The sequence below is a fragment of the Psychrobacter piscatorii genome (genome assembly GCF_043641605.1).
In the GTDB taxonomy this organism is placed as follows: domain Bacteria; phylum Pseudomonadota; class Gammaproteobacteria; order Pseudomonadales; family Moraxellaceae; genus Psychrobacter; species Psychrobacter piscatorii_C.
In genome coordinates this window covers 57,672-115,342 of record NZ_JBHZRK010000010.1, presented here as the reverse complement: position 1 = coordinate 115,342, position 57,671 = coordinate 57,672, and the positions used below count along the sequence as shown (strand labels likewise).

48 protein-coding genes and 3 tRNA genes (2 of these 51 cut by a window edge) are annotated in these 57,671 nt (G+C 44.4%); 42 read left to right on the top strand and 9 right to left on the bottom strand.

Going from position 1 to position 57,671, the window contains the following annotated elements; genetic code table 11:
• The 9 genes from rlmN to ACHUET_RS10475 all read left to right on the top strand — a co-directional run.
• A protein-coding gene (gene rlmN, locus ACHUET_RS10515) for a dual-specificity RNA methyltransferase RlmN (protein WP_394212650.1) crosses the window boundary here: on the top strand, positions 1-134 show its end. The gene continues 1,096 nt to the left of window position 1, outside the view; 134 of the gene's 1,230 nt are visible here — the last part of the coding sequence; its start codon lies off the left edge, out of view; it ends in the stop codon at positions 132-134.
• 215 nt (positions 135-349) lie between these two features.
• Complete coding sequence (gene pilW, locus ACHUET_RS10510) at positions 350-1,285, top strand: type IV pilus biogenesis/stability protein PilW (RefSeq protein ID WP_394212648.1); 936 nt, start codon at positions 350-352, stop codon at positions 1,283-1,285.
• Positions 1,282-2,097, top strand: coding sequence for a helix-turn-helix domain-containing protein (locus ACHUET_RS10505; protein WP_394212684.1), 816 nt, complete (start codon positions 1,282-1,284; stop codon positions 2,095-2,097). Before pilW ends, ACHUET_RS10505 begins: the two co-directional genes overlap by 4 nt.
• A 117-nt stretch (positions 2,098-2,214) precedes the next feature.
• Positions 2,215-3,330: a flavodoxin-dependent (E)-4-hydroxy-3-methylbut-2-enyl-diphosphate synthase gene (gene ispG / locus ACHUET_RS10500; RefSeq protein ID WP_238038487.1), complete on the top strand. Its 1,116-nt coding sequence runs from the start codon at positions 2,215-2,217 to the stop codon at positions 3,328-3,330.
• Between the two features lie 121 nt (positions 3,331-3,451).
• On the top strand, positions 3,452-4,753 hold the full coding sequence (gene hisS, locus ACHUET_RS10495; RefSeq protein WP_394212646.1) for a histidine--tRNA ligase: 1,302 nt from the start codon (positions 3,452-3,454) through the stop codon (positions 4,751-4,753).
• A gap of 70 nt (positions 4,754-4,823) precedes the next feature.
• Positions 4,824-5,618, top strand: coding sequence for a YfgM family protein (locus ACHUET_RS10490; protein WP_394212644.1), 795 nt, complete (start codon positions 4,824-4,826; stop codon positions 5,616-5,618).
• A gap of 158 nt (positions 5,619-5,776) precedes the next feature.
• Positions 5,777-6,997, top strand: a complete 1,221-nt coding sequence (gene bamB, locus ACHUET_RS10485) for an outer membrane protein assembly factor BamB (protein ID WP_394212642.1) — start codon at positions 5,777-5,779, stop codon at positions 6,995-6,997.
• Positions 6,998-7,314: 317 nt separating this feature from the next.
• Positions 7,315-8,736, top strand: coding sequence for a ribosome biogenesis GTPase Der (der, locus tag ACHUET_RS10480; protein WP_286708452.1), 1,422 nt, complete (start codon positions 7,315-7,317; stop codon positions 8,734-8,736).
• A 184-nt stretch (positions 8,737-8,920) separates the two neighbouring features.
• A complete protein-coding gene (locus ACHUET_RS10475) occupies positions 8,921-10,882 on the top strand; it encodes a sensor histidine kinase (protein WP_394212640.1) in 1,962 nt (653 codons plus the stop codon).
• 201 nt (positions 10,883-11,083) lie between these two features.
• On the opposite strand, the gene ACHUET_RS10470 is transcribed toward ACHUET_RS10475, so the two are convergent.
• Complete coding sequence (locus ACHUET_RS10470) at positions 11,084-12,250, bottom strand: D-alanyl-D-alanine carboxypeptidase family protein (RefSeq protein WP_394212638.1); 1,167 nt, start codon at positions 12,248-12,250, stop codon at positions 11,084-11,086.
• A 510-nt stretch (positions 12,251-12,760) separates the two neighbouring features.
• Positions 12,761-13,195, bottom strand: a complete 435-nt coding sequence (locus ACHUET_RS10465; protein ID WP_058025084.1) for an MCR_0457 family protein — start codon at positions 13,193-13,195, stop codon at positions 12,761-12,763.
• Between the two features lie 450 nt (positions 13,196-13,645).
• On the opposite strand from ACHUET_RS10465, the gene surE reads away from it, so the two are divergent.
• The 12 genes from surE (at position 13,646) to modB (ending at position 24,173) form a co-directional block, all read left to right on the top strand.
• Positions 13,646-14,491 (top strand): 5'/3'-nucleotidase SurE, encoded by an 846-nt coding sequence (gene surE / locus ACHUET_RS10460; protein ID WP_394212636.1) that lies wholly within the window; start codon positions 13,646-13,648, stop codon positions 14,489-14,491.
• Between the two features lie 183 nt (positions 14,492-14,674).
• Positions 14,675-15,463 carry a M23 family metallopeptidase gene (locus tag ACHUET_RS10455; protein ID WP_394212634.1) on the top strand — a complete coding sequence of 263 codons (789 nt, stop codon included), beginning with the start codon at positions 14,675-14,677 and terminating at the stop codon, positions 15,461-15,463.
• 68 nt (positions 15,464-15,531) lie between these two features.
• Positions 15,532-16,830 carry a lytic murein transglycosylase gene (locus ACHUET_RS10450; RefSeq protein ID WP_394212632.1) on the top strand — a complete coding sequence of 433 codons (1,299 nt, stop codon included), beginning with the start codon at positions 15,532-15,534 and terminating at the stop codon, positions 16,828-16,830.
• Between the two features lie 355 nt (positions 16,831-17,185).
• Positions 17,186-18,481: a molybdopterin molybdotransferase MoeA gene (locus ACHUET_RS10445; RefSeq protein ID WP_394212630.1), complete on the top strand. Its 1,296-nt coding sequence runs from the start codon at positions 17,186-17,188 to the stop codon at positions 18,479-18,481.
• 215 nt (positions 18,482-18,696) lie between these two features.
• The gene (gene moaA / locus ACHUET_RS10440; RefSeq protein ID WP_463556585.1) at positions 18,697-19,704 is read left to right on the top strand and encodes a GTP 3',8-cyclase MoaA; all 1,008 of its coding nucleotides are present in this window, start codon (positions 18,697-18,699) and stop codon (positions 19,702-19,704) included.
• 111 nt (positions 19,705-19,815) lie between these two features.
• The gene (gene moaB / locus ACHUET_RS10435; protein ID WP_212563746.1) at positions 19,816-20,346 is read left to right on the top strand and encodes a molybdenum cofactor biosynthesis protein B; all 531 of its coding nucleotides are present in this window, start codon (positions 19,816-19,818) and stop codon (positions 20,344-20,346) included.
• A 100-nt stretch (positions 20,347-20,446) separates the two neighbouring features.
• Entirely contained in the window at positions 20,447-21,121 is a 675-nt protein-coding gene (gene mobA / locus ACHUET_RS10430; RefSeq protein ID WP_394212625.1) for a molybdenum cofactor guanylyltransferase, read from the top strand.
• Between the two features lie 39 nt (positions 21,122-21,160).
• Positions 21,161-21,667: a cyclic pyranopterin monophosphate synthase MoaC gene (moaC, locus tag ACHUET_RS10425; protein WP_394212623.1), complete on the top strand. Its 507-nt coding sequence runs from the start codon at positions 21,161-21,163 to the stop codon at positions 21,665-21,667.
• Between the two features lie 75 nt (positions 21,668-21,742).
• Complete coding sequence (locus tag ACHUET_RS10420; protein WP_394212621.1) at positions 21,743-22,024, top strand: MoaD/ThiS family protein; 282 nt, start codon at positions 21,743-21,745, stop codon at positions 22,022-22,024.
• A gap of 53 nt (positions 22,025-22,077) precedes the next feature.
• Positions 22,078-22,569: a molybdenum cofactor biosynthesis protein MoaE gene (locus tag ACHUET_RS10415; RefSeq protein ID WP_394212619.1), complete on the top strand. Its 492-nt coding sequence runs from the start codon at positions 22,078-22,080 to the stop codon at positions 22,567-22,569.
• Positions 22,562-23,425, top strand: coding sequence for a molybdate ABC transporter substrate-binding protein (modA, locus tag ACHUET_RS10410; protein WP_394212617.1), 864 nt, complete (start codon positions 22,562-22,564; stop codon positions 23,423-23,425). The genes ACHUET_RS10415 and modA overlap by 8 nt, the downstream gene beginning before the upstream one ends.
• A 46-nt stretch (positions 23,426-23,471) precedes the next feature.
• Positions 23,472-24,173: a molybdate ABC transporter permease subunit gene (gene modB / locus ACHUET_RS10405; protein ID WP_394212615.1), complete on the top strand. Its 702-nt coding sequence runs from the start codon at positions 23,472-23,474 to the stop codon at positions 24,171-24,173.
• Positions 24,174-24,357: 184 nt separating this feature from the next.
• On the opposite strand, the gene ACHUET_RS10400 is transcribed toward modB, so the two are convergent.
• Together ACHUET_RS10400 and ACHUET_RS10395 are read right to left on the bottom strand one after the other, a co-directional pair.
• A tRNA-Asp gene (locus ACHUET_RS10400) sits at positions 24,358-24,434 on the bottom strand.
• A gap of 37 nt (positions 24,435-24,471) precedes the next feature.
• Positions 24,472-24,547 (bottom strand) — tRNA-Val (locus ACHUET_RS10395).
• Positions 24,548-24,826: 279 nt separating this feature from the next.
• On the opposite strand from ACHUET_RS10395, the gene ACHUET_RS10390 reads away from it, so the two are divergent.
• The 7 genes from ACHUET_RS10390 (at position 24,827) to ACHUET_RS10360 (ending at position 35,196) form a co-directional block, all read left to right on the top strand.
• Complete coding sequence (locus ACHUET_RS10390; RefSeq protein WP_394212613.1) at positions 24,827-26,467, top strand: cardiolipin synthase; 1,641 nt, start codon at positions 24,827-24,829, stop codon at positions 26,465-26,467.
• A gap of 109 nt (positions 26,468-26,576) precedes the next feature.
• Positions 26,577-28,076 carry a tetratricopeptide repeat protein gene (locus ACHUET_RS10385; protein WP_394212611.1) on the top strand — a complete coding sequence of 500 codons (1,500 nt, stop codon included), beginning with the start codon at positions 26,577-26,579 and terminating at the stop codon, positions 28,074-28,076.
• Between the two features lie 119 nt (positions 28,077-28,195).
• Positions 28,196-29,797, top strand: a complete 1,602-nt coding sequence (locus ACHUET_RS10380) for a 3-deoxy-D-manno-octulosonic acid transferase (RefSeq protein WP_394212609.1) — start codon at positions 28,196-28,198, stop codon at positions 29,795-29,797.
• On the top strand, positions 29,794-30,516 hold the full coding sequence (locus ACHUET_RS10375; protein WP_394212607.1) for a 16S rRNA (uracil(1498)-N(3))-methyltransferase: 723 nt from the start codon (positions 29,794-29,796) through the stop codon (positions 30,514-30,516). The genes ACHUET_RS10380 and ACHUET_RS10375 overlap by 4 nt, the downstream gene beginning before the upstream one ends.
• A 260-nt stretch (positions 30,517-30,776) precedes the next feature.
• On the top strand, positions 30,777-31,904 hold the full coding sequence (locus ACHUET_RS10370) for an extracellular solute-binding protein (protein WP_394212605.1): 1,128 nt from the start codon (positions 30,777-30,779) through the stop codon (positions 31,902-31,904).
• A 175-nt stretch (positions 31,905-32,079) separates the two neighbouring features.
• Positions 32,080-33,756: an ABC transporter permease gene (locus ACHUET_RS10365; RefSeq protein WP_394212603.1), complete on the top strand. Its 1,677-nt coding sequence runs from the start codon at positions 32,080-32,082 to the stop codon at positions 33,754-33,756.
• 114 nt (positions 33,757-33,870) lie between these two features.
• Positions 33,871-35,196, top strand: coding sequence for an ABC transporter ATP-binding protein (locus ACHUET_RS10360; RefSeq protein WP_463556563.1), 1,326 nt, complete (start codon positions 33,871-33,873; stop codon positions 35,194-35,196).
• 33 nt (positions 35,197-35,229) lie between these two features.
• On the opposite strand, the gene ACHUET_RS10355 is transcribed toward ACHUET_RS10360, so the two are convergent.
• The gene (locus ACHUET_RS10355) at positions 35,230-36,099 is read right to left on the bottom strand and encodes a methyltransferase domain-containing protein (RefSeq protein ID WP_394212601.1); all 870 of its coding nucleotides are present in this window, start codon (positions 36,097-36,099) and stop codon (positions 35,230-35,232) included.
• Between the two features lie 310 nt (positions 36,100-36,409).
• Between ACHUET_RS10355 and ACHUET_RS10350 the strand changes: the two genes are divergently transcribed.
• The 7 genes from ACHUET_RS10350 (at position 36,410) to ACHUET_RS10320 (ending at position 46,402) form a co-directional block, all read left to right on the top strand.
• Positions 36,410-38,116 (top strand): alpha/beta hydrolase family protein, encoded by a 1,707-nt coding sequence (locus ACHUET_RS10350; RefSeq protein ID WP_394212600.1) that lies wholly within the window; start codon positions 36,410-36,412, stop codon positions 38,114-38,116.
• Positions 38,117-38,661: 545 nt separating this feature from the next.
• Positions 38,662-41,469, top strand: coding sequence for a DNA gyrase subunit A (gene gyrA, locus ACHUET_RS10345; protein WP_394212598.1), 2,808 nt, complete (start codon positions 38,662-38,664; stop codon positions 41,467-41,469).
• 141 nt (positions 41,470-41,610) lie between these two features.
• On the top strand, positions 41,611-42,681 hold the full coding sequence (rarD, locus tag ACHUET_RS10340; RefSeq protein WP_201601315.1) for an EamA family transporter RarD: 1,071 nt from the start codon (positions 41,611-41,613) through the stop codon (positions 42,679-42,681).
• Positions 42,682-42,921: 240 nt separating this feature from the next.
• Positions 42,922-43,992, top strand: coding sequence for an EamA family transporter RarD (gene rarD / locus ACHUET_RS10335; protein ID WP_394212595.1), 1,071 nt, complete (start codon positions 42,922-42,924; stop codon positions 43,990-43,992).
• 201 nt (positions 43,993-44,193) lie between these two features.
• Complete coding sequence (locus ACHUET_RS10330) at positions 44,194-44,862, top strand: glutathione S-transferase (protein ID WP_201601322.1); 669 nt, start codon at positions 44,194-44,196, stop codon at positions 44,860-44,862.
• A gap of 101 nt (positions 44,863-44,963) precedes the next feature.
• Positions 44,964-45,236, top strand: a complete 273-nt coding sequence (locus ACHUET_RS10325; RefSeq protein ID WP_394212593.1) for a hypothetical protein — start codon at positions 44,964-44,966, stop codon at positions 45,234-45,236.
• 32 nt (positions 45,237-45,268) lie between these two features.
• Positions 45,269-46,402 (top strand): ribonuclease Z, encoded by a 1,134-nt coding sequence (locus ACHUET_RS10320; RefSeq protein WP_394212592.1) that lies wholly within the window; start codon positions 45,269-45,271, stop codon positions 46,400-46,402.
• A gap of 42 nt (positions 46,403-46,444) precedes the next feature.
• On the opposite strand, the gene ACHUET_RS10315 is transcribed toward ACHUET_RS10320, so the two are convergent.
• Positions 46,445-47,389: an ATP-binding protein gene (locus ACHUET_RS10315; protein WP_394212590.1), complete on the bottom strand. Its 945-nt coding sequence runs from the start codon at positions 47,387-47,389 to the stop codon at positions 46,445-46,447.
• A gap of 63 nt (positions 47,390-47,452) precedes the next feature.
• Here ACHUET_RS10315 and ACHUET_RS10310 point away from each other — a divergent pair, with 63 nt between their 5' ends.
• Complete coding sequence (locus tag ACHUET_RS10310) at positions 47,453-48,490, top strand: protein kinase domain-containing protein (protein WP_394212588.1); 1,038 nt, start codon at positions 47,453-47,455, stop codon at positions 48,488-48,490.
• An 82-nt stretch (positions 48,491-48,572) separates the two neighbouring features.
• Here the strand turns inward: ACHUET_RS10310 and ACHUET_RS10305 are convergent.
• The 3 genes from ACHUET_RS10305 to ACHUET_RS10295 form a co-directional block, all read right to left on the bottom strand.
• A tRNA-Leu gene (locus ACHUET_RS10305) sits at positions 48,573-48,657 on the bottom strand.
• A 219-nt stretch (positions 48,658-48,876) separates the two neighbouring features.
• Positions 48,877-50,652 (bottom strand): sigma 54-interacting transcriptional regulator, encoded by a 1,776-nt coding sequence (locus ACHUET_RS10300; RefSeq protein WP_394212586.1) that lies wholly within the window; start codon positions 50,650-50,652, stop codon positions 48,877-48,879.
• Positions 50,653-50,734: 82 nt separating this feature from the next.
• Entirely contained in the window at positions 50,735-52,105 is a 1,371-nt protein-coding gene (locus tag ACHUET_RS10295; protein WP_394212584.1) for a two-component system sensor histidine kinase NtrB, read from the bottom strand.
• Between the two features lie 135 nt (positions 52,106-52,240).
• Here ACHUET_RS10295 and rimO point away from each other — a divergent pair, with 135 nt between their 5' ends.
• The 6 genes from rimO to ispC all read left to right on the top strand — a co-directional run.
• The gene (rimO, locus tag ACHUET_RS10290) at positions 52,241-53,848 is read left to right on the top strand and encodes a 30S ribosomal protein S12 methylthiotransferase RimO (RefSeq protein ID WP_394212582.1); all 1,608 of its coding nucleotides are present in this window, start codon (positions 52,241-52,243) and stop codon (positions 53,846-53,848) included.
• 172 nt (positions 53,849-54,020) lie between these two features.
• On the top strand, positions 54,021-54,746 hold the full coding sequence (gene pyrH, locus ACHUET_RS10285; RefSeq protein WP_057759121.1) for a UMP kinase: 726 nt from the start codon (positions 54,021-54,023) through the stop codon (positions 54,744-54,746).
• A 128-nt stretch (positions 54,747-54,874) separates the two neighbouring features.
• Positions 54,875-55,429: a ribosome recycling factor gene (gene frr / locus ACHUET_RS10280; RefSeq protein ID WP_394212581.1), complete on the top strand. Its 555-nt coding sequence runs from the start codon at positions 54,875-54,877 to the stop codon at positions 55,427-55,429.
• 311 nt (positions 55,430-55,740) lie between these two features.
• Positions 55,741-56,499 carry a polyprenyl diphosphate synthase gene (gene uppS, locus ACHUET_RS10275; RefSeq protein ID WP_394212579.1) on the top strand — a complete coding sequence of 253 codons (759 nt, stop codon included), beginning with the start codon at positions 55,741-55,743 and terminating at the stop codon, positions 56,497-56,499.
• A 175-nt stretch (positions 56,500-56,674) separates the two neighbouring features.
• The gene (locus ACHUET_RS10270; protein WP_394212577.1) at positions 56,675-57,484 is read left to right on the top strand and encodes a phosphatidate cytidylyltransferase; all 810 of its coding nucleotides are present in this window, start codon (positions 56,675-56,677) and stop codon (positions 57,482-57,484) included.
• A 173-nt stretch (positions 57,485-57,657) separates the two neighbouring features.
• Positions 57,658-57,671, top strand: partial view of a 1-deoxy-D-xylulose-5-phosphate reductoisomerase gene (ispC, locus tag ACHUET_RS10265; protein ID WP_394212575.1) — the 5' portion only. The gene runs 1,195 nt beyond the window's last position; 14 of the gene's 1,209 nt are visible here — the first part of the coding sequence; the start codon lies at positions 57,658-57,660; its stop codon lies beyond the right edge, outside the window.

Genomic DNA, 57,671 nt, shown 5'->3' with positions numbered 1-57,671 from the left:
TTGTTTGCACCATTCGTCAAACACGCGGTGATGATATTGATGCCGCCTGCGGTCAGCTAGTTGGACAAGTGGCTGACCGTACCAGACGTTCAGCAGCATGGCAGCAGAGCATCAAAGATCGTGAAAATGTTTGATACGTTTTGCATATGACAGGATAAATATCCGTCTGTTCTAAAAGAAGCTTAGCTGTCTTTTATCTGTCGCAACGGTAATGAAAATGTATCAATAACGGTCAAGATTGAAGAACATAGCAATTAATAACAACTAAATTGTACTTATAGGGGCTAAATCTATTAAACTGATGCCTCGGAGATCGAATGCATTGAACCACAGTTTTATGATGGCGGCTATGATGACTTCTAAAAACTCTTATCAGTTGGTAGAGCAAAAACCATTTTTCAACCTTTATAAAAAGGCAGGTGTGGTGACGAACCGAGTCACTGCACCGAAGTGCGCATTACTGGCTGCCGCACTCGCAGGATTATTGCTAAGTGGCTGTCAGAGTACACCAAACAATGACTTGTCAGGCATCGCGCCTTATCAGACATCCACGAGGCCCAGCGGTGACCGCAACTTAGATCAGCAAGAAATTGCTCGTGTACGTACCTCACTTGCTGCACAATATATCCGCAAAAATGAGCTCGATACGGCGCAGCGTCAACTCGAAAAAGCCTTTTCTGCTGATAGCCGTTACGCGCCAGCCTATGATATGATGGGCATTTTGTTGCAGCAAGAAGGCAGCCGCATTAATCTTGCAAAAGCCGATCAGTACTTTAGAAAAGCCATCGCGCTGGATAAAGACTTTGTGCAAGCACACAATAATTATGGTGTTTATTTATCACAGATGAAGCGCTATCGTGAGGCGGCAGAGCAGTTTGAGATTGCAGGCGCCTCATTAGGTTACGAAGGCCGTATAGGTGCGTTAGAGAATTTAGGGCGTACCTACCTTCAGTTGGGTGACAATAGTGCCGCTGCTAAAGCGTTTTTGCGGGCCCTAGATGGCAATCGCAATAGTATTATTGCTCATATCGAGCTGGTAGATTTATTGCTTGAGCAGCAGCGAGTACCGCAGGCTCAGCGCTTGTATGACGAGACCTTGATATTGGTACAAGGGCAGGGCATCAGTCCTAGATTGCTCCTACAAGGTATCAAACTTGCGGCAGCACAAAACAACATTACAACTCGCCAGCAATTGGCACAGCAGCTTTTGTCCGCTTATCCATTGAGCGACGAAGCGAAACAACTTAAGACTTGGCTTAACAATCCAGAGGCACCATGGAAATGATCACCCCATCATCAAACACTCAATCTAACGCTCAGGGATCATTTGGTGCCACGTTGCAGCAAGCCCGTAAAACGAAGCAAGTCAGTTTAGAAGAGGCGGCCGCCGAGTTATTTATCTTAAAACGTCATCTAGAAGCACTAGAGAGCGAAAACTTTGCTGAATTACCGCAAGCGGCATTTGCTCGTGGCTTCGCTATTAACTATGCCAAATACTTGGGTCTAGACCCAGCCAAAATCGCAAGTAGCTTTGATGCCGCTTACCCCAATGAGCTCAAAGCCAAATCGGTCAATAATACTGATACACCATTGCAACCAATGGGCACGCTGCAGCGCGATACGCACAATCGTATTCGTTTTAATCCGCTATTGATCATCGGTGTGATTGGACTCATTATCTTGGCAGTATTTTTATTCCGTATGGTGAGCAATGCGAGTAAAGAAAACAGCCAAGAGCCTGTCTCTACTGTTGAAGATGTATCTGCTATTGAGCAAGCGCAAGGGGCTGCAATTAGCAATGATGCAAGTGGGGTCGGTGCGTCTGGCTCTGCGTTGAATTTAGGTGCTGCCAGTGCAGATACGGCTTTTTTAAACGTGAAGTTGACCGATGATGCTGTGGTTAGTATCACGGATGCATCGGGTAATAGTCTCATCAGCGGTTCACAGACGGCAGGTGACTATGACCTATCAGGTGTGCCACCATTTAGTGTACAAATTGATAATATCGATAATGTTAGCTTGATGCTCAATCAAGAAACAGTTGCTTTAGATACTTATGCAACGGATAAGCAAGCTACTTTTGAGCTAGTACCTTAGTCATCATTGGCCTCTTATCGAGCATGATTACTAGTGTTTAATAAAACTAATATACGTCTAAGCTCATTTATATATACAAGCCTGTGGTTTTTCTATTTTTGATTCAAGGATTTATCTATGTCAATGCCATCGCCTATTAACCGCCGTTTGACCAAAAAAATCTATGTCGGCGATGTTGCGATTGGTGGTGATGCGCCAATTAGCGTACAGAGCATGACCAACACTGACACTTGCGATGTGGCGGCAACCGTCGCCCAAATCGAGCGCTGCGTAGAAGCAGGCGCTGATTTGATGCGCGTATCAACGCCAACGATGGATACCGTCAAAGCCTTTGGCGAGATTCGTAAACTGGTGAGTGTGCCTTTGGTTGCAGACGTGCATTTTGATCATAAGATTGCCTTAGCAGTGGCTGAAGCCGGCGCTGATTGTTTGCGTATCAATCCTGGTAACATTGGCAGCGATGCTAAGGTGCGTGAAGTGGTTGCTTGTGCCAAGTATCACAATATCCCTATCCGTATCGGCGTCAATGCAGGCTCTTTAGAAAAAGACATTCAGCGTAAGTATACTGAGCCGACTGGGGAGGCGATGCTGGAGTCAGCAATGCGTCATATCGACATTTTAGAGCGTCTTAACTTTGACCAATACAAAGTGTCTGTTAAAGCCAGCAATGTGTTTTTGACATTGGATGCGTATCGCCTGCTATCAGCGCAGATTGATAACCCACTACATTTAGGCGTCACTGAAGCGGGTGTCTACCGTACTGGTGCTGTCAAATCTGCTATTGCGCTTGGTGGTCTGCTGTTAGATGGTATTGGTGATACTATCCGTATCTCCTTGGCGGCTGAGCCTGAAGAAGAGATTAAGATTGGTTTTGATATTTTAAAGTCGCTTAATATTCGCTCAAATGGCGTAAACTTTATCGCTTGCCCAAGCTGCTCTCGTCAAGAGTTTGACGTTATTAGAGTGATGACGGCATTAGAATCACGTTTGGAAGACATCCGTGAACCAATGGATCTATCTGTGATTGGCTGTAAAGTGAATGGCCCAGGCGAAGCAAAAGAGGCGGATATTGGTATTGTTGGTGCCGCACCAAGATCACTGGTATACCGTATGGGTCAAAAAAGCCATCTTATCGATACCGACAATTTAGTCGATGAAATAGAAAGTATGGTTCGCGCCCATGCAGAAGATTTGGCGAAAAAGCGCGAGAACGAGATTATTCGCGTAAAATAAGTCGCAATATAGGTATCTGCTTTTTGCTGTATAAATAAAGGGTGGGTAGCACGTTTTTTATTTTAATACGTAGATAACAACAATAGACATAACTGTTAAATTTTAAGGACATGACCGTATCATGATTAAAGCTATTAAAGGGTTTAATGACATTTTGCCTGACCAATCAGCAAAGTGGCTGCATCTAGAAGCGATATTAGCTGATGTACTTGGTAGATATGGTTATGAGCATATTCGCTTGCCTATCGTTGAGCAAACTGATCTGTTTGCCCGTGCTATTGGCGGCGCGACAGATATCGTTGAAAAAGAGATGTACAGCTTCACTGATAAGTCTGAGCCACCGACGCCATTGGCCTTGCGTCCTGAAGGTACAGCAGGGGCAGTACGTGCCGTTATCGAGCATAACTTATTGCGTGGGGACACGCCGAAGCTTTGGTACGTTGGCCCAATGTTCCGCTATGAGCGTCCGCAAAAAGGCCGCTATCGTCAGTTTCATCAGCTAGGTGTTGAAAGCTTTGGTAGTGCGCTACCAGACGCTGATGCTGAGCTGATTGCAATGACGCATCTGATGTGGCAAGAACTGGGCCTAAAAGATGAGATGCACTTACAGCTAAACAGCCTAGGTGAGCTTGATGAGCGCCACGCCTATCGCGAAGCGCTGGTTGCCTATTTAACGGACAAAAAAGATCAGTTAGACGAAGACAGTAAGCGCCGCTTGACGACCAACCCATTACGTATATTAGATAGTAAAGAAGCGAGTACGCAGGCAGTATTAGCAGACGCACCAAAGCTTGCTGACTTCTTGGGTACAGAGAGTGTGGCGCATTTCGAACAAGTTCAAGCTTATCTGACTGCGCTTGGTATCGATTTTGAGATCAATCCACATCTAGTGCGCGGGCTTGATTATTATAATAAAACAGTTTTTGAGTGGGTAACGGACAAGCTTGGCAGTCAAGCAACGGTGTGTGCTGGTGGTCGCTATGACGGTCTGGTTGGACAATTAAAGTCCATAGGTACAAATGATGATAAGTCAGATAAAAAACCTGTAAAATCCGAACCGGCTATTGGTTTTGCGATGGGGCTAGAGCGCTTATTGCTACTGATGGAAGCCGTGGCACCGATTGCTGACAAACCCGCTTGTGATGTCTTCGTTGTGGCGCATCCTGACGTTTATAGTGCAGGTATCAGCTATGCACAAAACCTACGTTATAGTCGTCCAGATGTACGCGTGAAGATGGCAAGTGCAACGAGTCTAAAAGCGCAAATGAAAAAGGCAGATAAGTCAGGCGCAGCATTGACAGTCATCATCGCACAGCAAGAGCTGGATGATAATACTATCAGTGTCAAAGATATGCAGACGGGTGAGCAACAGACTGTCACACAAGACTGGCTATCGAGTAAAGATAACTTTTCTCGTCAGTAATTATCCCGTAGCGCCGCAGTTTTGACTTTGGCATCAGCAATTTAATGTACATTTTATCAGGTAAATATATATGGCTTTGACCCCCAATTCGCCGAATGCAGACAACTCCATGCAAGCATTAAAGCAGTATGGTAGTTATATTGTCACTGCGATTTTGTTGGCACTGGCTGCTTATTTTGGCTGGACATACTGGCAGAACAACCATGCGCGAGTAGATACTGTCGCCGCTGATCAATATGCCGATATCCAGCGATTGAATGAAGAAGTCAGCTTGGCTTCGCAAAATCCAGATCTAGAAGCCGACGCGCAAGAGGCGCTTGTACAGAGCCGCACACAGCTAGATAAAGATATTGATACTTTAGTCAGTACGCATGGTGAGTCAGTTTATGCATGGCAAGCGCTGATGATAAAAGCTCGTCAACAGGTCGATAATGATGATTTCACGGCGGCAGCTGAGACATTTAAGCAAGCACTCGCAATTGATCTGGGCGATGCCGGTCTAAAGGCGATTACTCAGCTGCGTTATGCCAAGACGTTACTAGCGACAGGCGATGCAGATGCGGCCTTGTCAGAAGCCAACAACGATATGCCAAGCTCGTTTGAAGCCAGTCAGCAAGAGCTGCTGGGTGATATTTACTTGGCACAAGACAACAAAGAATCAGCGATTAAGTCTTACAATAATGCTTGGGAGCTATTACGTAGCCGCCAAGAAACACGTGCAGTATTGGCTTTAAAGATGGAAAGCTTGGGTATCACCCCTGAGCCAATTGCTGGGCCTACCAGTCTTATCCAAGAATCAGTTACTCCTGAGCAGCCATTAGTGGTTGAAAACTCAGAAAGTACGAGCGTTGAAGCTGCTCAGTAAGTCAATAAGTTCGGTAAATTACTAAGCTCAGTAAATCACTAAGCTAGTATTGAGCAGTAGCAATCGTCTAAATGCTTTTTGATATGACGTCATAATGACTAATGTGCTGTTGGCCAATGTACCAATTAATAATAATTCATTTGTAGTGAGAACATATAATGACTCAATCTATTCGCTCTAGCAAAATGTTAAAAACTACGTTGAGTAGTCAGACTATCAAGAAGACAGTCATGCATGTGGCAGTACTTGCCGTAATGAGCACTGCAGTGATTGGGTGTAACCGCGGCATCAAGCCAGTGGTTAATGACCCAGTAAAATTGGTACAAATTGCGCAACCGATCAGCGTGCTCCAGCCAGTGTTTAGCACTGATGTAGGTAACAAAAAAGCCAGTAAGAAAGACCCTCTAGATTTGCAAGTTGGTTACGCTAATGGGCAAATCGTTACGGCATCACGTGGTGGTGATCTGATAGGGTTTAATCAGGCAGGCGAGCGCTTATGGTCGATTAACGTCGGTGATCAGATCACAGGCGGTGTGGCGTTAGATGCGTTAAGTCAGACAGCGGTTGTGAGTACTCGCAATGGTCAAGTGATGGCGTTTGATACTACGACTGGCGCAAAACGCTGGCAGCAGCAGTTGTCAGGGTCGGTGTTATCCCCAGCGCTTATCAGTAATAATCGTGTGGTATTATCAGCGAATGATGGCTTCTTGCATGGCTTATCGCTACAGACTGGTGAATCAGTGTGGCAGTTTGCAACGCAAGTACCAGCGATCAGCGTGCGCGGTAGCGCGGCACCAACTTTGCTAGATAATGAAACGGCATTATTAGCGACTGCTGATGGTCGTTTGCATGCAGTCACCGTTGATAATGGCTTGCCAAAGTGGTCAAGACGTGTCGGTATTGGGTCTGGAAGTAGCGAAGTTGAGCGCATGAGCGATGTCGATGGCAAGCCTATCGTGAATAAAAACCAACTGTTTGCGATTAGTTATAGTGGTCAGCTATTAGGTATTGATTTGGCCTCACGTCAAGTGATGTTCGTCAATGAGCTTGCTAGTTTAAAAGCACTTGCCGTCAACCCTCAGCAAGTGATTGCTACTAGCCTAGATGGTAAAGTGGTTGCCTATGATCGTAATAGCGGCGAGACATTGTGGGAAAGTGAGGCACTGGCTTATCGTGACCTAACCAATCCTGTCATGATTGGCAATTATATTGCAGTCGGTGATTTTGACGGTGTGGTACATTTATTTGACCCTGCTACTGGCAATATTGTCAGCCGCGTGCAGACAAAAGGGGCGTTGACGAACTTGCAAGTACAAGGCAATCGCCTGATGACCCAAAGCACGTCGGGACAAGTTGCTATCTGGCAGTTAATGCGCTGATAAGCAAGTACACTGGTTTTTATCTATAAAACACAAACGCTGCTTAGTCAGCGTTTAGTGCCTTGTGTAAATCGCTTGTTTAAGTACAGGCTTTCGCGTACTCTATGCGACCGATGTGCTAACCATATATACTATATATAATTTAGTCGTCCCAATTATTTTTTTAGCTAAAAAATAGCCAGCTACTATTTTTGCTATTGTTTTATCATTCATTTTAATTTGCGGTTAAGTGCAGCCCTATTCGTTACTATTGTTATGTCAATGGTCATAAGAATAATTGTACTGTCCGTCATTGTGCCTTTCACTGAGAGTAACCCATGAGTATCAAGCCTGTGGTCGCCTTAATTGGTCGTCCAAACGTCGGTAAATCCACCTTATTTAATCAGTTCACAAAAAGTCGGCAGGCATTGGTTGCTGATTTGTCGGGATTGACTCGTGACCGTCAATACGGTGATGCGACTTATGAAGATAAATCTTTCATCGTTGTGGATACTGGTGGTATTGGTGAAGCAGATGACGGCAGCGGTAATATCGATGATTATATGTCTGAGCAGTCGCATACCGCGATTCACGAAGCAGATATCATTGTGTTCGTCGTTGATGCTCGTGCTGGTATGATCGGTGCTGACGCTGAGATTGGCAAGTTTTTGCATACCCTCGGCAAACCGGTCTATGTCGTTGCCAATAAAGTTGACGGCGTCCATGATTCAGCGCCAGCGGAGTTCTATGCACTAGGATTGGGCGAGCCGTATCCGATGGCAGCCAGCCATGGTCGCGGTGTAGGCAACTTGCTTGAAGTGCTAACGGCTGATATGCCTGAGCAAGAGAATATAGTAGAGCCAAGAGGGTTGAAGCTTGCCATCATTGGTCGTCCAAACGTTGGTAAATCAACGCTAGTTAACCGTCTGTTGGGCGAAGATCGAGTGGTGGTATTCGATATGCCTGGTACGACGCGTGATAGTATTTATATTCCTTATCAGCGTGAGGGCAGAGACTACGTATTAATCGATACGGCTGGTGTACGTCGCCGCGGTAAAATTGATGAAAAAGTAGAGAAATTCTCTGTCATCAAAACCTTGCAAGCGATTGAAGACTCTAATGTAACCGTCATTGTCATTGATGCGCACGAAGGTATTGTTGACCAAGATTTGCATATGATTGGTTATGCGCTTGATGCTGGTCGTGCTCTAGTCGTCGCGATCAACAAATGGGATGGTTTGACGCCAGATCAAAGAGACTATATAAAGCTTGAGATGGATCGTCGTTTTAACTTTATCCCATATGTAAAAGTACATTTAATATCAGCGCTACATGGGACTGGTGTGGGTAATTTATACCCATCTATCTTGCGTGCTTATAAGTCTTCGATGTTTGAAGTCTCTACCAATCGCTTGACGCAAATCTTGCAAGATGCTGTCACCGCTAATCCGCCGCCAACTGTTGCTGGTCGCCGTATTAAGCTACGTTATGCACATATCGGTGGTCACAACCCGCCTGTTATCGTGATCCACGGTAATCAAACCAGCGCGCTTCCTAAGAGCTATCAGCGTTACTTGGAGAACCAGTTCCGTCAAGTATTTAAGCTTGAAGGTACGCCGCTCAACGTCATCTTTAAACAAAATGACAATCCATACGCCAATAAGAGCGACACACCAACCAAGGCAAAAACGCAGCAATTGCGTCAGCGTGAGCGTAATCGTGCGAAGAAATTCACTACTAAAGATAAAAAGTCTCGTTAATCATATAATATGCTATGACTTATTTTATCGTGCAGCTCAGCACGGTAAAATAAAAAAAGCACTATAATCATATAGTGCTTTTTTAGCAGTTCAATATACTCGCTAATTACCTGAATCTTTCACTTATCACATCTCTCAAATACCTGTAATATAAGTAAAACTTTTCTTGACTCAGTAGAGTGATATGAACAATCGTTCGTCTCAAACCATTTCTATGCTCATTTGGCGCTCTGTTGGACAGGCCGTAATTTTGGCTCTGCTGGCAGGTTTTGTATTGCCTTTTATTTATGGTCTGGTGCATCACTACCAAGAAAAGCATCAGCATATACAGCAGTTAGCCTCGTTATTAACAACCAGTGCATCGACACCAGATGGTGCTGACGTCGTCGCTGAGCAAGTGAATGTTTTATTAGAAAATGAGCCGAGCATTCAGAGTGTTGTGTTTTATTCCACATCCCAGCCTATCAATGATATCAACCAATCACTAGATGACTGGAAAAATGCTTTATTTGCCGATACGGTCAGCTTTAACTATCCTGTCGTTAGTAAGTACGAAGATTTTGAGAGTGTCAGACCCAATAAACCTACATCTAATCAGCAGTTAGCGACAGATCTGTCTGATAGTATGAGCGCGTCATCAGTTACGGATGAATCGATCGGTAACACGAATAGGAATAACACGCTGATTGGCTATATCAACATTACCATGGATGTGAAGGTACTGCGTTCACATTGGTTTCGTAGCATTATTCCGTTATGGCTGACCACGCTACTATTGACTATTATTTCAGGTGTGTATATCTTCCGAAAGCTGAATTGGCCGGTCAAAGATATCGAAGCATTAAATGGTGTCTGCGGTATTATCATCAAAAACGCAGAGCTAGAGCAGCTACCTATTATTCCGCAGCGCTTTAACTTTCAAGAATTGACACAAATAAAAAAGGCCTTGGCTATCTTGTTTGGTCGACTGCAAGAAGCCAAGCAAGGATATGATACGCTTGCTGCCTTTGAGCAGCAACTACATAACAAAGATGTCTCGCTTGATGTGCAGTTGCATAATTTCCAAAGCATGATTACCCATGAGCTAAAAACATCGCTCAACGCTATCGTGGGCGGGCTACAGTTATTGGACTATGAAACCTTAACTAGAGAGCAAAAAGACGCTGTCGAAATTATCAGCAACGGCAGTGATAAATTGGTGCTGTCACTGGATCATATTATTCAATTAAATCAGATACAAAAAGGACAGATAAAAATTCATAACAATGAATTTAATCCGCTACAGTTGATATCTGATCTTTTGATAAAGTTCGAACCTATAGCCAGTCAACAAGGCTTAGCGTTAACCAGTAATATTCATCACGTAGATTATAGCCTTTATGGCGACTCCGCAAAAATTCAACAAATATTATCCATATTAGTCAGTAATGCCATTAAATTTACTCCTGCTGGGCAGGTAGTGATCACGTCACAACTGACGCATTTTGATAAAAGTAATCGTTGGAAAATCAGTGTCAAAGATACGGGCATCGGTATTGATAGCAATCACATTGATGATATTTTTAACCCTTTCTTTCAAGTGGATTCGTCACAAACGCGCCAGTATGAAGGCTCAGGTGTGGGCTTGCCTGTGGTTAAGCAAATGGTGCAGCTCATGGGGGCGACCATCGAAGTTGATAGTACCTTGGGATCAGGGACGCAGTTTACTTTGACGTTAGTGATGCCAAACCAACAGCAATCTCGCCAGCAGCGGCTACTAAATGGGCTAACGATTATTTATTATTATGATCAAGAGACAGGTACTTTATTCAATGAGCTGGAGTATTTAGGTGCTACGGTTATTTGCCATCAAGACACACAGCAAGTCATGAATGAGATAAAAGCGCAGAAAGTGGATATGGTGATGTTCGCTGAGGATGTACTCGCGGACAAAGCTGAGCTATTAGCAGAACTTATTCGCCAACATGAAAACGAAGAAAGCGTGCAACGTGCTCTATTGATATACTGGTATCCCCAACATCAAGCGCGTTATGTCGATAATTTCGAGTATGGTTTAAAAGCAGCCGGCATCGATTACTGTCATAGCACGACTTATGAGTATAAGGCTTTGAGTGACTTGTTAAAACGTTGGTTAGTATGGACTTAAAGTGCTCTCAAAAAACACGTTTGGCTTTTTAAAATCTCCCAGCCTGTTAGATGTAATGTTCTGATAAAAGCATGAAAAAGCCAAGATTTTTTTACAACAAATAAAAAAGACGCCCAATTTTAAGGCGTCTTTTTTATTATGTCATTTTCTTATAATGAGATACTTTGTTCTAGCCCTCTATTTATAAAAATAGAGCAGTTCTTAGAACAGATTCTGCGCCCAGCGTACAATATGTTGCCAAGTACGGCTCAAGAATCCTGACTGTGCGACATCATTAGTGGCAATAATAGGGACAGATGCGACAGCTTTACCATCAATAACGGCCATCATCTTACCGATTTCTTGACCTTTCTTAATCGGTGCTTCTAGGCTGTCAGGAATATCAACCACGGTCGTGATTTTATTTTTCTGCGTTTTACTGGTCAGGATTTGTAAGTTATCACCTGTTGCCAGTTCCACCTCATCGGCTTCTCCGAACCATACTGGAACTTTGCTGACGAACTGACCAGCAGGCGCTTTGGTCATTGTGGTGAAGTGGCCAAAGCCCCAGTTGAGTAGTTCACGCGACTGATCGGCGCGAGCCTGCTGGCTCTTGGTGCCCATGATGACAGAAATGAGGCGCATACCGTCACGGTTACTCGAAGCGACTAAGCAATAACCTGCCGCATCAGTATGGCCGGTTTTTAGACCATCAACGGTAGGATCGGTTGCGAGTAGGGCATTGCGGTTGCCCTGAGTGATACCATTATAGGTAAACTCTTTTTCGGAATAAATGCTGTAGTAATCACCACTGTTTTTGACAATAGCACGAGCAAGTTTGGCCAGATCCAGCGCAGATGCTTGGTGACCTTCAGCAGGCATCCCAGTAGAGTTGACGAAATGAGAGTTTTCCATACCAAGCTTTTGCGCTTGCTCATTCATCAAGATCGCAAATGATGCTTCGCTACCCGCGATATGCTCAGCCATGGCTTTTGACGCATCATTGCCTGATTGAATGATAATGCCGCGTAGCATATCGATGACACTAGCGGTCTTATTGACTGGCACATACATGCAAGACTGACTGCTGCTACCACGGCACCATGCATTTTGGCTCATGAGTACTTGGTCGTCTTCTTTGAGGTCGCCTGATGCTAAGCGCTGTTCGATGATATAACTGGTCATCATTTTCGTCAGAGACGCTGGCGGTAATGATTCATTCGCATTTTTTTGACCCAAGATCTCACCAGTATTATAGTCCATCAATACATAGGCGGTATTATCCATCTCAGGTGGTTGTATGGCTGCGTTTGCCATCACTGCACTCATTGAGATACTTACACCAACTACCAGCTGTACCAGCTGATTTTTTACACGCTTTACTGTCATATATCATTACACCGCATCATGGAACCAAATGTATCTATCGCTTGTATTCAATGTCAATTTTCATACATTATTTTAAGCAGCATGCCTTAAACATCATGTCTAAAATAATGTATTAATCAAAACAAGAACGACTGTACGATAGACATAAAATTAACGCCTTATCTTAGCAAAATGCCAACCGATGGGGAATCGATAAATGCAAAAAAGTAAGGCATGAATAAAAAGAAAAGCGAATAGGTATCAAGTGTTTGCTCTTACTAACCTATAGATAACTTCGATCAGCATAAATTTAACGACCACAAAAAAGCCTGCTGTACCGCTTGTGGTTTATAAGCGGAATGACAGCAAGCTTTTATGTTCATTAAACTTAATAGGTAAGTGTAGAGTATCATTTTTGACGATGGTGAGAGTAGAGCTCCAGAAAGAACAAAACCATTTTTTATTGTCGTTGATTATGACTGGCTTTTCTAGCGCTCAAGACGGCTCTCTACGCTTACACACTTTTAGTGATTAATACTCTGCGTTCGCCAAATCTTCGCACAAGGCTTTATTTTCTTGCTTTGAGAAGCCCATTGTCCAGCTACGAATCCCTTGCAGTATCTGACGATAGTCTTGCTGCGTTGACAGGTATTGGATGGCTGCTTTTGGGTCTTCTAGCGAAGGCATTAGTTCATGCAATTGCACGGTATAAGACTTATAAAAACGTTGTTTTTGATTGCCGTTCAGCATTGATGGACAGATCTCTGATAGTACCTGCATCACAGCAATTTCATGCTTTGTGATATTAATGCCAGACATATCTAACGGAATAGTGGTCGCAGGATTGTTTGCAGCATTAGACGCTTGAGACAGCATGGCAACAGACGTTATCAGTCCTGCCAGCCCGATTTTTGAGGCGGTCTTTGCTATCACAGAAGCTATAGATAATATCGATTGATTCTTCATTCAGTATTACACTCGCTTATCTTTATTTGATGGTGATATGTTAATGGGTAAAAAAACAAAAGTCACATAAAATATTGATTTATGTGTAGATATCTTGTGAGCCAAAGGCATTTTACAGCAACATATCAGTAGCATATACCAATGAAGTCACATCAGTATAAACGCATCAGTTTGTATTGTTGTATGGTGTTGCATATTGTAACGCGTTGCCTGATCTCTCTCATTTCGACTCCATTTTAGGTAAATAATATAACAATAGACAAAAATGCCAGATGGTTTTTGGTCAACGACTGAGTTCGTGATTATCTATCGTTCAGGTATAATCGCTCGGGCTATCTAAATGATGACACGCTCTAGCCTGTGGTTGCTATTTTTATGCGAATAAAGATATGGTACGGTAGCAAAAATTTCTACTAAAAAGACGGTTTGACACAAACATACTGAGCTGACATGAAGATTTTAATTAGTAATGATGATGGGGTGTATGCGCCAGGGTTATTGGCGCTGTCTCAAGCACTATCAACCATCGGTGAGGTCGTGGTAGTCGCACCAAACGAGGAGCAAAGTGGCTATGCTAGTGCATTGAGTGTATCAAAACCATTGCATACGCATCAATTGCCATCGGGATTTATAGCGGTAAATGGTTCACCAGCTGATTGTGTTCATCTGGCGCTGCATGAGTTATACCGTGATGTGGATTTTGACTGTGTCATTACAGGTATCAATTCAGGTGCAAACTTAGGACAGGACGTGATGTTTTCTGGTACCTTTGGCGCGGCATTGACCGCGCAACTATTGGGCATACCTGCTATTGCCACGTCTTTGGTAGGTGGCGGTGTGAAAAATGGCGGACAAGAATCAGCCAGTGATTATCAAGTGGCGGCAAATGAAATTGTCAAATTGCTCATTGAGACCTCGATTTTAGAGTTTCTCAAAAGTTTGCCCTATCATGTATTAAACGTTAATATTCCTGATGTGGATAGCAGCAGTGATATCAAAGGGCGAAAGGTTACTTCGTTGGGACACAAGCAGATCGCCGAGCCAGTGCGTCATATGATTGACCCGCGCGGCCGAGATGCGTATTGGCTGTCTCTACGAAAATGTAAAAACAGCAAGCACAAAAATGAGCAACCCTTAGACAGTTCAGCTAAATCAACCAATCAAAAAAATGTTGTATTAACATCGGGCATGACGGATGATCAAGCAGTGGCGGCAGGATACATCAGTTTGTCGCCAGTACGTCTACATCATACCCCAGCGGCGGCATTGGATAAGCTTTTGGCACTAGATTTATAAGTTCGATAGGGTATGATTATCAATGACATAGGTGATGGTCACCATATCGCTTGCTGTACGAGTGATATAAATCATCTGCTAGATCGCTAATTGTAGTAACAATATCTAGAGGCTTTTGAGTGATATCAAATGCTTTTGGATGATAAAACAATAGATAAGCAACACAAAGAACAGGAACCTTGTATGAAAAGAATCATGACCGGATCGCACCTTGCTAAGGCGGCGTTGATTGGCACTATGGCAGTTACTACCTTGTCTGTAGTCGGCTGTGCAACCAAGCCTACTTATCAATCACCAAACCAAGCAGGTCCCAAGATTATTACCAACGCACAAGGCGTCCCTAACTACCACCGCGTACAACGTGGCGATACGGTCAGCCAAATTGCGGCACGCTATCGTCTTAACTATCGTCAGATTGGCGCACTAAATAATCTGGACAGTAAATATACGATTTATAGTGGGCAATGGCTCAAACTATGGCAGGGCGGTGCAGCGACGACGGCGAGTAATAACAGCTATAGTAGACCAGCACAGCCACAACCAACTTATACCCCACCTGTAACCCAGTCTCAAATGCCAGCATACGAGGCAACGGCCAATTCGACCTCTGGTTATGATTATCCTACTCGCAATCCAGTGACGCGTAACATTGATCCAGCGGCGGGCAACATGGGCATGTGGTTTGCTGGCAATGTCGGTGATCCAGTACTTGCTAGCCAATCAGGAACGGTGCTTTACTCAGGCAGCGGTCTACCAGAGTATGGCAACTTGATTATGATACGCCATAGTGATGACTACATCACGGCCTACGCACACAATAGCCAATTGCTGGTAAAAGAAGGCGATACGGTACAGCGTGGCCAACGTATCGCGACGATGGGTAGCAGTGGTCAGACCAATCAAGTGGGGCTGGAGTTCCAAGTTCGCTTGAATGGTAATCCGATTGATCCACGTACAGTACTTGGGCGTTAGTATTGAGGCATGTCGCTGCTGGCTGGGCGGCTTTAGTCCATTTTATTTATTTATGTTTGAGACTTTTTATGAGATTAAAAAAACAATACCTCACTCTTATGCCGGCATTAGTGATGGTCGGGTGTACGAGCCAGCAAGCCATGCAAAAAAAGCCTGTCCGTCAAGGTGGCGTTGAGATTACTCAAACCCAAACCGTGCAGGTCAAGCCAACACCAGCGCCAGTTATTAAGCCGCAGCCTGCTCCAAAGCTAAGCTATAGCAGCTTTTCTGATTGGAAGTCAGACTTTTCTATGCGTGCAATATCTTCAGGCTATGATGCTGGGGTCATCCGCCGATTGCTCGATTCCGCTTATCTGAATCAGCAAGTTATCTCATTAGACTCAGGACAGCCTGAGTTTTCTAAGATGCCATGGGAATATGTGGACTCTGCTGTCTCTAGTGGGCGTGTGAGCGTAGGTAAGCGCAAGTTTGCAGAGCAGCGTGCGTTCTTGTCTCAATTAGAATCGCAATATGGTGTTGACGCAGAGATTGTCGCAGCGATATGGGGTATGGAATCGTCATATGGCGCGGTCACGGGTAACAGTGATTTGCCAAGCTCGCTTGCCAGTCTTGCCTACGACGGTCGTCGTCAAGAGTTTGCAGAAGCTCAGCTATTATCCTTAGCGACGCTGCTTCAGCGTGGCGACGTATCATGGTCGCAATTGGATGGTTCTTGGGCAGGCGGCATGGGACAAACGCAGTTTATTCCTGAGACTTGGCTCAAGCAAGGCGTTGATGGCGATGGTAATGGTCATCGCAACCCTTGGGCCACAGGCGATGCACTCGCTTCTACCGCCAACTATCTGAGCAACTCAGGCTGGGTGCGTGGTCTAGCACCTTTTTATGAGGCGACTGTACCTGCTTCGTTTGATTATTCACTAATGGGCAGTAAGCAACCTGCAGCCAGATGGGCGGCGATGGGTGTCGATACGATAGATGATGTCTATTTAGATGCCAATACTCAGATGGAGCTGTGGTTGCCAGCTGGTAAAGATGGTCCCGTATTGCTGCTAAGCCCAAACTTTGATGTTATCAAGGTTTACAATAACTCGTCGAGTTATGCGTTAGGGGTGAGCCTGTTAGGCAAAACGATTGATGGACAAAGTGGTCTGCGAAAATCATGGCCCCGCTATGAGCGTCCGTTGTCAACCACGCAAGTGACCAACTTACAGCGCCGTTTGACGAGCATGGGTTACGACACCAAAGGTGCTGATGGTATCGTGGGTACCAATACTCGTATGGCATTTCAGCGCTGGCAAGCAGATAATGGGCAAACGCCAGATGGATTCATCACTCAAAATAGCGCCTCTTCATTGGCTGGCTGGTGAGGTAAGCTGACGGTATTTATACACCGTATGAAGGTCGCGATTCATAATCGCTTTTAGCCATTATGAATTAACCATTAATCATCAATTAAGCATGTTACCTTGCTCTACAAAAAGCACCTTGCCAAGGTGCTTTTTTTGCCTCAGGCTATGTCTGATTTTGCTGAAATTTATTGAATGAATAAATATTGTGATAATCATCAAATATTTGAGTTGGCTTGATCTAGCAGTCTTCAAAACTTATCAGAACAAGGTTAATACAAGAAAATCGATACTGTGAATGATAGACTCTAAAGATAGCTTTTAATAATAAAGATTCAATCACAAATAATGAGAACGACCAAAAGAGCATGCCTTTATGATTACCATGGAAGAATTACAAGCGGCAATAAAGCTGCGTATCAATAATTATAATAATACTGACTTCCCGCTTCACAACAGAGCCATCAATACCTGCGATCTATTAGGCAGTCGTAATCACATATTAGCGCAAAGCGTCGCCTCACCCTTTGATGTACCAAGGCAGAATCTATCTGCGATGGATGGCTATGCTATTGCTAGAGGTAGCGAGCTGTCAGAAGGTAATACGATCGAGATCATTGGTGAGTCTCAAGCGGGTAATGCCTATACTGGTGAGACAGTAGCAGGGCAGGGCGTCCGTATTTTTACTGGTGCAGTGGTGCCTGATTGTTGTGATACAGTTATTATGCAAGAGAATACCAACTTTGCTGATATCAAAACGACCATCGATAAATCTCAACCTTACAGCATAACGCTCACGCAAACGGCCGAAGTCGACAATAATATTCGTGCGCAAGGCGAAGAGATTGAGTCTGGCGAACCTGTGCTAAAGATAGGAAAACGAATTAATCCTGCCGATATCAGCTTGCTGGCAAATCTGGGTGTCAGCGAAGTGAGCGTGTTTCAGCCACTCGTCGTCGGTGTGCTCGCGACAGGCGATGAGCTCGTCGCTATTGGCGATGAGCTGAAACATTTAGCCCAGATATACAACTCCAACACCCCAACGCTCAAAAGCCTACTGTCGGACTTGCCTATTACCATTCGTGATTATGGCATCATTCCTGATGATTTGGATAAGACGACAGCTGCGGTCAATGAAGCCATGCAAGCTTGTGATGTGCTCATATCGACAGCAGGCGTCTCAGTCGGCGATTATGATTTTCTGACGACCGTGATCGAAACACTTGGGCAAATCAACCACTACAAAGTGGCGATGAAACCTGGTAAACCGTTTGTATTTGGCGAGTTAAATAAAAATCTCGATAAGCCCGTATTGTATTTTGGACTACCGGGTAATCCGCTTTCGACGGTGGTGGGCGCGCTACAGTTTGTGCTACCCGCATTATGGCAGATGTCAGGTGCGAGTTTATCAGAGCAGCCGATGCCCCTAACGATTAAAGCTAAGCTCACAAACGACATCAAAAAATCACCCGGCCGCAAAGATTTTCAGCGCGGCGTATTGTCACAAGATGAGTCAGGGCATTACCAAGTTGAGTGCTTTTCAAGTCAACAATCACACAGAATAAAACAGCTGAGCCGCGCCAATTGCTTTATTGTGTTAGACAAAGACAGTGGCAACGTAGTATCTGGTGGTGAGGTTACGGTACAACCGTTTCCTTGGTTACATCGCTAATTCACCGTTTGCCAATCTGCTATAAAACGATGGAACGAAATTAAACAGCAATCTAGTAATGGGATGCTAAACACGAATAATAAAGTAACGCTTATGGCAAGCAATACTGATGGCAGTAATATATGAATGAAGACAATATCAAAATAGACAGACCGCAACTGTATTCTCCTGCGTCAGCACCTGTGCTGTCTGACAGCTATATACCGTCTGCTCTAATGATGCCGATTGATCAGGCGACCCAAATCCATCAGCCTTTAACTGACGGGTTTGCGCGGCGTCTGACGTATCTGCGCCTCTCTATTACTGATTTTTGTAATTTTCGCTGCGAGTACTGTTTGCCAAATGGTTATCAAGGCAAACGTCCTGATGATGAGTTGAGCGTTTCTGAAATTGCGACATTGGTGCGCGGCTTTGCCCAAGTAGGTACCAAAAAAGTGAGAATTACGGGCGGTGAGCCATCCATTCGCCGTGATGTTGTCGAAATCATCGAAACCATTAAACAGATTGATGGTATTGAAACAGTGGCAATGACCAGTAATGCTTATAAGTTAGGCAAACACTTAGCGAGCTGGCAAGCGGCTGGACTTGATCAGCTCAATATCAGTATGGACAGTTTTGATGCAGCCACTTTTCACAAAATGACAGGTTTCGATACCTTGCCGCAGATACTGGCGGATATGGATACCTTGCTAGAAACGACCGATATCAAACTCAAAATAAACAGTGTCTTGATGGCAGAGACTGCCTTTGAAAACCTGATCACCGCGATCGACTACGTCAAAGATAGGCAAGTGACGTATCGCTTTATTGAGTTTATGCAGACCAGTGACAATAGCGACTTGTTTTTTGCCCAGCATGCCCAGTCTGATATCATCACGGATTATTTGTTAGAGCATGGTTGGCAGCCACATGAGCGTGGTAGTGCCGATGGTCCAGCAGTCGAGTACAGTCATCCTGATTATGTCGGTCGTATTGGTATGATTGCCCCTTATGCCGCGCACTTCTGTGATACTTGTAATCGTCTGCGGGTTAGCAGTCAGGGCAAGGTGCATCTGTGCTTATTTGATCAGGGCAATTATGATATTCGTCCATACTTACAGCAGGACGATATCCAAGGGCTAGTAAACACTTTACATAGCTTTATGCCGATTAAGCCTGAGCATCATCATCTGCATGACTCGAACAGTGGCATCATGCACAATCTTTCGATAATCGGTGGTTAAGGCATTCTCAGTCCTTAATCATGATGCTAACCGATGCTGTTTTTGCTATAGCTTTTCTGACATAAGCTTTTTTTAATACAATTATAAAATTATATCTATAAAGGATCTTTTATGAGTAAGCCTGCTGCACCATTTACCCCTCTTAATATTGCGGTATTGACTGTTTCTGATAGTCGTACGCTGGCAGAAGACACATCAGGTCAGTATTTAGCAGATAGTTTGACCGAAGCAGGGCATCATTTGGCAGACCGTCAGCTGATTACTGATGATATTTACCAAATTCGCGCCGTGATTAGTGGCTGGATTGCCAGTCCAGATGTGCACGCGGTTATCACGACTGGTGGCACAGGCTTCTTTATTAGAGACAGTATGCCAGAGGCGGTGAGTGTATTATTCGATAAGTCGATTGATGGTTTTGGTGAGATGTTCCGTTTGATTTCAAAAGATGAGATTGGTATGTCTACGGTGCAGTCGCGGGCAGTGGCTGGTATGGCAAATGGTACGGGCATATTTTGTCTACCAGGTTCGTCTGGCGCGTGCCGTACAGGGTGGGAAAATATCCTGAAAGAGCAGTTTGATAGCCGTACTCGTCCGTGTAATTTCGTACCGCATTTTTTGGCGCAAAATCCCAGTCATGACTGATTGATAAATAATTAATGATAAATGATTAAGCCATGACTGATATTAATCAAAACAGATAGGTAATCGCATAGTGATAGAGCGATCAAATAGGTTGGACAACTTGGCAGGTATAGTTATTTTAGCTGGCGGGGCATCCAAACGTATGGGTACTCCCAAAGCGACGCTTACTTTGCCCTCAGGTGAGCGTTTACTCGATTACCATGTCCGTCATGCGAGCGAGTTGCAAGTGCCCATTTTGATTGCAGATAATGGGCGAGGCTTTTATGTTGATTCAGATGCGACCTTGAGCAAACCTAATTCGCCCGTTATGCCTATTGCTGATTATGGTTCTGACTTTGACGCGGATAATAATGAGCATATTCGTACAGGTGGTGCGTTAGTTGCTATCGAATCAGCATTGCAAACATTGAGTGGTTTGAATGATTCAGAGCTGTCAAACAATCAGAACGCATCGTGGTTGTTGGTGATGAGTTGTGACAGCTTAATACCAGCAACCGATTTGTGGCAAAAACTGCAACACTCGATTATTCTACCTACTGATAAGAGAGTCATTTGCTTAAAAGATGACAGTCATTTATATCCACTATTAGGACTTTATCATTTAGACATTGAACCTGATTTGAAAGCCTATATTGATAGTGGTCAGCGTCGAGTCATACCATTTATTCAGCCGATGGTGAAGGCTGTACCATTTACTCAGGACTGGCAGCATTTGACCAATTTTAATACGCCTAAAGATTTTAAGCAGGCGTGTGCCGCTCTACTAAAACAATAAAAATACTAATAAAGAGATTACTAAGAAAAGGCTATATCAATGAGTAACAGCTTTCAGACAAATCATCAATCTGCTTTATCACACTTAGATAGTGATGGCGATATTACCATGGTTGATGTCAGTGGTAAGACAGCAACGACGCGAGAGGCAAATGCAACGGGACAGGTTTGTTTTCCGAACGAGATTTATGCGCAAATTAAAGCAGCTGATGGGATGACCAAAAAAGGCAGCATTACGCAAACGGCACATATTGCTGGTATTATGGCTGCCAAACGCACGCATGATCTGATACCGCTTTGTCATCCGCTGCCGCTAGATAAGATTGGCCTTACCTTTGTGTATAATGATGCGCTCAACAGTATTACCGTCAGTGCTGTGGTCAAAGTCACGCACAAAACGGGGGTTGAGATGGAAGCGCTAACCGCCGTGAGTGTTGCCTGCTTGACTATCTATGATATGACTAAAGCACTATCGCATGACATCGTTATAGATGATATTCATCTGGTTAAAAAGACAGGTGGTAAGTCAGAATATACTCATGCTTAGTATGAAAACAATGAGTTCATAGTTAGAGAAATACCGAATATCAAGCAAGGACGCTTGCAAAGAAAGGAGAGGTTTATGAGTACTATCGATGTAACAACCGATATCGAATCAACGATGGATATTAACGTCATGTATTTTGCCAGTTTGGCTGACGAGGCTAACTGTCAGCAAGAAACTGTCAAATTACCCCAAGATATGTCATTGACTGAACTGTACGAACAGCTTAGTCAAAAGCATCGCTTTAGCCGTTCGCAAGCAGAGCTACGGGTGGCAGTGAACGATTATTTCGCTAAATGGACAGACCAAATCAATGACGGTGATAGCGTGGTTTTTATCACCCCAGTCGCTGGTGGTTAGGTATATATTTATAAGCGGCTATAGCGCCACAATTAGTGTAAATAGAGAAAAAAATGACAGATAACGTCCATAACCATTCAATGACCATCAAACGTAGTATCGATGAAGCGTACCTTATCGCTGAGCGCGATGGTTTTGCGTTACTCGATATCGCTATTGACGAAAATAAGCTCAAAAGTACATTAGACGATGATAGCTGCGGTGCGTTTGTTTGCTTTGAAGGTCGAGTGCGCAATCATAATAATGCCACGAGCGTTGATCGCCTTACGTATTACGGTTATGAAGATTTGGCAATCAATCAAGGCCGCGCCATTATAGAAGAGGCCAAAAAGCGCTTTGAGATTACTCATGCTATTGCCATTCATCGAATTGGTGCGCTAGAAATTGGTGATGTTGCTGTATGGGTTGGGGTAGTGTCAGCGCATCGTTATCCTGCATTTGATGCCTGCCGCTGGATATTAGATACCATCAAAGCGGATATTCCTGTGTGGAAGCAAGAATATTACGAAGACGATTCATCTAAATGGCTCAGCAATAATGGGTAGGTCACTAGCTGCTATTAGTACCTCTGCGTGTTTGCTATTGGCATTAAGTGCTTGTACAGCAGATAAAAATACGAATGCAGAATCGGCGACTGCGACAAGTGCGCAGCACCAGACACTACGTATCGCTGCGGCAGCCAACTTATCTGATGTCCTACCTAATATCATTGATAGCTATCAAACGGATAGTAATATATCGAATCAAGACAACTTAGATATCGAAGTCACTTACGCGTCATCTGGCAAACTGTATGCTCAAATCAAGGCAGGGGCGCCTTATGATATATTTTTGTCTGCCAATCAAGAGTTCCCTGCAAAGCTTGCTGATGAAAGTATCTCTGACAATACCGATAAGAATAATAAATCTGCCTCGCCATTTACCTATACCAGAGGTCAATTGGCACTCTATAGTGTCACAGAACCTTTAAATGATTTTACGCCAGCATCGCTTCTTGACGCGTTTACAAGTGCTAGTTTCACAGGTGATAGTAAGGTTTCTATTGCCAATCCTGAACTTGCCCCTTATGGGGCATCTGCAAAAGCCTATCTGCAATCACAAAAGATGTATGACAAATTACATGCACAAAAAAGCCTGATACAGGCAGAGAATATTGGCCAAGCATTTCAATACGCCCATACAGGCAGCGTGGACTATGGTTTTGTGGCGCAGTCTCAGCTTGTAGCGATAAAAGCCAAACCTGAGCAGTTCATTACTTTACCAAAAGCGTCTTATCCAGCTATCTTACAGGATGGTATCGTTGTCAATAATACAGTCCCAGCAGCAGCATTTACCAAATACTTGCGCTCGGATGCAGGACAACAGTACTTCGCGCAAGCAGGCTACCTGCCCATTCAATAATCCGTTAGCCTAGACACTCTACCTATAAAACGAGCCGTGACATTATATGATCGATCAGTCTCTTATGTCAGATATGCTCAGTCCATTTTGGGTGAGCATTAAGCTCGCTTCTGTCACGACCTTGTGCTTACTGTTGTTTGCAACCCCTATGGCTTATTGGCTTGCCAAACCAAGTCGAAAGAAGGTAGTTGGGCGTTTCAAAATTCTGCTCATGGGCATTATTGCCATGCCTCTAGTACTACCACCTACGGTTATAGGTTTTTATTTATTATTACTGCTAAGTCCAAGTATGGGTATCGGTAAATGGCTTATTGATCATAATATTAGTCCGCTGATTTTTACTTTTGAAGGTTTAGTGATTGGCTCTATTATTTACTCACTGCCTTTTTATATACAGCCAGTGTATGCTCAGTTTTTGCGTATTCCTCAAAGTGTCACTGAAGTCGCGCATCTGTTAGAGCCCAGTCGTCTGCGCCGCTTCGTCAAGGTAGCCTTACCGCAAGCGCGCGTGGGTATTATTTTAGGTGGTTTGATAAGTTTTGCCCATACTATTGGTGAGTTTGGTGTGGTGTTAATGATAGGGGGCAGTATCTCAGGGGAGACCAAAGTAGTGTCGATTGCGATATATGAGCAAGTAGAAGCGCTCAACTATGAGGCGGCGCATATGATGTCTGGCATTTTGATTATCATGGGTGTGGTGATGGTGGCGTTGATTGCCAGTGTGAGTCGCATGAGTCAGCGTCCATAATACTAAAATACCTGCACGTCTGCTGGATGATTATAAATATTGCTAATACAAAATAGATGCTTATCGAGAGGTAGTTATATTAGAAGGAACATAGACAAAAAACGCAGACACAAAAAAACCCCAAACAATCTAATGCTTGAGGCGAAACTTGCTTAAACTTAACAGTTTAAATTCGTTTTAAATATGGCGCAGCGGACGGGACTCGAACCCGCGACCCCCGGCGTGACAGGCCGGTATTCTAACCAACTGAACTACCGCTGCTTAGGTCTCTTAGCTTGTTTAGCCACTTGCTAAGAAGTGGTGGGTGATGACGGATTCGAACCGCCGACATTCTGCGTGTAAGGCAGACGCTCTACCAACTGAGCTAATCACCCTTCGAACAATTGCGATGCAATTTATTCAACATCAACTGAGCCCTACGTTTGTCACTAAGCTCTGCTGCTGTGGGTGTGTATTATATAGATTTACACTTGGCTGTCAAACGTTATTTTAACTATTTTATAAAATAATCAGAAATAAATTTTTAATGGTATTAAAAACAGTAATGTATGGTAGACGCTTACTTGTGTTTTTTAGAGGCGGGTTATGATTGTTAGCAGTTGTTTAACAGCGAAAAGCTACTATACTACGGATACTTTGTTTTTTGAGCATGATTGAGGGAGGCCAGCATAGATATTTTTACGATTGGGCAGATCTTTACCAACTGGACGTGGGGAGAGTACGCAGGTCTAGGTCTGATATTTCATATTATGCTGATGATTGTTATGACGTTACGCGTTGTATCAGTGCAGCGTAATATTGGTGTATCCATTGCTTGGATTGCAGTGCTTTATACCGTGCCCGTGTTCGGTCTGATTGCGTACATACTACTGGGCGAGCCGATGATTGGACGACGCTACCGTGAGCGCGTGGATCAAGCAAGCATCATGATGAATGACATGGCACGGCGCGAGCATCTGGTGTTTGATAAAGGACAAGATCTGCTACCCATCGAATACCGCGGTGTGAGCCAAATAGGAACGCGCTGGACAGGGCTAGGGGTATTTCCCGATCATCAAATGCAGTTGTTAACAAATCCTGCATCAATTTTTCAGCGTTTGATTGAGGATATCCATGCAGCGCAGCGCATTGTCTTTATGGAGTTTTATATTGTATATCCTAGAGGAAAAGTACTCGATGTGATAGAGGCGTTGTCGGTAGCCGCTCAGCGCGGCGTTGAGTGTCATATATTGGCTGATAGCGTAGGCAGCTTTAGTTTTATTAACAGTAGTGCCCATCGTAAATTAGAAAAAGCCGGTGTGTTTGTTCATCAGTCGCTGCCAGTGGGACTGCTTAAGACCTTATTTAAACGCTCGGATTTGCGTAATCACCGTAAGATGGTGGTAATTGACGAATATATTGGCTATATCGGTAGCTTTAATTTGGTCGATCCGAGGTTTTTTAAACAAAATAAAAATGTCGGACAGTGGATTGATGTGGCGATCAGAACCACCAGCCAGCACTCTATTAGTATCAATACCGCCATGGCCAAAGTTATTGTTACTGATATTGGTGCTGAAAATAACGACAATCTCGCTGAGCTACATCAGCGAGTTAATAATTACACCCGTAAATTGTATGTGATGGACCCAACTATCAACGATCTGAATAGTCGAGTAAAGGTGTTGGGAGATACGATTGATTATCATGAGCAGCTAGATATCGGTAGCACTTCAATTGTGATACCAAAGATGCCTGTCGTAGACAAGGTGATGGCACAGCTCATACCGTCAGCACCGCAGCTGACAGCGCATGTAATTTACAATACGTTAGTGACTGTGATTCACCGTGCCAATAAGCGCATACGTATTACCACACCTTACTTTGTACCGGATGAGTCGCTATCGGGTGCGCTGACGATAGCGGCAAAACGCGGCGTTGAAGTGACGATTATTGTTCCTGAAAAAGTCGATTCATTCCTTGTACAGCATGCTTCACAAGCTTATTATCAAGAGCTGATGGATGCTGGCGTGACCATTGCGCTATTTCGAGGGGGGTTGCTACATGCAAAAACCGTGGTTATCGATGATGACTACTGCCTGTTTGGTACGGTCAATATTGATATGCGCAGTTTTTATTTAAACATGGAAGTCAGCTTGGCGATTTACACGCCAGAGATGGTCGCTCAAGTGGCTGACTGTCAAGAAATATATTTACAAAGTTGCCGTATTTTGGACAATGAAGAGTGGCAGCAGCGCCATGGATCAAAACGCTTATTTGATAATGTTGTACGCTTGTTTAGTCCTTTATTGTAGCGCGCTGAATTTTAGGTTAAGGTAAACTGTCCGTGTTTTTTATGCTCATATTTTTAACCATTATCATTGCCTCTACAATCAACTTATCTAAAAAAGGACACGCCTGTCTATGTCTGCCTCGCCCTTAACACCACTTGACTATATTGCAGAAGGCTACTGGCAAGATTTCTTAGCTGGGCGTCCTGTTGCAGGTGGTATCGCATATGAGACACAACTGCATAATTGTGCGCTAGATGAGTCGCTTGAGAGCTTGCAGCGTATCGACACGCTATTGTCTCAGGTACGCCGTGACATGATAAAAGGCGGTATATGGAATGAGGCGACGCTACTGGTCGATGAGCACTATCGCAACTTTATGGTATTTTTAGGATTTTATGCGGGCCGCGTATTGTCAAGGCAGTGGCAACATAAGCCCCGATGGTATGGTCAGTTTGAGCTACGTAAGCGTTATCCTGAGCTGTCATTAATTACCGATGACTTTTATCAGCACATGGCGGTTGGCTATGGTGATAATAATGCGACTACTGATGCGCTGCCTTTATTTTTTGCATTAGAGCCCATAGGGCTGCGTCTATTTGGCAGTATTGATCGGCAGTTTGAAGCGGTACAAGGTGGACAAGCGGCGAGTGGCCTATACCAAGCAGTCAGCGCAAGATTACCAGATTTATCGGATCAAGCGAATTCTTTAAAGATTCCTAGTAATCAAGCGACCGAGGTCGCAACGCATAACACGACCCAAAGTATTCACTCAATGACAGATTCGAGTACGACTATCAGTACAAGTCAACCTGCTAATCACTATGAGGCGTCAGAGGACGTACCAGTAAATAATGAATTCGATGATGTTAATGTAATATCATCCAATATCGAGCGCCCTTCTGCTGCAACTACTATATCTGAGCCATTAGTGAGTACCGCGCCGCGCCAACCAGAGCTTCAAGTAAAACCTGAATTGACAAAGTCAGAGTCGCCAGTCATTAAGCCTAAGTCATCTGTAAAAACCCCACCGACACCAGAAATGTTTACCCAACTGCTCATAGAGCTAGATGAGATTGAGGTGCCGCAAATAGCAGGCGTGACTGAATATCAGCAAGCTTGCAAAGTCCTCGATCAGTTTGAGCGGCACATTGCCAAACAGGACAAACCGCGTAACCAAGTTGTCTTTTCAGACAGCCATATAGCAGCAAAAAATAAAGCATTGCTAGCATTACAGGCGGCTGCAGAAGCGGGTGATACGGCCGCCATGCTACGCTTAGCGATGTATGAGTTGCTTGGCGAAGGACTCACGGCAGATGATGAGGAAGCTAAAAAATCTGGTGTAGAATGGGTGAAGCAATCCGCTAGCAAAAACGACAGCCGTGCCCAGCGTTTACTTAGCAAGCTGTACTATCAAGGGGTAGGCGTGCCGCAAGATATTGATAGTGGTAAATACTGGCTAGAGCAAGCGGCAGACAACGGACATATAGAGGCGGCAAATCTTGTGTCTCAATGGGAGCAAGCGCAAGCGCTGATCACGACACAAAAACAAGAGCAACACAGCATCAAGCGCTATCAGTTACTGTTTGGTGCAGTGATCGTGGTTGCGGTGTTGATACTGATTATCGTCTAATCGCTATTTACTCAGTAAACTTTTAAAAGTTTATTGTTACGCGCTGATTTCAGGTAGAATTGGCGCGTTTTTACATTTACCTTCCTGCTGTTTGATTCATTACTAATCTGGGCTACTCCATGCCATCATCTCATACTCCATCTGACGCCTCGTCCAACTCTACTGATACCATGCTACTAGACAATAAGCCACTGACTGACAGGGCGGTGTACCAGACACCATTTTATTATCAGTTTCTGATCGGTGTGCTAAAACCATTATATCGCCTGCAAGTATGGCGGCGCTCTCACAAACGCGACAATTATCAGCAAGAAGTTGCTCAGCGTTTTGGCAAGCAGTATCCACTGCGTCCAGCGACTACTGGTCATGGTAATAAAGGTGTGATTTGGTGTCATGCGGTATCGTTGGGTGAAACCAATACGGTTGCGCCTTTATTAGACGCATTACTGGCTAGTGGCTATCAGATATGGTTGACCAATACTACGCAAACAGGGCTCGCTCGCGGAGCCAGTCGGTTTGCAGATGAAATCGCTCAAAACCGCATGAGCCACAGTTATGTCCCTGTCGATACTCCTGCCGTGATTGAGACATTTTTGACGCATGTACAGCCTATCGCCGCGCTATTTGTCGAAACTGAACTATGGGCGAATATCTTGACCAAGCTCGCTCAGCATCAGATACCAAGTATTGTAGTCAATGGTCGTCTCTCGGCCTCTTCTTTTAAAAGTTATCAAAAAATCGGTGCGGTGAGCACCAGCATGATGAAAAATCTTGCGCTCATCATTGCGCAAGACAGCGATTCTGCCAAACGCTTCCGTCAATTAGGGGCGGATAGCGCACAGATCCGCGTGGCAGGGTCGCTAAAGTGGGTAATCAATACACCTAAAATCGATGATAAGGCGATTGATTCTAGTGAGCAGGCTGGTGATACAAAAGACGCAAATGTGCAGATACCATCTAAAAAAAATGCGCTCGCCAAAAAAAATGAGCTGGCAAAAGCGTTTGCGATAGCAGACCGACCAGTTTGGGTAGCAGCAAGCACTCACAATGGCGAAGAAGAGACGGTGCTATCATTACATCAGCAGATCTTATCGCAGTCATCACTAGCCAATGCGTTGCTTATCATCGTGCCTAGGCATCCTGAACGTTTTGATGAAGTTGCAGCATTGATCGAAAAGACTGGTCTAACAATGGCACGGCGCAGTCTTGATGAGGGCCTCAATGCAGTCACGCAAGTCTATCTGGCGGACAGCATGGGCGAGATGATGACTTGGTATACACTGGCAAATGTCGCATTGGTTGGAGGGTCTCTTGTAGATATAGGCGGACATAATCCAGTTGAACCTGCAAGCGTGGCAACACCTGTCATTATGGGTCGTTACACCCAATCGTGTCAAAGTGTGGTCGATAAGCTAGCCGAGGTGGGCGCTTTATATCAGCCAAATAATGAGTTTTATCGTCCAATGACGATAAATGGTTCAAATGAGCGCGCTAAAAGTATAGTAAATCATCAGCACGGTACTGATGGCACTGATGACATCGCACTTATTTATCAGCAGCTAGAGGCTTGGTTAAATGATTTACCATTAGCGACGCAAGCAGGACAGGCGGGCGAGACAATAACCGTACAACAGCAAGCGGTGTTGACTCGTCAACTGGCTATGATTAAGGACGTTATTGAGCAGTATTTTCCTCAAAATTTAGGGCAAGAGATATTATGAATTGTATATTACTGCCCGTTGAAAATTTCTCTGCAAATACGGCAAAGATTAATGCCCTAGCACAAGTCGATCATGTCAATAACATACTGGGCGCAAAAGTCGGTGACACACTCAAAATTGGGCAACTTGGTGGCAATCTTGGTACGGCTGTTATTGAGGAAATGGCTTCTGATAATATTCAGTTATGTGACGTTCAGCTCACTATTACCCCGCCTGCCAAACTAGATTTGACGGTTGTTTTAGCATTGCCACGGCCAAAAGTATTGCGGCGTTTGATTATGGATATGACGGCGCTTGGCGTACGCGATATCATTCTTGTCAACAGCTATCGCACGCAAAAAAGCTATTGGCAAAGTCCGATGCTTGAGCGTCTTGATGAGTTTGTATTAGAAGGGCTACAACAAGGGATTGATACCATTGCACCTCGTATTACGCTACAAAAACGTTTTAAGCCATTTGTCGAAGATATACTTGCAAGTTTGGTGACCAATCGAGCGATCGTCGCACACCCTTATGCTGAGCAGTCATTTTCTGAATTTCGACAATTAGATACAGCATTGGCATTACCCAGTTTGGTCTGTATCGGTGCTGAGGGCGGTTGGATTGATTATGAGATAGCGCTACTCACCGCACACGGGTGTACGCCAGTACATATAGGGCCGCGTATCTTGCGTACAGAAGCGGCGGTCAATGCTATGTTAGGGCAGTGGTTGCTCTAGATTAGCTCGTTCATGCGTGTGATAGTTATCTGCCTAAATATCTGGCAAAATGCAACCTCTGAAAACGCTATATAACACTCGCATATAAGTGAAACAATATCAGCATCTTGGGTTAGATAAATGTATTGATAATTAATCTCATTTCTATTAGTATGTTGTTTCCATAATTATGGTTCAACGAATCCCAATAAACAGGGGCTTTGACCATTTTATCTCACTATTTGCCGTATCTTTTTTATCGCATTACTATGGGGAAAACCATGCCACTGAACACCATCCGCACTAGTCTAGTCACCACCAAGCCTGTATTGTCTGCTGCCATATTTGGCCTGATGTTGGGAATGGTTGGCTGTAGCAATTCTTCTACCACCGAAGACAGCGCGGAGACAGAGACAACAGCGGCTGGCAGTGAGCAGCAAGTCGCGAATGAAGACGGTGCAACCAGTGCAGATGGTCAAACAATTACTATTTATTCTTCACGTAATGAGCAGCTGATTAAGCCGTTGCTAGATCGCTATACTGAACAGACTGGTGTCAAGATCGAACTTGTCACAGACAAAACTGGCCCATTGATGGCGCGATTGCAAGCAGAAGGTCAAAACACTCCAGCTGACATGCTACTGACGGTTGATGCTGGTAACTTATGGCAAGCGGCGCAGCAAGGGTTGCTACAACCAGTAGCGTCGTCTGTGCTAGAGGCCAATGTCCCTGCAAAGTATCGCGATCTAAAAGGTCAATGGACAGGTCTATCACTGCGCGCGCGTACGATTTTTTATGATCCAAGCAAAGTTAGCGCCGATCAATTATCGACTTATGCAGATTTGGCGGATCCAAAGTGGAAAGGCAAACTATGCTTACGTACTTCTAAAAAGGTATATAACCAGTCACTTGTCGCCAGCATGATAGAGCATTTGGGTGAAGAGAAAACAGAAGCTGTCATCCGTGGTTGGGTGGATAATCTTGCCACTGACGTATTCAGCGATGACACCGCCATGCTAGAGGCGATTGCTGCTGGTCAGTGTGAAGTCGGTATTGCCAACAGTTACTACTATGGCCGTCTATTAGACGAGAAACCAAACTTCCCTGTTAAGATATTCTGGGCAAACCAAGGCACGACTGGTACACACGTAAACGTTTCAGGCGCAGGCGTGGTTGCAGGGTCAGACAATCCAGACGGTACGCTTAAACTGATTGAATGGTTGTCATCTGATGAGGCGCAAGGTCTGTACGCCAGCTCAGACAAAGAATTCCCAGTCAAAGAAGGGGTTGATGAGTCAGAAATGTTGAGATCTTGGGGTGAGTTCAAAAAAGACGATATCAACGTACAGAAATTTGGTGAGCTACAAACTCAAGCCATTCAAATGATGGACAAAGCGGGTTATAAATAAAGGACAGCCAGTCATCGCGATACCAAGCTCAAAATCATCTTTTTTAAAGAACAGTTTGTAAAGAACAACCTTTAAAGATAAGTCATTAAGAATCAGTTGTTAAAGTAATGACGATTTTGAGTTTGGTCTATGCTTAAAAAGCCTCGATGAGTGAGTATGACACGGTAATGATACTATGATCACAACGCCAGATGCGTCTGTTAGTCAAAACGATACAGTCAATGACAGTGCTAATGACACTCAGACGATCAGTCAAGACCACGCCCTTCGTAAACGTATTATCTCGAAATCAGTCTTAGGGCTGATTTCGTTGTTTATGCTGGTGCCGATTTTGATTGTGTTGTTATCGTGGACGCAACCAGTCGCAGATATTTGGACACATATGGCAGAATACGTACTGCCACAAGTGCTCAAAAATACCGCGATTTTATTGTTTATGGTGACTGTTATATCGGGTACTATCGGTACGGTTCTCGCTTGGATAACCAGCATGTACCGCTTCCCTGGTCAGCGGTTTTTTTCGTGGGCATTGATGTTGCCGCTTGCCATACCGGCTTACGTATTGGCGTTTGTCACCATTGGTATTGTTGATTTTAGTGGACCGTTACAGACAGGACTGCGCGATTTTGGTATCACGACAGCGATTCCCTCAATACGCAATGTATGGGGTGCTGGCTTAATTTTATCGTTGGCATTTTATCCCTATGTGTATTTGCTGGCGCGTCAGGCATTTTTGTCGCAAGGTCGGCGGGCGATTGAAGCAGGACAGATGCTGGGTTTGAGCCGTAGCCGTGTGTTTTTCCGGTTGGCATTACCACAAGCACTACCGTGGATCATCGGTGGCTTACTGCTAGCAAGTATGGAAACGTTGGCAGATTTTGGCGCGGTTTCGGTATTCAATGTCGATACCTTTACTACCGCTATTTATAAGGCTTGGTTTGGCTTTTTTAGCTTGACCACTGCCGCGCAGTTGGCTGCATTGCTCATCGGTGTGATCTTTATCGTAGTACTGTTTGAGCAATATTGGCAGGCCAAGCGCGGCAGTTCGATTACGCAAGGTAGCAACCAGCGTTTCGACGCCAGTACTCCTGCCAAAATAGGTATGAGCTTGCTGTGTACGTTTGTATTTTTGCTGGCTTTTCTAGTGCCGTTTTTGCAGCTGATTTATTGGACAGCGTTAAACTTTCGCCAAGATTTTGATGCGCGCTATATTGATTTTGTCCTCAATAGCCTCATGATTGCTAGTATGACCACGCTTTTTATTGCTTTTTTGGCAGTGATTATTGCGTGGATAAGGCGGCAATATCCTGATAAATCGACCAAGCTAATGACCACATTGGCCAATTTAGGTTACGTTGTGCCGGGTACGGTATTGGCAGTGGGTATTTTTATCCCCATTGCGTGGCTAGACAATCAACTGATTGCCTTTGGTGTCACCTCGACCCAAATACTCTCAGGCAGTGTCATTGTCATGCTATTGGCCTTATCGACGCGTTTTATGACGGTCAGTTTTCAGCCAGTGGATCGACAGTTACAGCGCCTGACCGTCAATCAAGAAGCAGCAGCAAAACTGCTTAGTGACAGTGCTTACCAGCGTTGGCGTCATGTGATGCTACCAGTGCTCAGCCCTGGGGTGCTAACGGCATTATTAATGGGGTTTGTCGAAGTGATGAAAGAGATGCCAATCACATTGATGACACGCCGGCAGGGCTGGGATACGTTGGCAGTGCGCGTGTTTGAAATGACAAGCGAAGGCATGTGGGGACGGGCGGCATTACCGAGCCTATTGATTGTACTGGTTGGATTGCTTCCTGTTTGGATATTATTGCGTCAAAGTGATAAACAAGGCTAACCGCGATTTCTTCGTATATATTTGCCATGTTTAATGGTGCTTGACCTAACTTATATTATAATTTTTACTGCTTTATCCAACATTGTATTTACTAATAGCGAACTGGGATTGTCTATGTACACTGATTCAATGAACGACTCATCAGACGCTCAGTCCGTAAAGACTGGAGCACGTATTACTCCTGTCAAAAAATCACCAGTCGTGCAAACTCGGACAGCCCAATCTCAACATAACAAGCCTGTAGAACAAGCCGATACTGTGAGCCAAGATACTGAGAGCACTATCGCGAGCAATCCTTATTTTAGTGTACAAAACCTAATTGTTGGCTATGACGATACGATAGTCGTCAATGGTATGTCTTTAGTATTAGAGCAAGGAGAGATTGGATGCTTCTTGGGATATAGCGGCTGCGGCAAGACCACGGCATTACGAGCGATCGCAGGTTTAGAGCAAAGCCGCGGCGGTACTATTCATTTAAACAATCAGCGTTTAACGGAAAAAACAGCTCGCCAATCATTTGCCGTGGCGCCAGCCAAGCGCGGCATGGGGATGGTGTTTCAAGATTATGCGCTTTTTGGTCATTTGAGCGTGGCCAAGAATATTGCCTTTGGCCTCAATAAGTGGTCAGCGGCTGACAAAAAGGCACGAGTGGCGGAGATGCTAAGCCTAGTCGAGCTGACGGATCATGCGGACAAACGTCCAAATGAGCTATCTGGTGGTCAGCAGCAGCGTGTGGCGCTTGCAAGGGCACTTGCACCAAATCCCAAATTACTGCTACTTGATGAGCCATTTTCTAATCTGGACGTGGTATTGCGCGAATCACTGGCAATGAATGTCCGTGATATTCTCAAACGCACCCATACCACTGCAATCTTGGTCACCCACGATCAAAACGAAGCGTTTGCGCTAGCAGATAAAGTCGGGGTGATGAATAAAGGTAAGCTTGTGCAATGGGCGACACCAAGCGAGCTGTATCATGAGCCTGTCAGTCCTTTTGTCGCTGAGTTCGTCGGCGAAGGCGCGATGATAGACGGTATCATCAAAGAAGGTCATGTGGAGACGGCGCTGGGTAATATCTATCGCCGAATGGAAGTCTATGATGAATCAGGCCAACCGCAATATTGCGCGTATGATTATCCCAATGGCACGCCCATTAAAGTACTCGTGCGCCCTGATGATATTATTCATGATGATGACAGTACGCAGACGGCCTTGGTTATCGGACGTGTGTTTCGCGGTGCCAACTACTTGTACCGTCTACAGTTAGATGACGGACAGACCGTATTGTCATTGGTCGCCAGCCATCATAACCATGCAATCGGCTCACATATTGGCATCTTGCCTTTGTTAGAGCATGTGGTAGTGTTTGACGAAAAAGAGGTCAATGCCACCACTTGGTCAGAATATGACAGATCATCGAGAGTTGATGAAGACGTTTAGTACCCTTCAAAACTTTTGAGTGGTTGTCTAAATTTACCGTTTAGCCAAAATATGCAAATACCGTCCAAGCCATTTATACGGCTCTAATTGTGAGTAACGTAACTCCATCCTTATCACCGCATCTGGGTCGTTATGGCCACCACGCTTGAGCGGCGCATAGTCATGAAATACTCGTAGACCACTGCTGCGCACAGTCTGATAGTCATGCGCCTTTAACCAAGACTCTACTTCTTCTTTAGCAACAGGATGATTGGGTGTCAGACTTTTTTTGTTGTCTGCCTTGTAGTCTGTATTATCGAGTAAGTTAAAATTGCCCATAATAAGGTTGCGATAATCAAAGCTTGCAGGGTTGTAAAAGCACAAAGACAGCGCGCCATCATCTGTTAGATATTGATCAAAGAAGTCCATCACGGCAGCGGGCTCTGCCAACCATTCAAGCAGCGCATGCGACATGATCAAATCAAATTTATCGACTTCTTTAACCAATTTTTTTGCAAGCGCTTGGTATGGACAAACGTACCATGTGATATCTAGCTCTTGATCAATTTGCTCAGCGTTTGCTTTTGCTTTTTCGAGCATATTTTCTGAGATATCATTGATGACCACGCTATGACCTTGAGCAGCAAGCTCTATGGCAATTTGTGCAAGCCCTGCACCCACATCTAGGATGCGTAACGGTCGCCCAAGCGCTTCACTCATCTGCGCACTGTATTCAAAAATATCACGGCGTAATACTGCCAGTCTAATCTCTCCTTTTAATCCGCCGTAGACCTTTTTTTCAAAATGATCGGCAATGGCATCGAAGCTACGATCTGCTCGTGTCTCGTCTTGCGCTGTGGTTTTTTCCACAGAATCTATCGGTTGATTGTCGGACAATGACATATTTTGATTAGAGGTTTGCATAAAGGGCTATCTGTATTGGGATTGTATTTTGGGACATCGTACAATAAAGCGCAAAGCGAAGCTAGAACTGGTTTAATGGCGATAAGCGATTTTACATCGTTCAAAGAGTGCGATTAAGTACATGTTTTCCAGTAGCTTTTCATAATATTTTGCGGTATAAATAGTAAGGTTTAAGAAACAATAGTAGCTTGGCGGATATCGTACCCAGCTACTTAATAAGCATAAATGACAAAAAACCTATCAAAATGGACGCATATACTGCCAAGGAGTCTCAGCAAAGTCTGATTCACCACTGCTAAGGACAGCAATCATGATCAAATCTACCACAGGTACTAACGCTAAGTTATCTACCGATGCTTCTCACTCAATGTCTATTACCAACCATAAACCCACGATGTCACGCTGCCTACTGTCAGTTGCTATTGCCAGTAGTTTATTGCTGGTCGGGTGCGGCGACGATGACAACGATATCATCGTTCGTAATGATACGTCAGTTGAGACAATTAGCTCATTTAATGCCGCGCAAATAGACAGCCAGTTTGGCTTAAATGGTACCGCCACGCCTGAAGCCAAATGTGATATCAATATCGAAAAAGTCAGCTATTCGACGGTAGGCGCAGCAGGCGAGCGTACCAATGCGACCGCTGCTCTAATGTTACCAAGTGGTGATAGTGCTGATTGCCAAGGTGATCGTCCTATCTTGCTCTATGCCCATGGCACGACTACCGATCGTGACTATGATTTTAGTCAAGTAGGCAATTCGTCAAATTCAGGGTCAGGCGAAGCCAATTTGATCGCAGCAAACTTTGCGGCACAAGGTTATATCGTCGTGGCACCAAACTATGCAGGTTATGATGACTCAGAGCTTGACTACCATCCGTACCTTGTGGCGGATCAGCAAGCCACTGACATGGCTGATGCATTAGATAGCGCACGCGAAATCATTGCCAGACAAAAGCGTGCCAACGATAGCGATTATGTTAACGTAGACGACTCAGGTAAGCTGTTTATCAGCGGCTATTCACAAGGCGGTCATGTCGCTATGGCAACGGCGCGTAAGCTAGAGCAAGAAGGTAAGTCAGTCACTGCAATTGCACCTTCGTCAGGCCCTTATGCGCTAGCCGCATTTGGTGATGCGATCTTTGCAGGTAATGTGAATATTGGCGCGACTAGATTTGCACCATTATTGGCAGACGGCATGCAGGAAAAGTACGGCAATATCTATAATAACCCGACTGATATCTTTACCGCAGACTATGCCAACACGCAACTACCAAGCTTATTAAGTTTTGAGCAATTGGTCGCTGCCAATAAACTGCCTGACAATGCACTCTTTGAAGCAAAACCGACCGATAACCCTTTGATCAATCAATTACCAAACAGTGATCTACCTTTTGCGTTCTTAGGTTTTGCAGACGATAATTATTTGATAAAAACGGATTTCCGCGCAGCCTACGTTGCGGATGCCTTACAAAACCAAGATGGCTTAATAGCACAGACAGGCGCATTTCCAGCAGCCAACCCACAGAATAATCTACGTAAAGCACTAAAAGACAATGATCTACGTGGTTATATACCCAAAATGCCAACGTTATTGTGTGGTGGTAACCAAGACCCAACGGTATTTTATGATCTAAATACCGGTTCAATGGCGGCGATATTGCAGCAGGCGAGCTCAGCGACAAATGCTAACCTTAATGTGACCGTTGTAAACGTCGATGTTAGAAATAACCGAGGCGAAGTGACGTCGATTGGTAGTGCTATGAGTAATCCATGGATGTCAACGACCGTTATTGATAACGTTCAAGACAGATTCTCTACCACGTTGACAGCTGTTCAAAATAATGCAATTGCAAATGCGCAGGCTGCGGGCGTAACAGATCCAACAGCATTAGCACAAGCGGCAGGTGCGGCTATATTATCAAGCTATCACGGTGGTCTGGTCAGTAGCGCTTGTACTCAAGCGACCCGCGAATTCTTTGAGCAAAATTTTAATTCAAGTGTTAACCCAACGTAGTATAAACAAGCGCTAATCTAATAGCCGTCAATAAATCATTAAAAACTGCATTCAATGGATGCAGTTTTTTTGTGCAGCGCCATATACTGAGACGGTGCAAATGTTATCAATGGTCTGGACTCATTTCAGATAATAAACCACGAAAACACACCTCGCTTAGCGTCAATAAATGAACGATATTGTCATGCAGACTTGGGCGGATTTACTCATAAAAATACCAAAATGAGGCAATCGAAACACCCCGATTATGATAATTTTTTTAGCATAGGTTGATGATTCAAAAAATCACCACGAATGAACCGTCTGGCTTGATTTTAATGGTAGCCAGAACCCCCTAAATCAGCAAATTTATGCTAAAATAGCTTCTTTTATTAAACATTAAAACTATCGCTATTTTCCTATTGTTTTGCACGTGTAGCAGTGTTTTTTTATGGTATGTATTTTGATCATGACTGCCCATTTATGTGGCAGTATTTTTATATGATCTATGGGTACCATAAGCGATGTGTCAACGTTAGAAAAAGAATGTGAGTGAAGGAGTGTATATGAGCGAATCGGTCAGTCCTATTGGCATCGTAGATGAACTAAAGCAGTCGTATTTGGATTATGCGATGAGCGTGATCGTCTCGCGTGCTCTGCCTGATGTGCGTGATGGGTTCAAACCTGTACACCGCCGCGTGATGTATGCCATGCACGTGCTATCAAACGACTATAATAAACCGTACAAAAAATCAGCCCGTGTGGTCGGTGATGTGATCGGTAAGTACCATCCACATGGCGATAGTGCCGTCTATGACGCCATTGTACGTATGGCGCAGGATTTCAGCTTGCGCTATCCAATGGTTGACGGTCAAGGTAACTTCGGCTCGATCGATGATGATCCTCCGGCAGCGATGCGTTATACCGAAGTACGTATGACCAAACTGACTCACCAGATGCTCGCTGATTTGGACAAAGACACAGTCGATTGGGAAGACAACTACGACGGCTCTGAGCGCATGCCAAGCGTGATGCCAGCGCGTATTCCTAACTTATTGGTCAATGGTGCGACGGGTATCGCAGTCGGTATGGCGACCAATATGGCGCCGCATAACCTGACCGAAGTGATCAATGCTTGTCTTGCTTATGCTGAAAACCCACAAGTTTCAGCTGAAGAGCTAATGTCGCATATCTCAGGTCCTGATTTCCCAACTGGCGGTATTATCTATGGTCGCGCTGGCATTTTAGATGCTTATCGTACGGGTAAAGGTCGTCTACATATTCGTGGTCGTTATCATATTGAGCCGATGAGTAATACTGGCGTCAACCGTGATCGCGAGCGTATCGTATTTACCGAAGTCCCTTATCAGGCCAATAAAGCCAAACTAATCGAGCGTATTGCAGAGCTGGTCCGTGATAAGAAAATCGAAGGCATTAGCGAGATTCGTGATGAGTCTGATAAAGACGGTATGCGTATCGCTATTGACTTGCGTCGCGGCGAGACTGCCGAAGTTATCGTTAATAACTTGTTCTTGCAAACGCCGCTTGAGTCTAGCTTCAGTATCAATATGGTGGCGCTCGATAATGGTCAACCAAAACTATTGACCTTGCGTCAGCTTATCGCTGCATTTGTCCGTCATCGTCAAGAAGTGGTGACTCGCCGTACGATTTATGAATTGAACAAAGCCCGTGTTCGTGGCCATCTGCTCGAAGGTTTAACCGTTGCATTAGCCAATATCGATGAGATTATTGCGACGATTAAAGCCTCTGCAAACCGTGGATTGGCACGTGAAAGCCTATTAAACAACACGTGGGGCTCAGGTAGCGTTGTTGCGATGCTTACCGCTGCTGGTAGTCAGTCAGTACGCCCCGAGTTTATAGAAGGCGAAGATCCTAAAGCGCCGTTTGGTTTGATCGAAGGCGAAGAGCGTTATCGCTTATCACTTGAGCAGGTCAATGCGATTTTAGACATGCAATTGCATCGCTTGACGGGTCTTGAGCAGGACAAATTGACCGAAGAATACCAAGATCTACTGCGTGAAATCGCGCATTTAGAATCTATCCTTGGCGATTTTGATAAGCTAATGACCATTATCTCTAATGAGATGATTGAGATTCGTGATAACTTTGGTGATGAGCGTCGTACCGACATCATCGACTCACGTATGGATTTTAACCGCGAAGACCTTATCCCTGAGCAGACTGTTGTGATGACGGTATCGCGTACTGGCTATGCCAAGACTCAGCCGATTGACGATTATGTGGCGCAAAAGCGTGGCGGCAAAGGTAAGTCTGCAACCGCGATGAAAGAAGATGATGTAATTGACCATTTAGTCGTGACATCAACGCATTCGACTGTTTTGTGTTTCACTGACAGTGGGCGTGTCTTTAGCTTACGCGGCTTTGAGGTGCCGATTGCCAGTCGCGGTGCTCGTGGTCGTCCGTTGGTCAATTTGATCGGCTTAAATAGCGACGAGACAGTGACGACGATATTGCCAATTCCAAAAATTGTAGAAGATACATCAGTAGTAGGTGAAGTATCAGAACATAGCAATGATGACGATTCGGTAGAAGATAGCAATCAAGCAGAGCCACCTTTTGTATTCTTTGCCACGGCTAATGGTACGGTCAAGCGGGTAGAGCTGAAGCAGTTTGCCAATATTCGCTCGAACGGCTTGATCGCAGTTGGTCTAGAAGATGGTGATAAGTTGGTCAGCGCTCGCATTACTAATGGTAGCCAAGAAGTGATGCTATTTGCCTCAAGTGGTAAAGCCATTCGTTTTGATGAGAATGATGCTCGCGCGATGGGCCGTACGGCGAAAGGTGTTCGCGGTATGCGTTTGGCTACTGATGAATTTATCAAATCATTGGTCGTTATCGAAGATGATGTACATGAAATCTTGATTGCTTGTGAAAACGGCTTTGGTAAGCGTACCCTTATCGAAGAGTTTAATACGCAAAACCGTGGCGGTGGCGGTGTAATCGCTATCAAGACCAGTGAGCGTAATGGCGCATTGGTACGAGCGACTAAGGTTGACGCTACCGATGACATTATTTTAATCTCTGACAAAGGAACGCTAGTACGTACGCCAGTTGAGCATGTCGCTAGCTCTGGTCGTAATACACAGGGTGTCACGCTCATTCGTTTGTCAAAAGATGAAAAGTTAGTCGCTATGGCGCGTGTTGAGCACGAAGAGGGCGATGATGAATTAGTCGATGCGATGAAAGAAGATGGGACGTTTGATGTAGAAGGTCAAGAGCAGATAGATATCGACGCTGCAACTGACGATACCGCTTTGAGCGATGCCAATGACGCTATCGATATTGCCAACGATTACACATTGGATAATGATGCAGTAGACGATGACGAGTAATAGTCTTGGTAGTTAGCTTTTCAGTCTAGTTTCTGATCATTGTTCTAGAAAAAAGCCTCTGACGTTATCGTCGGAGGCTTTTATTTTTCATTCACTTTTTCTTAATAATGTACACAGGGTTTTACTTTTAAGGCTGTTGTTATGCTTACGACCAATCAAACTTTTCAGGGAACTGTCGCAGCGGTATCGTCGAGCTTTTTATTCTCGATGATGTTTTTGTTTGGGCTATTTATGCTGCCCTTAACGGGGACACAGGTAGCCTCATGGCGCGTGCTGATGATGTTGTTAAGTTTGGTCATCTTGCTCAGTTTGACCAAACAATGGCAGCATGTCTTTGATTATATAAAGACACTTAAGACCTTAAAAGAATGGCTCATATTTATATTGCCTGCACCGATCTTGGGCGGCCAGATTTGGTTGTTTATGTGGGCACCCGTGAATGGATTTGGACTGGATGTCACCTTGGGCTATTTTTTATTGCCACTTGTGATGATTGTGCTTGGTCGGTTTTTTTATCGTGAGGATATGAGTGTCTTGCAGTATGCGGCAGCGATACTGGCAGCGCTCGGTATTGGCTACGACATTTTTCAATATGGTTCGGTGTCTTGGGTGACGCTATTTGTATGTTTGGGCTATCCGCCGTATTATCTATTGCGCCGCACACTTGCTGTACCGCCCATCACTGGCTTGTTGTTTGATTTGACATTGCTGACGCCAGTGGTACTGATCATGCTTTATCTCACTGGTGGTTTTAGTGTGGCGGCACAAAATATGAAGTTTTGGTACCTACTGCCATTGCTGGGTGCATTTAGTGCACTAGCAATGTCGCTGACGATGATTGCGAGTAGTAAGTTGCCAGTCTCGCTATTTGGGGCGCTGAGCTACATAGAGCCGCTACTGTTATTTGTGTTGTCCATTACCGTTCTGAGTCAAAGTCTTGATGAAGGTGGCTCGCTCTTTATGTACGGTATGATTACACTTGCTCTAGTAGTCATGATAATCGATAGTGCGATAGGCTATCTCGTTCGTCAGCGTAATGACCGCTTGCATGGATATAGAGAGCTTCAAATTGGCGGCTTTCCGCCGCGTCGTCATTTTATCAATCAGCGTATCGATGGTGTGCTAAAAGCGCATCGCTTTCGCAAAATTCGTCGTTATCAAAAAAAGATGGATAAGATACAGCAAAAACTCGAACAACTTGATGCAAAATAAGCACTTATATACATTGAATTTACTGGATGTAGAAATTAATGCACTAGATGCACAGTAGCATTGCTTATCTATGCCGACTTTGACATAATGCCGCCCATGATGTAGCAAGATACATTAAAAGCGTTTATCTTAGATTGCGCGACGACCTTATATGCAAAAGCCTCAGACGTTATCGTCTGAGGCTTTTGTTTTTTTTTAAAAATTGCAAAGGATGTGCCCCAATCTCTAAAGGCTGTTGTGATGTTGACTACTAACCAAACCTCGCAGGGTACGATCACTGCTGTGGCTGCAAATTTTTTATACTCATTGCTGTTCCTATTTGGTTTGCTGTTGCAACCGTTATCAGGTACGCAAGTTGCTTCGTGGCGTGTGCTCACGATGTTTTTTAGTCTGGTGCTGCTAGTGAGTGTGCTAAAGCAGTGGCAGCATATTTTTGATTATCTAAAAACACTAAAAAACGCAAAAGAGTGGTTTTTATTTATATTACCCACTCCGATTTTGGGTGCGCAAATCTGGATGTTTATGTGGGCACCAGTCAATGGCTTGGGGCTTGAGGTGACGTTGGGCTACTTCCTATACCCAATGATCATGATCATAGTCGGTCGCTTTTTTTATAATGAAGACATGAGCTTGCTGCAGTGGGCTGCGATTATATGTGCAGGTCTTGGTATTGCTTACGATATCTTTGAATATGGTGCGATCTCTTGGGCGACTTTGTTTGTGTGTTTGGGTTATCCGCCGTACTACTTGCTGCGTCGTAAACTGGCCGTACCGCCTATCACAGGCTTGATCTCTGATCTTGTATTGTTGCTACCAGTCGTATTGGTTGCGCTATATATGAATGGCGGCTTTGAGGTGGCAATCACCAACCATAAGCTTTGGTATCTGTTGCCATTATTAGGCATCATCAGTACTGCTGCGATGTCACTGACGATGGTTGCGAGTCAAAAGCTACCTGTCTCATTGTTTGGGACTTTGTGCTACCTTGAGCCGGTATTTTTATTCATATTTTCGATTGCGATTTTGGATCGTAACTTACATGAAGGCGGCTCCATGCTGATGTATAGTATGATTTTTATCGCACTGCTGATTATGATTGCTGATAGCGCCCTTGGCTATCTGGCGCGCAAACGTGAAGACCGCTTACATGGCTACAATGAGCCACAAGTGGGCAGCTTTCCGCCACGCCACCGTCTCAAAAATCGCCGTATCAAAGGCGTACTAATTGCGCACCGCTTTCGCCAAATCAAAAAATATCAGCAAAAGATAGATAAGATGACGCGCAAGATTGAAGCACTACATGTAGAATAATGCGGATGATGACCGTGTCCTAGATATATGTAGAGCTGACTTGTCAGGCCGTACTTTCGTCACAGTTCTACAAAGTTGCAGTGTCAAAGGGGCAAAAATTACGCTATTATCGAGAACAGTGGTGTCATGTTTAATTCAAAACGTGGCGCCATATCTAAGAGATTATGGCTGATTTAAAACAATATATAACTAGGACGGTTTATGTTAACTCTGCATCATTTAAACAATTCGCGCTCGTTTCGTATTTTATGGCTATTAGAAGAGTTGGAGCTGGATTATGAGCTGACGACCTATGAGCGTACTAAGGCGTATCTTGCACCTGAGAGCTTAAAAAAAGTGCATCCGTTGGGACACACGCCGGTGCTTGAAGTGGGTGATCGCGCTTTGGCTGAGTCAGGTTTTATCATCGAATATTTGCTCAGACACTATGATAAAGAACATCAGTTCAAGCCGACTGATGATAATGAAGCTGCGTGGGAAGATTATACTTTTTGGTTACATTTTGCCGAAGCCACGGCGATGCCACAATTAGTCATGCGTCTGGTATTTAGTAAAGTCGTTGAACGATCACCCATGCTTATCAAGCCGATCAGTAAAGGTATTCGTAAACAAGTTGAAGATGGCATGATCAACAATAATATTATCAACAACTTAAATCTGATGGAGCAGCATCTACAACATAGTCACTGGTTTGCAGGGGAGACGTTTAGTGCCGCTGATATTCAAATGTATATCGTAGTCGCCGCCTCTAATGCGCGTGCAGGTATGGATCAATCTAAATACGCCAATCTATTGAACTGGCTCAAACGCTGTCAAGAACGCCCCGCTTTTAAGCGTGCTGAGGCAAAGGGCGGAACACCGCAGTTTTAAAAGATACTTGTATAAACACTTAAACACCTCTCAATACTTGAGGTGATATTAGATAAAAGGTTTTGTTTATTCATAAGCAAAGCCTTTTTTAGGATAAAATAATGACAGACTTGAATACATCGCATCATGCAAAAACAAAGAAAGACATTGATGCTAAGCAGTCGCTAGATCAGAACTTGCAAAGCAAGCAAACGGTTGATAACCAGCAAGTATCTATCAAATCTTGGTCACAGAAACTGCTGGTTGTGATTCTGTGCGCCGCTAGTTTTTATGGTGGCTGGAAATCTTATGAATCTAATATGGTCAATGAATGTACAGCCAATGGTGGACAAATGGTTGACGGTCAAAAAACCATGATATGCCAACGCTCCTAACCCGTGCCTCTGATAAATAAAAGACATGACCTATGCTAAAACTAACCTTTTTGGGCACCTCAGCAGGCGTGCCAACCAAACAGCGCAATGTAACGGCATTGGCAATCGAATGCTTGAATCCTCATGCGTCTGGCTCATCAAAAGGCAAGCAGCCGCATAGTAACAGTCAAAATAAAAAGTCGCGGCCGTGGCTACTCATTGATTGCGGCGAAGGCACACAGCAGCAATTACTGCATACCAAGCTCTCCTTACATCAATTGACGGCTATTTGTATTACGCACGTCCATGGCGACCACTGTTATGGCCTGCCAGGGCTGCTTGCGAGTGCTGCGATGTCAGGTCGCCGTGAGCCACTGACGCTCATTGCACCAAAAACCATCTCGGCGCTGCTGGATGCTTTTATCCTACATACTGAATTATATCTGCCATTTCCCCTCAACTTTGTGTCGATAGAGGATCTGTTGTCGCAAGAATCTAATAAAGTAAAAATCGACTTGCATAACCAGCATCAGCTGATGATAGAGGTTTATCCATTATCGCACCGCGTGCCATCTCATGGGTTTGGTATCACGCAGACCATCAGCCATCGCACGCTTAACACGGATAAGCTGGTAGCAAATGGTATCCCAGCAAGTGCGCTGTGGGGCAAGCTACAACAAGGTGAAAATGTCATCACTGAGGATGGTCGGCATTTACAGTCAGCAGACTATGTTCATGATGATGTGCAGCGGACAAAAGTAGTAATAGCAGGGGACAATGACAGGCCAAATTGTCTAAGCACCGCAGTTATGGACACAGATTTGTTGGTGCATGAGGCCACTTATACGCACGAGGTCATGATGGCTATTCAAGCCAGAAACCCTGACTTTGATCCTATGCATAGCAGCGCGCATGTGGTGGGTACATTCGCGCAAAAAATGAAACTGAAAAACATTATTTTGACTCACTTTAGCGCTCGTTATCAGAGCTTTGATAATCCAGATAGCGAAACGCCAAATATGGCATATATCCGCCTAGATGCGCAAAGTGTCTATCAAGGTAACCTATGGCTGGCAGAAGATTTTGCTCAATATACCGTCAATGGGGCTACTGATTTGGTAGATAATCAAGAGGGCAGTCAAAAGGAGAGTCGCGTGCAGTATGTAGGCTCTGCACGCAGCAATTAGGCATAACTGTAAAGAGGTAAATTTAAAAGTATGGCTTAGCGGCTATGATTTACGGTCTTCAATAGCCAATTGTGTTTTGCCACTCCAATAACGGCTGAATTGATAAGCAACCCGACCTGAGCGTCCACCGCGTTCAGATGCCCAGCGCAAGGCGTCCATTCTTATCTTATTCGATAAGCTTCCATCTTCTGCATTCATCTCCATATCATGATCAGTATGTGCCGAGATTTTCTGTTGCTCTAAACGCAGATAATGCTGCACAATCTGTAAGTAAGTCTGCTGATCCATAGGATGAAAGGTCAAGGATAAGCCAAATCGATCTGACAACGACACGGTCTCATCAATGGTCTCATAAGGATTAACTTCATCCGTCTGCCCATTGTAAATATCAAGATTGTCCTTCATCATTTGTGGTAGCAAGCGACGGCGATTACTGGTGGCATAGACCAGTAGCTTGTCTTGCTCAGAGTCTAGCGCGCCATCAAGCACACTTTTTAGCGCCCGATAACTCTCATCTTGACCGTTAAATGCCAAATCATCGCAGTAGACGATATAGCGACAGGTGCAGTCCTCTGGCAGCGCATTAATCGCGGCACGAATCTTGTCCAAGACCTGTAGATCATCACGCGCAATTTCGATAATCCGTAACCCTTCACTGTGATAGGCTTGTAATAATGCCCGAATCAATGAGGATTTACCCGCTCCGCGTGTGCCTGTCATCAGGACGTGATTGGCAGGATAACCTTTTAGGAACTGGCGGGTGTTTTGTACCAGCTTTGCTTTTTGCACATCAATACCCTGCAAATCCTCCAAACTCAAAAATAGATTGACAGACAAAGGCTGCAGGTGACCAGTACGTCCACCGACCCAACGATACGCAAGTTGGCTTGAGTCAATCTTAATGGTTGGTGTGACGTGCTCTTGCAGGTATTGACCGAGCAATTCTAGTAAAGGGGCGGGCAGGGCGTAATTGTTAGACTGTGACATAATGACTCTAGCGGTAAAGTGGCGGTTGGGTAAAACGATAGTGCGCGATTGCGACTCTATAATATGATGAGAGATAATACTGTGAAAAATAGTGCCAGTAATTTGCCTATTACACAAGCCTTGAAAGTGCAATCTGGACAACTATTACCAGCCATCACCCAAGCATTGTCAGAGCGAGCATATAGTAAAATAGTGCATCAGCGTATCAGTCAACAATACAGAGAGGGAGGCACAGAGCAAACCCAAGAGAGCAACACGCACATTACCAAACAAAGCAGCTATCAAGGTCTAACGCGTGCACGCCATCTAAAGTACGGTAATGTAATGATTAAATGGAAGCTACGCGCCACTTCAGATAAGCTCCAAAGTGCCCCAGATTTAACTCATGAAATAAGCATGTTGCAAGCGTTATATACTTCGCAGAAAACCCAAGTTAGCTCTATTACGCCACCTCTATTGGCCTATTACAATGTAGAGGTCGACACATTAGGACAGAGCCAGCAGTTAACGGTATTGGTCATGCCGCACTATAAAAACGGCAGCTTAGCTAAGCTGTTGAATCACCATGTGTCATTAACGCACTATCAAAAACATGATTTGATCAAAGAGTCTGCTCATTTAGTCTGCAACCTACACAACGTTGGCTGGCTTCATAATGATATTAAACCCAGTAATATCTTGCTCAGTGATAATCTAACGACTCACGCTGACAGTGATTGTATAGTGCCTGACTTACTATTGACAGATTTTGCATTAGTCCAAAGAATTGATCAACCAAACGCAATAAATTTTTCTGGCGGAACACCAGCATATTTGGCACCTGAGCGCTGGCAAGGACAAATAGCAACGATACAAAGTAACATCTATGCCTTCGGTATCATGATGGTTGAGATACTGATAGGGAAGCGACCATTTAATATAGACCCTCAAAGTAATCAGTCCATGACAGATTGGGCCATTCAGCACTGCCAGCAGCCTATTCCAAAATTACCACTGGAGTATGTTCGCTATCAAAGTATTGTTGATAAAGCATTGGCAAAGCGAGTAGAGAAAAGGTATCAGAGTATGGAGGCTGTATTACTGGATTTAGAAAAGTTATGACTAGAAATGCTGAATGACAGACACAAAAAAACCTGCTAAAAAGCAGGTTTTAATATTTGGTCTAAGATGTACTATCCGAAAATGGTGGGGCTGGAGAGACTCGAACTCTCACACCTTGCGGCGCCAGAACCTAAATCTGGTGCGTCTACCAATTCCGCCACAGCCCCATTTTCCGTTACTCTATCATCAAAAGCGATTAAGTTCAAACGCTATCTAGACAGTTAACTGATTCGGTAGTGCGTCTCAGTGGTTGGCTATTATATAGAGTTTGAATTTTTGGTCAACCCCTATTTGCGATTATTTTTAATTATTTTGCATTTATTTTCATGTATTTTTATAAATAATTGATATTAATGGTTTTTTAATATTGCATTTTAAACCTTTATTTACTCTTTCGATGGCACTCTGGGTGCAGAGATATCTAATTGCTGTAATTTACGAGTGAGGGTATTGCGACCCCAACCAAGTAAGCTTGCCGCTTCTATCTTTTTGCCACCACTATGGTTGAGTGCTGCTGTCAATAAAACCCGCTCAAACTCAGGCGTGGCCGTTTGTAGAATATCAGTTTCGCCTGTATTAAGAGACTGCTCAGCCCAGATAGCGAGCGCTTTTTGCCAATTTGGACTGGCAGGAGCTTGAGTGACTTGATCATTTTGGTCGTGATTATTTTGGCTGTGATTATTTAAGTCATCGTTATTTTGCAGCTGAGGGTTCACTGTATTTGCTTGTGGTGATGAGTCATGCTCTTGGTACAGCTCTGAGTCTAGAGCCGTGTTTTCTAATAGCTCTGGGGGCAAATCTGTTGCCATTACCGTATCACCAGTCGCCATCACTGTCAGCCATAGGCAGACGTTCTCAAGTTGACGCACATTACCGCGCCAGTCAAAGGTCTGCATCATCTGTAAGGCCGCAGGATGCAAATGCTTCGGTGTTGTGTTCATTTGCTCGGCGGCAGACTGCATAAAATAGGTCGCTAATGCAGGAATGTCTTCGGGACGTTTACGCAGTGGTGGCAGCGGTAGACGAATGACATTGAGACGATAAAACAAATCTTCACGAAATCGATTTTGTTTTACTAATTCTTCCAAGTTTTGATGAGTGGCGGCGATGATACGGACGTCTACTTGGATCGGCTGCTGTCCACCAACGCGGTAAAACTCGCCATTGGCCAGTACGCGTAACAGACGTGTTTGGGTGCTAAAGGGCATGTCGCCAATTTCATCCAAAAATAACGTACCACCATTAGCCTGCTCAAAACGTCCTTGGCGGGTTGTCGTTGCGCCAGTAAACGCGCCTTTCTCGTGACCAAATAATTCAGACTCAATCAAGTCATGTGGGATGGCTGCCATATTGAGTGCGATAAATGGTTGCTGTTTGCGCGGTGAATGCTGATGCAAGGCACTGGCAACCAACTCTTTACCTGTTCCGGACTCTCCGGTGATCAAGACAGAAATAGGGGACTGCGCCAATCTACCAATAGCACGAAACACGGTTTGCATGGCTTGTGATTGACCAATGATACCGCTCGGATTGCTATTAGCTTTAGAGGCAGTTGTCACCTCAGCTTTATTTTTGCTGTGTTTAGAGGAGGTATTGGCAGGTGTTTCAGGTTTTATATCACTGTTAGCGCGCGCGTCAATTGTGGTTTGGGTACCAGACTCGTTCGAATAATGAGCTATCGCCATATTTGGCTGGTAGTTAATCGCTTTATAGATAGTGGCAACAGCATCATCTAGGTCAAAGGGCTTTGGCAAGTATTCAAACGCACCGGTCTGATAGCTATTAATCGCAGAGGTGAGGTCTGAGTGCGCTGTCATAATGACAATCGGCATGTCCGGAAAGTGCTGGTGTACCCAGTCGCTAAATGACAATCCATCCATCATTGGCATACGAATATCAGTCAATATTACATCTGGCAGCTGTGTGGCTGACTCTTGCTGTTTTAGTGCATCATTGAGCCGAGTCCATGCTGCCTGCGCTTGGGTAAAACTGATAACGGTCAATCCAGCATCTTCAAACGTATCTGCCAATACCATACGCAGCGCTGCATCATCGTCGATTAACCAGAGCGTTGCAGGCTGATCGCTGGGTGCATTGTTGACGGTGACTATTGGAGAGTGTGCATCGCTTTTAGGGTTTTGGTTGTCACTGTATTGGGTCATGTATCGGGCCTAATGAGCAATTGTTATTGTCGGTTTGGGATTGGGTATCTTACAATTTAGCAGTTTTATGTCGCCATGTGTTCTATGATTCAGTGACGGGCTGCGTAAAAGGCAAATATAGTGTAAAGCGTGTTTGTTTGCCGTTCGCCTCCTCTGTAGAGCTCACATCAATCATACCATGATGATGGCTGATAATATCTTGTACGATAGATAAGCCAAGACCAGTACCTGCTGCACGGCTGGTCACCATCGGAAAAAATATTTGTCCGATAAGAGCCGGATCAATGCCTGAACCATTGTCAGTGATAGTGATTTGCAGCACTTGCTTGTGCTGCTGCCCGACAATCGTATGCTGAAAGGCAACGCGCGTTTGAATGTGCAAAGTTGGCTGATAAGCAGTCTCTCTATCGGTCTGCACGTCGGTCAATGGCAACTCCTTAGACGCAGAGAGTTTGTTCTGTTGTAGCGTTTGCTCAAACTCAGTCATAGACTCACACGCATTATTCATAATATTTAAAAATACCTGAATCAATTGGTCTTTGTCAGCACACAACTCAGGCAACGACAAATCATAATCTCTCTGTATCGTCACTTGTGGGTATTGACTGACTACCAAGGTCAAAACATGCTCTAGTGGCTCATGGACATTCAGCGTTTGCCAGTTTGGCAGCTGGTTTGAGCCAAGTAGCTGAGCAATCAGGTGCGTCAAACGGTCAGTTTCTGAGATGATAATGTCGGTATAGTTACGCAGCTTTTGATTCATTTTTTGCAAATCATCGTTTGTGCCAGTGCTAGCGTCCTGTGAGATACCAAGCGCGTTAGAGTGACTATTGGCCGCCGTCGTATTCGCATCACTGAATTTAATAAACTGTCGCTGCAATAACTGCGCTGCACCCCGAATGCCCGCAAGTGGGTTTTTGATTTCATGCGCGACCGACCGTAGCATGTGACGAGCAACCGCATATTGCTGCTGCTGCCGCTGCTCCTCTGAGATGCGACTTTGGCGGTCTTTGCCCCACATCTCGATGATGAAATACGACTGCTGCTCGTAGATAACAGGCGTCACGCTATAATCGACTGAGAGTAGTAGGTTGCCATTCAAAGGCGTTTGGATGACATGATCATGGTCAATGAAAGGCTGTTGGTAGTTTTGTGCTTGATTGAACCGTTCCGTCAAAGAGTAGAGGGGTTCATCCAGAGGTTTATTTTCACTATCATCACTGACATTGTCGATAGAAGCGTTTTCTTTTAATTTTAATTCATCGGGTGCCAATAGCGTCAAGATAGATTGGTTGATTAACCTTCCACTACTAATGGCAAGTAATTGCTCCGCTTGAGCATTTAAACGGGTTATCGATAACTGATCATTGACCCACAAAATAGCGGTGAATAGATGCTGTGATACGAATGCTAAATCAGGGGTGGTTTTGGTGGTGATAAAATCAGCAGTCATGGATAGTGCCCATAAAAATAGGATGTTTGAATCAATATTTAACCATAAATCAAGACTATAGAGCGGCAAAACTGGTGATTTTTGCAAAAAAAACGTACAATGCGCTCAGCCAATTTATCTCTAGCAAGGTCAGCCATGTCCAAAACTTCTACCGAGTCAGTGAACACGACAACGACAAACTCTCTATTAGCCGCAAAAGACGCTGCGAAAGAAACAGTCACTATCTTTAATCCTGCAAAGCCATCAGTGGCACAAGAGCAGAGTCAGGCAGATGTCAGTCAAGCACATACTGACCAGCCTTATCATCATAAAGCCAACCACAATCAAAACCGCAGCATTGCTCAAAGCAGCCACGCTACTTCAGCCTCGACGGCGAATGCCACGGCGACGATGCCAGTCAGCGCTGCACCAAAGATTGGGTTTGTGTCATTAGGTTGCCCAAAAGCCTTGGTGGATAGTGAGCGTATTATCACTGAGCTGAGCCGTGACGGTTATCAAGTCGCAAGCGACTATGACGGTGCGGATTTGGTCGTGGTCAATACCTGCGGCTTTATTGAGTCAGCGGTGCAAGAGTCGCTTGATGCGATTGGCGAGGCCATTAGCAAAAACGGTAAAGTGATTGTCACCGGTTGCCTAGGCAAAGAAGCGGACAAAATACGTGAAATGCATCCCGCTGTACTCGCAGTGACAGGCGCGCATGCCTATGATGAAGTGATTACAGCCGTCGCACAGCACGTGCCAAGACCAAATCGCAGCTTGGATGCCAACTATGATCCAAAAATAGATTTGATTAATGAAGCGGGTATCAAACTGACCCCAAGCCATTATGCATATCTAAAAATCTCAGAAGGCTGCAACCACCGCTGTACGTTCTGCATTATCCCAAGCTTACGCGGTGATTTGGTATCGCGCCCGATCGATAATGTGATGAACGAAGCACTGGCGCTCAAAAAAGCTGGCGTGAAAGAATTACTTATCATCTCGCAAGACACCTCTGCTTACGGTCTTGATCTCAAGTATAAGACCAGTTTTTGGAACGGCATGCCGCTCAAGTCTAAATTCTATGACTTATGCCAGGCATTGAACGATTTGGGTGTTTGGGTACGCTTGCATTATGTCTATCCGTATCCGCATGTAGACAAAGTCGTTGAGCTAATGGGCGAGAAGAAACTGTTGCCTTATCTTGATATTCCGTTCCAGCATGCCAGTCATCGCATCCTAAAAGCGATGAAACGTCCTGCACACAGCGAAAACACCTTAGCGCGTATCAAAGCATGGCGTGATATCTGCCCTGATATTGTGATTCGTTCGACCTTTGTGGTTGGTTTCCCGGGTGAGACTGAAGAGGATTTTCAGTGCTTGCTTGACTGGTTGGTTGAAGCGCGCCTTGATCGCGTGGGGGCATTTACGTATTCAGAAGTAGAAGGCGCGGTGGCTAATGATTTGCCAGACCATGTCCCTGAAGATGTTAAGCAATCTCGCTACGAGCGTTTGATGGCGCTGCAACAAGATATCTCAGCGCAAAAACTACAAGAAAAAGTCGGTAAAACCTTAATGGTATTGGTCGATGAGATTGATAGTGATGAGAATATCGCTATTTGTCGTAGTTATGCTGATGCGCCTGAAATTGATGGTCATGTCTATGTTGATGACATTACTGCTCAAGTTAAAGTAGGGCAGTTCCTAACCGTGACGATTGATGATGCTAGCGAATATGATCTATTTGCCAGTTATCAAGGTTAGATGTTCGATAAGATATACGAGTGAAAATTGCCCAATGGCGGGCAGTTTTTGCTACAATTAGCGCAATTTAGCCTGTTTAATACGCTTGTCTTTAAGCGCAGCGTTACGGGCAAACTTGATTTGTGTTTTACCCATAATTTTCTTTATAATTTCATGATAATAAGGTGACCTCATGTCTGACAAAAACCCGCGTTACGCTCGTATCTTGCTAAAACTCTCTGGCGAAGCCTTGGCTGGTAGCAAAGACATGGGTATTGATACCGAAGTGCTCGACAAAATGAGCCTGTCTATCGCTCACTTGCGTGGACTAGGTGTTCAGGTCGGTATCGTGGTTGGCGGTGGTAACTTATATCGCGGCGCACAATTACAAAAAGAAGGTCTCGTTGGCCGCGTTACTGGTGACCAGATGGGTATGCTAGCCACTGTTATGAATGGTCTGGCGATGCGTGATGCGCTTGAGCGTCGCAACATAAAAACCCGCTTGATGTCAGCGTTACCGATTGGTGAAGTTACTGAAAGCTATAGCAGTCGTAATGCCATTCGTTATCTTAAAAACGGCGAAGTTTGTATCTTTGTCGCAGGTACGGGTAATCCATTCTTTACTACTGACACTGCTGCTTGTTTACGCGGTATCGAAATCGAAGCTGGTTTAATTTTAAAAGCGACTAAGGTCGATGGCGTTTATGACAAAGACCCGAGCTTACATGATGATGCAGTCAAATATGACGGTCTGACTTTTGATGAAGTACTAGAGCAAAAGCTAGGCGTCATGGATTTAACGGCTATCGCATTGTGCCGTGAGCATAACGTACCGCTACAAGTGTTTGATATGACTAAGCCTAATGCATTATTGAATGTCATTATGGGTGAAAACGAAGGCACACGCGTTTTTCATTAATTAATTCCCTGCATTGATGTAGCGTTGTTCGGTCACTTTAATGAGTGGCTAATAACAAAAAGTAGCTAATAACAAATATCCCAATAGCAAATAAAAAATTTGTCGATAGCGATAAATAAGGACACATAATGATTAAAGAGATTAAGCAAGACGGTGAAGCACGCATGCAAAAAACGTTGGAAGCGCTTGAGAGTACTTTCAGTAAAGTTCGCACTGGACGTGCACACCCAGGTATGTTGTCAGGCGTGATGGTCAGCTACTATGGTTCTGATACACCGCTGAACCAAGTAGCAAGCGTCAACGTTGAAGACTCACGTACGTTATTGGTTCAACCGTTTGACCGTACGATGGTACAAGCAGTAGACAAAGCCATTCGCGAAGCAGATTTGGGCCTAAATCCAATGACAGCTGATGTGATTCGTGTGCCAATGCCAGCGTTGACAGAAGAAACACGTCGCGATATGCAAAAGCTTGCGCGTGGCGAAGCAGAAGGCAGCCGTGTGTCTATTCGTAATATTCGCCGCGATATGATGAACGATATCAAGGACTTGGCCAGAGAGAAAGAAATCTCAGAAGATGATGAGCGCCGTGCTAACGATGATATCCAAAAAATCACTGACAAGTACATTGAAACTATCGATAGTCGCCTGAGTAAAAAAGAAAGCGATTTGATGGAAGTTTAAGACGAGCAGTTTTGCCATCCATCATTCATGGCAAAACTTAGTTCAGAGTATTATCTACATTTTAGCAGCCAATACTTTGTAGTTATTGGCTGTTTATTATTGGCTAAACTGATATGACCCATTAATACATTCATAGTTTTTTAATCCCTATTAAGTTTATGGCAAACTATAGGCTGTAGAGCGCGTTTTGCAATCTATTAAGAGCGTTGATAAAGCAATTATGATAAGTTTGTGAATTGTACTTGTAAGACTTTTTTAACATTGTCGCACACGTTATTATTATTTTACCTTAACAATAAGCAAGTTCGCCTATGTCCACTTCAGCCGTCACGGCTTCTGTTCTTCTTCCACGTCATATTGCTATCATTATGGATGGTAATAATCGCTATGGTAAAGCCAATAATTTAGGCAAAGGCCAAGGGCATGTGGTGGGTAAAGATGCATTAGATCCCATCGTTGAATACTGTGTCGAAACTGGTATCGAGGTTCTGACCGTATTTGCTTTCTCTAGTGAAAACTGGCAACGTCCACCCAGTGAGGTGGCGCTATTAATGCAGTTACTAACCTCGACTATTCATGAGCAAATGCCGCGTATGAATGAATATCGTATTCGCTTACGTTTTATCGGTGATCGCAGTCAGCTTAGTGATAGTTTGCAAACATTGATGAGGGATGCCGAAGTAGAAACCGCAGGCTTTGATGCCATGACATTGGTAATTGCGATTAGCTACGGTGGACAATGGGATATTGCTCATGCAGCAAAACAGCTGGCGCAGCAAGTGCAGGCAGGTGAGTTGAGAGCTGAAGATATTAGTGCAGAAATGCTCGGTGAGAAAGTACAACTGGCAGATGCTCCAGCAGTAGACATGCTGGTTCGTACCGGTGGTGATTACCGAATATCAAATTTTTTATTATGGCAAGCGGCCTATGCGGAGTTGTTTTTCACGCCAACTTTATGGCCAGATTTTGTTCCAGAAGAACTGGCTTCGATGATTGCTGAGTTTGCAAAGCGTCAACGCCGGTTTGGTAAAACCAGCGAGCAGGTAGGGATAGAGCAGCATAGTCGCTGACTCAATAGTAGCCATAAAAATTCAGACAGTATTCTCTAGGTCGCTAATACCGCTTGCTTACGAGATGATAAACCGTTTTAATGAGGGTCAATGCTATTAATGGGCACAGGTCTATTAACTGTTATAATGCATTTTTTTGACTGTACCTTCTTCATTATTATAAGGCTCGATAAGTATGTGGCAACGAATTAGAACGGCAATTGTTCTCGTTATTATCGTTGGTATTGCAATGTTTGCGAGCCAAACCCCTATTTTATTCGCACCGCTTTTAGCCGTTGGCGTAATTATCGCAGCTCATGAATGGGCGAAGTTGATGCCGAAGTGGCGTCAACCTATTGTCTTTGTGCTATTAGTTTTAGTGATAACTGTCCTATCGCTTATGTTTAAGGTGACTTGGTTATTTTGGTGGACGGCCTCGCTTGTCATATGGCTGATGGCATTGTCTTGGGTACGTGCATTCCCAACAAAGACAAAATGGTATGGAAAACATCTAGCGTTATTGGGTGTGGTTATTTTGACAGCCTCTATTACTGCGATTTTTTACCTCTGGCAGCTATCAGCATGGTGGCTACTCTATGTGTTTTTATTGGTCTGGTGTGCTGATAGCGGTGCTTACTTTGTTGGTCGTAAGCTTGGCCGCCGCAAAATGGCACCCAATGTCTCACCCAATAAGAGTATGGAAGGATTGGCCGGTGGTTTGATTACAGGTCTACTGGTAGTCGTTGCGATCAGTGTGTTTAAGCTACAACTGACGGGCGCAGCGCTAGTCGCCTTTGTGGCACTATCGGCGCTAACGATTCTGGCTTCTGTGCTTGGTGATCTTTTTGAGTCAATGCTCAAGCGCCGTGCTGATGTCAAAGACTCTGGTACCATCTTACCAGGGCATGGTGGTGTACTTGATCGTATTGATTCATTGCTATCTGCAACTCCGATATTCGCACTTGGCTTTTGGGCGATACAGCAGCTAGGTTTGATTGTGGTATAAGACAACAAAGTCACTTAGCTGACTTTATGGTGTGATAAGCAAGCGAAGTGACCGTTTTGGCTAGTCTTTTACAACGGTCTTATTTATTACTATATAGCCTTATTATCCTTTATATTTTTTAAACCTCATTTACTCTTTTCTTATTCTCTAAATATTAAATATCATAGGCATTAATGGTTATGACGCA

Coding starts and splice junctions, on each gene's coding strand:
- ACHUET_RS10370 (WP_394212605.1), top strand. CDS start 30,777: ATGCCACTGAACACCATCCGCACTAGTCTAGTCACCACCAAGCCTGTA.
- pyrH (WP_057759121.1), top strand. CDS start 54,021: ATGTCTGACAAAAACCCGCGTTACGCTCGTATCTTGCTAAAACTCTCT.
- bamB (WP_394212642.1), top strand. CDS start 5,777: ATGACTCAATCTATTCGCTCTAGCAAAATGTTAAAAACTACGTTGAGT.
- rimO (WP_394212582.1), top strand. CDS start 52,241: ATGTCCAAAACTTCTACCGAGTCAGTGAACACGACAACGACAAACTCT.
- surE (WP_394212636.1), top strand. CDS start 13,646: ATGAAGATTTTAATTAGTAATGATGATGGGGTGTATGCGCCAGGGTTA.
- ACHUET_RS10505 (WP_394212684.1), top strand. CDS start 1,282: ATGATCACCCCATCATCAAACACTCAATCTAACGCTCAGGGATCATTT.
- ACHUET_RS10470 (WP_394212638.1), bottom strand. CDS start 12,250: ATGACAGTAAAGCGTGTAAAAAATCAGCTGGTACAGCTGGTAGTTGGT.
- ACHUET_RS10385 (WP_394212611.1), top strand. CDS start 26,577: ATGTCTGCCTCGCCCTTAACACCACTTGACTATATTGCAGAAGGCTAC.
- hisS (WP_394212646.1), top strand. CDS start 3,452: ATGATTAAAGCTATTAAAGGGTTTAATGACATTTTGCCTGACCAATCA.
- ACHUET_RS10455 (WP_394212634.1), top strand. CDS start 14,675: ATGAAAAGAATCATGACCGGATCGCACCTTGCTAAGGCGGCGTTGATT.
- ACHUET_RS10295 (WP_394212584.1), bottom strand. CDS start 52,105: ATGACTGCTGATTTTATCACCACCAAAACCACCCCTGATTTAGCATTC.
- ispG (WP_238038487.1), top strand. CDS start 2,215: ATGTCAATGCCATCGCCTATTAACCGCCGTTTGACCAAAAAAATCTAT.
- moaA (WP_463556585.1), top strand. CDS start 18,697: ATGATGCCGATTGATCAGGCGACCCAAATCCATCAGCCTTTAACTGAC.
- moaC (WP_394212623.1), top strand. CDS start 21,161: ATGAGTAACAGCTTTCAGACAAATCATCAATCTGCTTTATCACACTTA.
- ACHUET_RS10415 (WP_394212619.1), top strand. CDS start 22,078: ATGACAGATAACGTCCATAACCATTCAATGACCATCAAACGTAGTATC.
- ACHUET_RS10450 (WP_394212632.1), top strand. CDS start 15,532: ATGAGATTAAAAAAACAATACCTCACTCTTATGCCGGCATTAGTGATG.
- ACHUET_RS10360 (WP_463556563.1), top strand. CDS start 33,871: ATGTACACTGATTCAATGAACGACTCATCAGACGCTCAGTCCGTAAAG.
- ACHUET_RS10310 (WP_394212588.1), top strand. CDS start 47,453: ATGATGAGAGATAATACTGTGAAAAATAGTGCCAGTAATTTGCCTATT.
- ACHUET_RS10375 (WP_394212607.1), top strand. CDS start 29,794: ATGAATTGTATATTACTGCCCGTTGAAAATTTCTCTGCAAATACGGCA.
- rarD (WP_394212595.1), top strand. CDS start 42,922: ATGTTGACTACTAACCAAACCTCGCAGGGTACGATCACTGCTGTGGCT.
- ACHUET_RS10350 (WP_394212600.1), top strand. CDS start 36,410: ATGATCAAATCTACCACAGGTACTAACGCTAAGTTATCTACCGATGCT.
- ACHUET_RS10365 (WP_394212603.1), top strand. CDS start 32,080: ATGATCACAACGCCAGATGCGTCTGTTAGTCAAAACGATACAGTCAAT.
- ACHUET_RS10475 (WP_394212640.1), top strand. CDS start 8,921: ATGAACAATCGTTCGTCTCAAACCATTTCTATGCTCATTTGGCGCTCT.
- modA (WP_394212617.1), top strand. CDS start 22,562: ATGGGTAGGTCACTAGCTGCTATTAGTACCTCTGCGTGTTTGCTATTG.
- ACHUET_RS10445 (WP_394212630.1), top strand. CDS start 17,186: ATGATTACCATGGAAGAATTACAAGCGGCAATAAAGCTGCGTATCAAT.
- ACHUET_RS10325 (WP_394212593.1), top strand. CDS start 44,964: ATGACAGACTTGAATACATCGCATCATGCAAAAACAAAGAAAGACATT.
- gyrA (WP_394212598.1), top strand. CDS start 38,662: ATGAGCGAATCGGTCAGTCCTATTGGCATCGTAGATGAACTAAAGCAG.
- ACHUET_RS10300 (WP_394212586.1), bottom strand. CDS start 50,652: ATGACCCAATACAGTGACAACCAAAACCCTAAAAGCGATGCACACTCT.
- modB (WP_394212615.1), top strand. CDS start 23,472: ATGATCGATCAGTCTCTTATGTCAGATATGCTCAGTCCATTTTGGGTG.
- pilW (WP_394212648.1), top strand. CDS start 350: ATGATGACTTCTAAAAACTCTTATCAGTTGGTAGAGCAAAAACCATTT.
- ACHUET_RS10465 (WP_058025084.1), bottom strand. CDS start 13,195: ATGAAGAATCAATCGATATTATCTATAGCTTCTGTGATAGCAAAGACC.
- moaB (WP_212563746.1), top strand. CDS start 19,816: ATGAGTAAGCCTGCTGCACCATTTACCCCTCTTAATATTGCGGTATTG.
- ACHUET_RS10320 (WP_394212592.1), top strand. CDS start 45,269: ATGCTAAAACTAACCTTTTTGGGCACCTCAGCAGGCGTGCCAACCAAA.
- ACHUET_RS10380 (WP_394212609.1), top strand. CDS start 28,196: ATGCCATCATCTCATACTCCATCTGACGCCTCGTCCAACTCTACTGAT.
- ACHUET_RS10330 (WP_201601322.1), top strand. CDS start 44,194: ATGTTAACTCTGCATCATTTAAACAATTCGCGCTCGTTTCGTATTTTA.
- ACHUET_RS10270 (WP_394212577.1), top strand. CDS start 56,675: ATGTGGCAACGAATTAGAACGGCAATTGTTCTCGTTATTATCGTTGGT.
- ACHUET_RS10490 (WP_394212644.1), top strand. CDS start 4,824: ATGGCTTTGACCCCCAATTCGCCGAATGCAGACAACTCCATGCAAGCA.
- ACHUET_RS10355 (WP_394212601.1), bottom strand. CDS start 36,099: ATGCAAACCTCTAATCAAAATATGTCATTGTCCGACAATCAACCGATA.
- ACHUET_RS10420 (WP_394212621.1), top strand. CDS start 21,743: ATGAGTACTATCGATGTAACAACCGATATCGAATCAACGATGGATATT.
- rarD (WP_201601315.1), top strand. CDS start 41,611: ATGCTTACGACCAATCAAACTTTTCAGGGAACTGTCGCAGCGGTATCG.
- uppS (WP_394212579.1), top strand. CDS start 55,741: ATGTCCACTTCAGCCGTCACGGCTTCTGTTCTTCTTCCACGTCATATT.
- ACHUET_RS10315 (WP_394212590.1), bottom strand. CDS start 47,389: ATGTCACAGTCTAACAATTACGCCCTGCCCGCCCCTTTACTAGAATTG.
- frr (WP_394212581.1), top strand. CDS start 54,875: ATGATTAAAGAGATTAAGCAAGACGGTGAAGCACGCATGCAAAAAACG.
- der (WP_286708452.1), top strand. CDS start 7,315: ATGAGTATCAAGCCTGTGGTCGCCTTAATTGGTCGTCCAAACGTCGGT.